This is a genomic window from Gottfriedia acidiceleris, from assembly GCF_036421055.1.
Lineage (GTDB): Bacteria > Bacillota > Bacilli > Bacillales > Bacillaceae_G > Gottfriedia > Gottfriedia acidiceleris_C.
This window is the reverse complement of sequence record NZ_JAZGQS010000007.1, coordinates 230,685-288,355: the sequence shown is the minus strand read 5'-3', so window position 1 is coordinate 288,355 and position 57,671 is coordinate 230,685. Positions and strand designations below refer to the sequence as shown.

General features: G+C 33.7%; 54 protein-coding genes (2 of these 54 cut by a window edge). 48 read left to right on the top strand and 6 right to left on the bottom strand.

Annotated features, from left to right (window positions below):
- On the top strand, window positions 1-663 hold the 3' portion of the coding sequence (locus RAH41_RS13270; RefSeq protein WP_331223008.1) for a site-2 protease family protein. It extends 6 nt beyond the left edge of the window; 663 of the gene's 669 nt are visible here — the last part of the coding sequence; the start codon falls outside the window, past its left edge; its stop codon occupies window positions 661-663.
- 10 nt (window positions 664-673) lie between these two features.
- The gene (locus RAH41_RS13265) at window positions 674-1,186 is read left to right on the top strand and encodes a YwhD family protein (RefSeq protein ID WP_331223006.1); all 513 of its coding nucleotides are present in this window, start codon (window positions 674-676) and stop codon (window positions 1,184-1,186) included.
- A 284-nt stretch (window positions 1,187-1,470) separates the two neighbouring features.
- Here the strand turns inward: RAH41_RS13265 and RAH41_RS13260 are convergent, their stop codons facing one another.
- On the bottom strand, window positions 1,471-3,489 hold the full coding sequence (locus tag RAH41_RS13260) for a PBP1A family penicillin-binding protein (protein WP_331223005.1): 2,019 nt from the start codon (window positions 3,487-3,489) through the stop codon (window positions 1,471-1,473).
- Window positions 3,490-3,796: 307 nt separating this feature from the next.
- On the opposite strand from RAH41_RS13260, the gene speE reads away from it, so the two are divergent.
- From speE to RAH41_RS13235, 5 genes are all read left to right on the top strand, one after another.
- The gene (gene speE, locus RAH41_RS13255) at window positions 3,797-4,624 is read left to right on the top strand and encodes a spermidine synthase (protein WP_025671010.1); all 828 of its coding nucleotides are present in this window, start codon (window positions 3,797-3,799) and stop codon (window positions 4,622-4,624) included.
- 12 nt (window positions 4,625-4,636) lie between these two features.
- Complete coding sequence (gene speB, locus RAH41_RS13250) at window positions 4,637-5,509, top strand: agmatinase (RefSeq protein WP_331223003.1); 873 nt, start codon at window positions 4,637-4,639, stop codon at window positions 5,507-5,509.
- Between the two features lie 184 nt (window positions 5,510-5,693).
- Window positions 5,694-6,809, top strand: a complete 1,116-nt coding sequence (locus RAH41_RS13245; RefSeq protein ID WP_331223002.1) for a PepSY-associated TM helix domain-containing protein — start codon at window positions 5,694-5,696, stop codon at window positions 6,807-6,809.
- 412 nt (window positions 6,810-7,221) lie between these two features.
- Window positions 7,222-7,644, top strand: a complete 423-nt coding sequence (locus tag RAH41_RS13240; protein ID WP_331223000.1) for a MerR family transcriptional regulator — start codon at window positions 7,222-7,224, stop codon at window positions 7,642-7,644.
- Between the two features lie 23 nt (window positions 7,645-7,667).
- Window positions 7,668-8,894 carry an MFS transporter gene (locus RAH41_RS13235; RefSeq protein ID WP_331222999.1) on the top strand — a complete coding sequence of 409 codons (1,227 nt, stop codon included), beginning with the start codon at window positions 7,668-7,670 and terminating at the stop codon, window positions 8,892-8,894.
- A 141-nt stretch (window positions 8,895-9,035) separates the two neighbouring features.
- On the opposite strand, the gene RAH41_RS13230 is transcribed toward RAH41_RS13235, so the two are convergent.
- Entirely contained in the window at window positions 9,036-9,290 is a 255-nt protein-coding gene (locus RAH41_RS13230; protein WP_331222998.1) for a hypothetical protein, read from the bottom strand.
- 270 nt (window positions 9,291-9,560) lie between these two features.
- On the opposite strand from RAH41_RS13230, the gene RAH41_RS13225 reads away from it, so the two are divergent.
- The 5 genes from RAH41_RS13225 (at window position 9,561) to RAH41_RS13205 (ending at window position 15,263) form a co-directional block, all read left to right on the top strand.
- Entirely contained in the window at window positions 9,561-9,998 is a 438-nt protein-coding gene (locus tag RAH41_RS13225; protein ID WP_331222997.1) for a DUF1934 domain-containing protein, read from the top strand.
- Window positions 9,995-11,665 (top strand): arginine--tRNA ligase, encoded by a 1,671-nt coding sequence (gene argS, locus RAH41_RS13220; RefSeq protein ID WP_331222996.1) that lies wholly within the window; start codon window positions 9,995-9,997, stop codon window positions 11,663-11,665. The genes RAH41_RS13225 and argS overlap by 4 nt, the downstream gene beginning before the upstream one ends.
- Window positions 11,666-11,928: 263 nt before the next feature.
- The gene (locus RAH41_RS13215; RefSeq protein ID WP_331222994.1) at window positions 11,929-13,278 is read left to right on the top strand and encodes a DUF5667 domain-containing protein; all 1,350 of its coding nucleotides are present in this window, start codon (window positions 11,929-11,931) and stop codon (window positions 13,276-13,278) included.
- A gap of 183 nt (window positions 13,279-13,461) precedes the next feature.
- The gene (gene sigI / locus RAH41_RS13210) at window positions 13,462-14,190 is read left to right on the top strand and encodes an RNA polymerase sigma-I factor (RefSeq protein WP_331222993.1); all 729 of its coding nucleotides are present in this window, start codon (window positions 13,462-13,464) and stop codon (window positions 14,188-14,190) included.
- Between the two features lie 2 nt (window positions 14,191-14,192).
- Window positions 14,193-15,263, top strand: coding sequence for an anti-sigma factor domain-containing protein (locus RAH41_RS13205; protein ID WP_331222992.1), 1,071 nt, complete (start codon window positions 14,193-14,195; stop codon window positions 15,261-15,263).
- Between the two features lie 57 nt (window positions 15,264-15,320).
- Here the strand turns inward: RAH41_RS13205 and RAH41_RS13200 are convergent, their stop codons facing one another.
- The 3 genes from RAH41_RS13200 to cls form a co-directional block, all read right to left on the bottom strand.
- Window positions 15,321-15,653: a nuclear transport factor 2 family protein gene (locus tag RAH41_RS13200; RefSeq protein ID WP_331222990.1), complete on the bottom strand. Its 333-nt coding sequence runs from the start codon at window positions 15,651-15,653 to the stop codon at window positions 15,321-15,323.
- A 222-nt stretch (window positions 15,654-15,875) separates the two neighbouring features.
- A complete protein-coding gene (gene uvsE / locus RAH41_RS13195; RefSeq protein ID WP_331222988.1) occupies window positions 15,876-16,832 on the bottom strand; it encodes a UV DNA damage repair endonuclease UvsE in 957 nt (318 codons plus the stop codon).
- 43 nt (window positions 16,833-16,875) lie between these two features.
- A complete protein-coding gene (cls, locus tag RAH41_RS13190; protein WP_331222986.1) occupies window positions 16,876-18,069 on the bottom strand; it encodes a cardiolipin synthase in 1,194 nt (397 codons plus the stop codon).
- 213 nt (window positions 18,070-18,282) lie between these two features.
- Between cls and RAH41_RS13185 the strand changes: the two genes are divergently transcribed.
- The 6 genes from RAH41_RS13185 to RAH41_RS13160 all read left to right on the top strand — a co-directional run bounded on the left by RAH41_RS13185 (window position 18,283) and on the right by RAH41_RS13160 (window position 29,372).
- Complete coding sequence (locus RAH41_RS13185) at window positions 18,283-20,391, top strand: heterodisulfide reductase-related iron-sulfur binding cluster (RefSeq protein WP_331222984.1); 2,109 nt, start codon at window positions 18,283-18,285, stop codon at window positions 20,389-20,391.
- A 169-nt stretch (window positions 20,392-20,560) separates the two neighbouring features.
- On the top strand, window positions 20,561-21,742 hold the full coding sequence (locus RAH41_RS13180; protein WP_331222983.1) for an acetyl-CoA C-acetyltransferase: 1,182 nt from the start codon (window positions 20,561-20,563) through the stop codon (window positions 21,740-21,742).
- Window positions 21,743-22,145: 403 nt separating this feature from the next.
- Complete coding sequence (locus tag RAH41_RS13175) at window positions 22,146-23,276, top strand: acyl-CoA dehydrogenase (protein WP_331222982.1); 1,131 nt, start codon at window positions 22,146-22,148, stop codon at window positions 23,274-23,276.
- Between the two features lie 127 nt (window positions 23,277-23,403).
- Window positions 23,404-26,643 carry a fused isobutyryl-CoA mutase/GTPase IcmF gene (gene icmF / locus RAH41_RS13170; RefSeq protein WP_331222981.1) on the top strand — a complete coding sequence of 1,080 codons (3,240 nt, stop codon included), beginning with the start codon at window positions 23,404-23,406 and terminating at the stop codon, window positions 26,641-26,643.
- Window positions 26,644-26,910: 267 nt separating this feature from the next.
- Window positions 26,911-27,456, top strand: coding sequence for a DNA-directed RNA polymerase subunit delta (gene rpoE, locus RAH41_RS13165; RefSeq protein ID WP_331222980.1), 546 nt, complete (start codon window positions 26,911-26,913; stop codon window positions 27,454-27,456).
- 314 nt (window positions 27,457-27,770) lie between these two features.
- Window positions 27,771-29,372, top strand: coding sequence for a CTP synthase (locus RAH41_RS13160; RefSeq protein ID WP_331222979.1), 1,602 nt, complete (start codon window positions 27,771-27,773; stop codon window positions 29,370-29,372).
- Window positions 29,373-29,440: 68 nt separating this feature from the next.
- Here the strand turns inward: RAH41_RS13160 and RAH41_RS13155 are convergent, their stop codons facing one another.
- A complete protein-coding gene (locus tag RAH41_RS13155) occupies window positions 29,441-29,965 on the bottom strand; it encodes a DUF2529 family protein (RefSeq protein ID WP_331222977.1) in 525 nt (174 codons plus the stop codon).
- Window positions 29,966-30,166: 201 nt separating this feature from the next.
- On the opposite strand from RAH41_RS13155, the gene RAH41_RS13150 reads away from it, so the two are divergent.
- The 30 genes from RAH41_RS13150 to atpB form a co-directional block, all read left to right on the top strand.
- Window positions 30,167-30,544 (top strand): response regulator, encoded by a 378-nt coding sequence (locus tag RAH41_RS13150; protein WP_025671030.1) that lies wholly within the window; start codon window positions 30,167-30,169, stop codon window positions 30,542-30,544.
- A 294-nt stretch (window positions 30,545-30,838) separates the two neighbouring features.
- Complete coding sequence (locus tag RAH41_RS13145; RefSeq protein WP_331222975.1) at window positions 30,839-31,693, top strand: class II fructose-bisphosphate aldolase; 855 nt, start codon at window positions 30,839-30,841, stop codon at window positions 31,691-31,693.
- Window positions 31,694-32,130: 437 nt separating this feature from the next.
- Complete coding sequence (locus tag RAH41_RS13140; RefSeq protein WP_331222972.1) at window positions 32,131-33,429, top strand: UDP-N-acetylglucosamine 1-carboxyvinyltransferase; 1,299 nt, start codon at window positions 32,131-32,133, stop codon at window positions 33,427-33,429.
- Window positions 33,430-33,493: 64 nt separating this feature from the next.
- Window positions 33,494-34,459, top strand: coding sequence for a class II fructose-bisphosphatase (glpX, locus tag RAH41_RS13135; RefSeq protein ID WP_331222970.1), 966 nt, complete (start codon window positions 33,494-33,496; stop codon window positions 34,457-34,459).
- A 355-nt stretch (window positions 34,460-34,814) separates the two neighbouring features.
- Window positions 34,815-36,089, top strand: a complete 1,275-nt coding sequence (rho, locus tag RAH41_RS13130; RefSeq protein ID WP_025671034.1) for a transcription termination factor Rho — start codon at window positions 34,815-34,817, stop codon at window positions 36,087-36,089.
- Between the two features lie 159 nt (window positions 36,090-36,248).
- The gene (locus RAH41_RS13125; protein WP_025671035.1) at window positions 36,249-36,494 is read left to right on the top strand and encodes a type B 50S ribosomal protein L31; all 246 of its coding nucleotides are present in this window, start codon (window positions 36,249-36,251) and stop codon (window positions 36,492-36,494) included.
- Between the two features lie 207 nt (window positions 36,495-36,701).
- Entirely contained in the window at window positions 36,702-37,316 is a 615-nt protein-coding gene (locus RAH41_RS13120) for a thymidine kinase (protein WP_331222967.1), read from the top strand.
- Between the two features lie 215 nt (window positions 37,317-37,531).
- Entirely contained in the window at window positions 37,532-38,599 is a 1,068-nt protein-coding gene (gene prfA, locus RAH41_RS13115; RefSeq protein ID WP_025671037.1) for a peptide chain release factor 1, read from the top strand.
- Window positions 38,599-39,459, top strand: a complete 861-nt coding sequence (gene prmC, locus RAH41_RS13110; protein WP_331222966.1) for a peptide chain release factor N(5)-glutamine methyltransferase — start codon at window positions 38,599-38,601, stop codon at window positions 39,457-39,459. Before prfA ends, prmC begins: the two co-directional genes overlap by 1 nt.
- Before the next feature lie 135 nt (window positions 39,460-39,594).
- Entirely contained in the window at window positions 39,595-40,500 is a 906-nt protein-coding gene (locus tag RAH41_RS13105) for a RimK family alpha-L-glutamate ligase (protein ID WP_331222964.1), read from the top strand.
- A complete protein-coding gene (locus RAH41_RS13100; protein ID WP_331222963.1) occupies window positions 40,497-41,354 on the top strand; it encodes an ATP-grasp domain-containing protein in 858 nt (285 codons plus the stop codon). The genes RAH41_RS13105 and RAH41_RS13100 overlap by 4 nt, the downstream gene beginning before the upstream one ends.
- A 182-nt stretch (window positions 41,355-41,536) precedes the next feature.
- Window positions 41,537-42,343, top strand: a complete 807-nt coding sequence (gene spoIIR, locus RAH41_RS13095) for a stage II sporulation protein R (protein ID WP_419471600.1) — start codon at window positions 41,537-41,539, stop codon at window positions 42,341-42,343.
- A 62-nt stretch (window positions 42,344-42,405) separates the two neighbouring features.
- On the top strand, window positions 42,406-42,864 hold the full coding sequence (locus RAH41_RS13090) for a hypothetical protein (protein WP_331222961.1): 459 nt from the start codon (window positions 42,406-42,408) through the stop codon (window positions 42,862-42,864).
- 106 nt (window positions 42,865-42,970) lie between these two features.
- Complete coding sequence (locus RAH41_RS13085; protein WP_331222959.1) at window positions 42,971-44,017, top strand: L-threonylcarbamoyladenylate synthase; 1,047 nt, start codon at window positions 42,971-42,973, stop codon at window positions 44,015-44,017.
- A gap of 116 nt (window positions 44,018-44,133) precedes the next feature.
- A complete protein-coding gene (locus tag RAH41_RS13080) occupies window positions 44,134-44,691 on the top strand; it encodes a manganese efflux pump MntP family protein (protein WP_331222957.1) in 558 nt (185 codons plus the stop codon).
- A gap of 122 nt (window positions 44,692-44,813) precedes the next feature.
- On the top strand, window positions 44,814-45,251 hold the full coding sequence (locus RAH41_RS13075) for a low molecular weight protein arginine phosphatase (protein ID WP_331222955.1): 438 nt from the start codon (window positions 44,814-44,816) through the stop codon (window positions 45,249-45,251).
- Between the two features lie 127 nt (window positions 45,252-45,378).
- Entirely contained in the window at window positions 45,379-45,828 is a 450-nt protein-coding gene (rpiB, locus tag RAH41_RS13070) for a ribose 5-phosphate isomerase B (RefSeq protein ID WP_331222953.1), read from the top strand.
- A 105-nt stretch (window positions 45,829-45,933) separates the two neighbouring features.
- Complete coding sequence (locus tag RAH41_RS13065) at window positions 45,934-46,500, top strand: TIGR01440 family protein (RefSeq protein WP_331222952.1); 567 nt, start codon at window positions 45,934-45,936, stop codon at window positions 46,498-46,500.
- A gap of 168 nt (window positions 46,501-46,668) precedes the next feature.
- Window positions 46,669-47,910 (top strand): serine hydroxymethyltransferase, encoded by a 1,242-nt coding sequence (gene glyA, locus RAH41_RS13060; protein WP_331222951.1) that lies wholly within the window; start codon window positions 46,669-46,671, stop codon window positions 47,908-47,910.
- Between the two features lie 215 nt (window positions 47,911-48,125).
- Entirely contained in the window at window positions 48,126-48,644 is a 519-nt protein-coding gene (locus tag RAH41_RS13055) for a DoxX family protein (RefSeq protein WP_331222950.1), read from the top strand.
- A gap of 277 nt (window positions 48,645-48,921) precedes the next feature.
- On the top strand, window positions 48,922-49,551 hold the full coding sequence (upp, locus tag RAH41_RS13050; protein ID WP_098233756.1) for a uracil phosphoribosyltransferase: 630 nt from the start codon (window positions 48,922-48,924) through the stop codon (window positions 49,549-49,551).
- A gap of 232 nt (window positions 49,552-49,783) precedes the next feature.
- Window positions 49,784-50,725 (top strand): sugar-binding transcriptional regulator, encoded by a 942-nt coding sequence (locus tag RAH41_RS13045; protein WP_331222949.1) that lies wholly within the window; start codon window positions 49,784-49,786, stop codon window positions 50,723-50,725.
- Window positions 50,726-51,032: 307 nt separating this feature from the next.
- Window positions 51,033-51,698 (top strand): deoxyribose-phosphate aldolase, encoded by a 666-nt coding sequence (deoC, locus tag RAH41_RS13040; protein ID WP_331222947.1) that lies wholly within the window; start codon window positions 51,033-51,035, stop codon window positions 51,696-51,698.
- 139 nt (window positions 51,699-51,837) lie between these two features.
- Window positions 51,838-52,242 carry a cytidine deaminase gene (locus RAH41_RS13035; protein ID WP_331222945.1) on the top strand — a complete coding sequence of 135 codons (405 nt, stop codon included), beginning with the start codon at window positions 51,838-51,840 and terminating at the stop codon, window positions 52,240-52,242.
- A gap of 119 nt (window positions 52,243-52,361) precedes the next feature.
- A complete protein-coding gene (locus tag RAH41_RS13030) occupies window positions 52,362-53,546 on the top strand; it encodes a NupC/NupG family nucleoside CNT transporter (RefSeq protein WP_331222944.1) in 1,185 nt (394 codons plus the stop codon).
- Between the two features lie 113 nt (window positions 53,547-53,659).
- Window positions 53,660-54,292, top strand: coding sequence for an AmiS/UreI family transporter (locus tag RAH41_RS13025; protein ID WP_331222943.1), 633 nt, complete (start codon window positions 53,660-53,662; stop codon window positions 54,290-54,292).
- 174 nt (window positions 54,293-54,466) lie between these two features.
- Window positions 54,467-56,671 carry a S8 family serine peptidase gene (locus RAH41_RS13020; RefSeq protein WP_331222941.1) on the top strand — a complete coding sequence of 735 codons (2,205 nt, stop codon included), beginning with the start codon at window positions 54,467-54,469 and terminating at the stop codon, window positions 56,669-56,671.
- 262 nt (window positions 56,672-56,933) lie between these two features.
- Entirely contained in the window at window positions 56,934-57,158 is a 225-nt protein-coding gene (locus RAH41_RS13015; protein ID WP_025568596.1) for an AtpZ/AtpI family protein, read from the top strand.
- Window positions 57,159-57,162: 4 nt separating this feature from the next.
- On the top strand, window positions 57,163-57,543 hold the full coding sequence (locus RAH41_RS13010; RefSeq protein WP_025568597.1) for an ATP synthase subunit I: 381 nt from the start codon (window positions 57,163-57,165) through the stop codon (window positions 57,541-57,543).
- Window positions 57,544-57,607: 64 nt separating this feature from the next.
- A protein-coding gene (gene atpB / locus RAH41_RS13005) for a F0F1 ATP synthase subunit A (RefSeq protein ID WP_419471603.1) crosses the window boundary here: on the top strand, window positions 57,608-57,671 show its 5' portion. It continues 608 nt past the right edge of the window; only the first 64 of its 672 coding nucleotides appear in the window; it begins with the start codon at window positions 57,608-57,610; its stop codon lies beyond the right edge, outside the window.

Below are 57,671 nucleotides of genomic sequence, written 5' to 3'. Positions count from 1 at the left end.
TCATTTTTTCAATATCCATTAAAAGATATACCATTAATATTATTAGTAGTTGCAATTTCGTTATCAGTTCATGAATTTGCACATGCTTATGTAGCTTATAAATTTGGAGATGACACGGCAAAAAGACAAGGCAGATTAACGCTTTCTCCATTTAGACATTTAGATATTTTCGGTACAATTGCGATTATTATTTTAGGCTTTGGTTGGGCAAGACCAGTTCCTGTAAATCGCCATAACTTTAAACATCCGAGAATAGCAGGAATCTTAACAACTGCAGCGGGTCCGATTAGTAATCTTATTCTAGCGACGCTTGGTTTAATCGTTTATTCACTATTATATAAATACGGATTTTTTCATTCTTTCCCACAAGCACTATCAATTACTTTAGATTCTTTTTTTAATATTTTCATTCAAATGAATATCGTATTATTTGTATTTAACTTAATTCCTCTTCCACCACTAGATGGATATCGAATTTTAGAGGATTTAGCTCCTAATGACTTTCGGGCTAAAATGTCACAATATGAACAGTATGGAGCATTTGTATTTTTAGTTTTAGTATTAACGCCATTAGATAACTATACAATACAACCAATTTTCCAGGTTGCTATACCATCAGTTTTCCACTGGATTAATTCAATTGTTACACCATTAATTTTTTAGGAGGGGCACAATGTCTGATCAACCAAAAAAGAAATCACTAGGTTTTAATATATTAAAAAATGATTCAACGAGTGGGCATGGCGGATTTGGTGTTGGAGCAATTAGTTTAGAAAATATTTCACCAGTCTTTATTGATATTCAAGAGAATGATGTATTTGTAGATATCGGTGCAATGCACGCAAGAAGTTCAGTTGAAAAGGGGATTAAGTTTTTAACTAGTGAGGATGAAGTTCCTAATGGAAAACCTTATTGGTTAGTGTGGGTCGCAACTGAGCGAACTGAAAGTGGTCCTTATTATGCTGGCGTAACAGGTTGCTACATGACTGTTGATCGTGAAGCTAGAAGGGGATATAAGCTTCTTCCTGATCACGTAAATAAAATGGATAAAGCGATGAAACGTAAAATAATCGTCGAACAAATGGATGAAAAGTCTCGTAAATTATTAGCTAATTTCTTAAAATCGCATAATGAAGAGATGTGGAATAACTCATCTGAACAATTAAAAACTGAACTTTTAGGTTAGTATACTTTTTTACACATTAAGTATGTATAAATTGGCAGCAAAGTAGGAAAATCGACGTAGTTTCCAATTTAAGGTCTTAAGTATAAGTGCAACTACCTCTCTGTATTCGCCCTAGGGCTCGCCAATCAACGAGTTTTCTTTTGGTAAATTATATAAAAAATTTGAAGAAATCGTCGAATAATCTTTTTACATTTAAGACTAAATAAAGTAAACTAATAATAGCTTGGACAAAGCTAGGACTAGGACAAACAAAAGACCTTACCATTTGGTGAGGTCTTTTGTTTTTAAAGTAAATATTTTGAATACCAAGGCTTACTGTCTTTATTTTCCTTTTTATGTTTTTGGTTCATTTTTTTATTTATACAAGGTTTTGTAGGTTGTGTCCCTTTACGAAAATAAAGTGAAACCTTATCGCCACAGCCCTCTTTATACAAAAGGCCAGTCTTTTCATCTACATCAACTTTAACAAGATCATTAGGTAGTTTAGAGTCAATATTTTTATCCAATAATTTTGTCATAACTGATACCCATACTTTCTTGGAAAGTGAACTTTCTTCTACGTTTAGATTTTTTGAATGATCATACCCAACCCATACTCCAACAATAAGATTTGAATGGAATCCAATCATCCAGCTGTCTGTTTTTGTAGTGCCAGTTTTACCATAATAATCTTTTGATAGTTCAGGAATGATACTAGTACCTGTTACAGGCAAGTAGCTTGAAAAATTTGTATTGAACATTCCGTTCATTAGTTGCTTAAGAATTATGGTTTGATCTCTATCTAATCTTTGTTTTTTTTCAAACTTTTCTTTATAGATCGTCTTTCCGGTTTGTGTTTTAATTTCTTTTACGAAATGAGGAATAACTTCTTTACCATTATTCGCAATTAAAGCATATGCTCTTGTCATATCGAGCAATGAAGCATCTTGAGTGCCGAGTGCCATTGAAGGTAGTTTATTATTCGGTGTGGTTAAATGGAATAACTTCTGTGCTTTAATAAATTCATTCGTACCAACTGCCTGTTGGGTTTTTACAGCATATATATTATCTGAAACAGCAATAGCTTTAGCTAGAGTAATTGAATCATGAGCGTATAAATTGCCACTATTTTTAGGACTATATGACTCTCCATTTTCAAAGTGAAATACAGTAGGCTTACTTTGAAGTCTTGTTGATGGAGTATATCCATTTTCAAGTGCACTGTAATATAGAATTGGTTTTATTGTACTTCCTACCTGTCTTTTCGAAGCTATTGCGCGATTAAATAAAAACTGTCCTTTTTCACGGCCTCCAGTCATACCTAATACTTCGCCGGTTTGACTATTTAATACGACTACACTAGCCTGTAAATCAGATTTTGGTCTAATATACTTATCAAATGCTTGATCAATGTGCTTTTGAATAGTGGGATTAAATGTTGTATAAATTTTGCTACCATTGTTGTTGATTGATTGTCCAATTGTAGCAGTAATTTCTTTTTGAACGCTTTGTTGAAAATAGGATGTAAATGAAGAATTTGAAGTATGTTTAATCGGTTTTAACTTAATCGCTTCTTCCATTGCATTTTTAACATTTTTTGAGTTGATTAATTTATTGTGTTCAAGTGCTGATAAAATTCGTTGTTGCCGTTTCTTTACTGACGAATAATGAATGTAAGGATCATATTTTGAAGGGTTAGCTGGAATACTTAATAAAAATGTAGATTCACCAATTGTAAGCTCATTTGTCTCTTTTCCTAAGAAGGTATTTGCTGCAGTTTCTAGACCATAAATTCCATGTCCAAAATAAATAGTGTTTAAATATGCTTCTAATATTTTATTTTTACTATATGCCGACTCAAGTCGCATCGTTAAAAAAGCCTCTTTTAACTTACGATTAAGTGTTTTTTGTTGTGAAAGGTATAAGTTTTTTGCAAGTTGCTGAGTAATTGTACTTGCGCCTTCAGCGTATTGTCCCTTCGATATATTAATTAAAATAGCAGAACCCATCCTTTTTAAGTCGAAGCCATGATGATGAAAAAAATTACGATCCTCAGAAACTAAAATACTATTGATCGCAATCGGAGGCACATCTGCAATTTTAAGTGTTTTACGATTTTGGAGTAGCTTAGTTTTACTAATTAGCTTTTGATTGTGATCATAATAACTTGAATTTGACTCAATAAATAAAGAAGGTTTTGTAGATGTAATTGCAAACAGATAAATACAGGATAAAAATAGTGTCCCTGAAATGGAAATAATCGTAAGAAAAATACCGACTTTTTGAAGTGTACGCCAATGAAAAGAGTAATTAATAATATACAAAAATTTAGCCTCCTCTCGACTCGTTTCTCTAATTAATAATAGTATGGTAGATTAAGAGAAATTTTATTCAAATTACCTTAGTAAAAAATATCAAATAATTTAGCTTTAAAAATCTTGCATTTCACAAAAATTACTCTATACTTTTCTTTTGTACGGCAAAAAATTGTCGTAACAACACAAATCCGATAGGAATTAGGAAGAGTGGGGATAATACGAAACATAATCGAAAAAGTAGAGGCGCATTGGTAAGCCACGACAAATCGAATGTTTCAAACTAAATCTTGATAAAGAAGGGTAGATGCATTAAATGGAATTATGGTTTACTGAAAAACAAACAAAAAACTTTGGAATTACTGCTAAAATTAATAAAACTTTACATACAGAGCAAACTGAGTTTCAAAAGCTTGACATGGTAGAGACAGAAGAGTTCGGAAACATGCTTATTTTAGATGGTATGGTTATGACAACTCAAAAAGATGAGTTCGTTTACCACGAAATGGTTGCGCATGTACCTTTATTCACACACCCAAATCCTGAAAACGTATTAGTTGTAGGTGGCGGTGATGGTGGTGTTATTCGCGAAGTACTAAAACACCCAAGCGTAAAGAAAGCAACTTTAGTTGAAATCGATGGAAAAGTTATTGAATACTCTAAAATATACTTACCTGAAATTGCAGGAAAATTAGAAGATCCACGTGTAGAAGTAAAAGTAGACGATGGATTTATGCATATTGCAAATAGTGAAAATGTATACGATGTAATTATGGTAGACTCAACTGAACCTGTTGGTCCTGCAGTTAACTTATTTACAAAAGGTTTCTATGCTGGTATCTCTAAAGCATTAAAAGAAGATGGTATTTTTGTAGCTCAAACGGACAACCCATGGTTTACTCCTGAGTTAATCACACAAGTTCAACGTGATGTAAGAGAAATCTTCCCAATCACTCGTTTATACATTGCAAACATTCCAACATATCCAAGCGGAATGTGGACATTTACAATCGGATCGAAAAAACATGATCCACTTGAAGTAGAAGAGAATCGTTTCTTCGATATTGAGACAAAATATTACACTAAAGAGCTACACAAAGCGGCTTTCGTATTACCAAAATTTGTAGCTGATCTTACTAAATAAGGGGGCTTTATTATGCGTTTTGATGAAGCTTATTCTGGAAATGTATTCATAAAGAGTCATCCAAGCTTTGAAGAAAGTAAAGCAGTTATTTATGGTATGCCTATGGATTGGACTGTAAGTTTCCGACCAGGCTCTCGTTTTGGTCCTGCGCGTATTCGTGAAGTTTCAATTGGATTAGAGGAATATAGTCCATATCAAGATAAGGAACTAGAAGAAGTTAAATATTTTGACGCTGGGGATATTCCATTACCATTTGGTAATGCTCAAAGAAGCCTTGATATGATTGAAGACTATATTGACGGCTTATTAGCTGAAGGCAAATTTCCTTTAGGAATGGGTGGCGAGCATCTTGTATCATGGCCAGTAATGAAAGCTATGTACAAGAAATACCCAGATTTAGCCATCATTCACTTTGATGCTCATACTGATTTACGTGATTCATATGAAGGTGAGCCATTATCTCACTCAACACCAATTAAAAAAGTTTGTGATTTAATTGGACCAAAAAATGTTTATTCTTTTGGTATCCGTTCTGGAATGAAGGAAGAATTTGAATGGGCTAAAGAAGTTGGAATGAATTTATTTAAATTCGAAGTGCTTGAGCCATTAAAGAAAGTACTTCCAACGCTTGCTGGACGTCCAGTATATGTAACAATTGATATCGATGTATTAGATCCTGCACATGCTCCTGGAACAGGAACTCTTGAAGCAGGTGGTATTACATCAAAAGAAATGATTGATAGCATCTTAGCAATTGCAAACAGTGATATTAACGTTGTTGGGGCAGACTTAGTAGAAGTAGCTCCAGTTTACGATCATGCAGAGCAAACTCAAGTTGCGGCAAGTAAATTTATCCGTGAAATCTTATTAGGTTGGGTAAAATAATTAGATTTGTAAAAGGCGATTTTTCGTTCGTTAGGACGAGAAACGCCTTTTTATTTTGAATTTGAAACAGTTAAAGGCACTTAAGTAATAATTCATCAAAAATGTAAAAATGTTATTGATAATGATAATCATTACCCTTATAATTGAGAACGATTATTATTATCAAAATATAGGAGAAGAGAAGATGAAAAAAGGGGTAAGAAAATTTATTTTAACTCTGCATTTGGTGTGCAGCTTAGTTTTTGGACTGTTTATTATTGCTGTTTGTGCAACGGGTAGTGTATTAGTGTTTGGGAATCAGATTGAACATGTATTAAATCCACAGTATTTTAAACCTGCAAGTAGCGAAAAAAATATTGGAATAAAAGAAGCAGAAAAGGTTTTCCTTGAACATTACAAAGGTTTTCAAATTTCGAGGATGGATGTGCCTTCAAAGTTAACAAATGTATATCATGCAAGTATGTCGAAAGGACATAATGAAATTGATGCATATATTGATCCAAGCAATGGAAAATTATTAGGCAATTTTAATAGAGAAAAATCAATCGTTTCATTTGTTAAAGAGTTACACACACATTTATTATTAGATGATATTGGTGAAACAATTATAGGTATCGTTGCAATCGCATTTATTATCATTCTTATTACAGGTATTTATTTATGGTATCCAGGTATAAAACGAGTGTTTAAAAGCTTAAAAATTAAATGGAATAAAAGTCAAATGGCAAAAAATCTGTCATTACATAATTTCATAGGGGTTATTACTTTACCATTTTTACTTGTTGTAGCAATAACAGGAATGCTATATCCATTCCAAGAAAAGATTGAAGAATCATTGAAATTAACATTTACATCGAATTATCCTCAAGAACTTAAATCAGTTGATAATGGTAAACAACAAATAGGTCTGGATAAGATAGTTGCCCAAATCAATAAATTACACCCGGAAGGTGAATTATACAAGTTGAGACTTCCATCAGATAAAGAAGGTGTAATAGAAGCCCAACTAAGTGATGGCAGTTACGACCCTGAAGGTAAAGGAAATACTACCGAATTTTTCGATCAATTTTCTGGAAAACATGTAGGAACTTTTTCGAAAAATACTCAAACAGTATATGATCAATTTTTTGTTTGGAGAGAAAGTTTACATAGAGGAACTTTTGGCGGAATGTTTGTAAAAATAATTTATGCCTTAGTTGGAATAGCTCCACTTGGTTTAGGAATAACTGGGATTACAATGTGGGCGTTAAAACGAAAAAATAAAGTTAAAAAAATTAATAAATTACAGCAAACAGCATAAGACGAACAAAATTTTTAGGAAAGTATGATTTAAGGAATCAGTTGAATCATTTATTAGAACCCGAAAGAAAATGCGCTAAAAGCCGTATTTATCTTTCGGTTTTTTTTGAATCGGGAACAAATATTATTGTTTCCGTTTTTTAATATAAAACATTTTCACAAGCTCATATGTAAGTAAAACAACAAAAAACTGAGAAGTACATACTCATAACAGGCTTTTGTAAAAATCAAACACAACTAATTAACAAACGCATCAACTGTATCAAATATGATTATGTGTAGTAAAACCACAATTTTGTAGAAAGATAAAAATAGAAATAAGTACAAAGTTAACGTTGACGTTAACGATATATTAGGAGTAAGATAGATAAGTGATATAAAAAAGTTAAATTCAGTTCGAAGGAGGCAATTATTTGCTTTACAAGATAGATGAAGTAGCAAAAGAATGTGGATTAACAAAACGATCGATTCGTTATTATGAAGAAATTGGATTAATCTCCCCACCTGAAAGAAGTGAAGGAGGATTTCGACTTTATTCAGATTTGCATATCGAACGTCTAAAGAAAATAATGGACGTTCGTGATGTTCTCGGTTTTTCTTTGCAGGAGGTTCAGGAATATATGGCAATTAGTGAGGCATTTGAAGAATTCCGATTGCAATATAGAGAAAACAAGGAAAAGATGAATGAAGATGAAAGAAAAGAAAAGCTTTTAGGAGCGGAAGCAATACTTGCTCAACAATTAAAAATGATTGATGAGAAGCTTAAAAAAATGAACAATATTCGAGATGAAATGAATGATATGTATCAGAGGGTGCGTAAAGCATTAGAACAATAAATAATATGGGAGATGGATGACATATGTCAAATTTGGCAGATAGTAAAAAACAAAAGACAAATGCAAATCAAAAATCGGGTCTTTTGAGTCAGCCAAAAGCTATATGGGCTGTTGGTTTTGCTTGTATTATCGCATTCATGGGAATTGGATTAGTTGACCCAATTTTACCAGCAATTGCTGAAAAGATGCATGCTTCTAAAAGTGATGTAACGCTTCTTTTTACAAGTTACAACTTAGTAATGGCATTCGCGATGCTAATAACAGGTTTTATCTCTTCACGTATTGGAATTAAGTGGACACTTCTGTTAGGCATACTAATTATTGCAGTGTTCTCTGGTCTTGGTGGAAACTCAAGTAGCATATGGGAATTAGTATGGTTACGCGGAGGATGGGGTCTAGGTAACGCGTTATTTGTTGCCACTGCACTGTCTGCAATTGTTTCACTATCTAGATCAGGTGTTTCACAATCGATAATTTTATACGAAACTGCAATTGGTCTTGGAATATCAGTTGGTCCACTTTTAGGTGGAGAATTAGGTTCGATTTCTTGGAGAGGTCCATTTTTTGGTGTGGCTTGTTTAATGGTAATTGCATTTTTATCTCTTTCCTTTATGATGCCAAAAACACCTATTACTCAAAATACGAAAAAAGCATCGTTCCTTGATCCATTCCGTGCGCTTAAACATAAATCATTATTAACATTAGGGGTTACAGCATTTCTATATAACTTTGGATTCTTTACTTTATTAGCATTCTCACCATTCTATATGGGGTTAAAGGAACATGGTTTAGGATTTGTATTCTTAGGATGGGGACTTTTATTAGCAATTACATCTGTATTTATGGCACCAAAATTACAAAAGAAATTCGGTACACTTAAATCGATGTATGCTATGTTAGCACTTTTCGCTATTACACTTATCATTATGGGAATTGGAACTAATACGAATAGTGTAATTATTGTTTGTGTAATAATTGCCGGTGCATTTTTAGGAAATAACAACACATTAATTACAACAGCTGTAATGCAAGCAGCTCCAGTTGAACGCTCAACAGCATCAGCTGCATATAGCTTTTTACGTTTCCTTGGTGGAGCAATTGCACCTTATTTAGCAGGTAAACTTGCTGAATGGTATAATCCACATGTCCCTTTCTATGTAGGTGGATGTTTTGTATTCCTATCGGTACTTTTCTTGTTTATTAATAAAAAGCATTTAATTCATATTGATAAAGCAGAATCTGCACATTAATGTTTTTGAGGTTGTCTCAAAAGACGGCCAAAGCCCGCTAAGAATATGTATTCTTGGCGGTTTTTTTTGCTTTTTTAAATTGTGGTCGTGTTATTGATTAAAAATGGTGTATACAAAAAAACAGCCGTTAAAAGCTGTTTGTCATGGTCCGAAATGACCGAACATTGCTAAATAAACGATGAAACCGATGAGTGCTAGTAACCCAATTAGTACGGCTGTAAAACTACCGAACATGATTGCTTTTCGTTTTAAAATGAACCATAATATGAGTCCTACAACGATTGGCACAAAAAAGGCGTACAAATAAACAAGAAAAATGCTCGATAACGAAATGATCCCAATACCTAGTCCGATGAAAAATAATTTGCTTGATGATTGTTGAGCGATTGTTTTCATAAAGTCTCCTTCTATTGATTGTATGTTCTTAATTGTCTCACAAATGGTTTTCAATTGAAAACAAAAATCCTCTTCATTTTCATGGATAGGATGTTTTGTTAGAGTATATCGACTTTTGAGATAGACTTATAATTTCGTTCACTTTAATGAATTTATTTCACAATTTTTTTGTTACCTATTTTATTTTTTTTATTAGATTATGCTAAAATGGGAAAAGATGATTTTTGGATGTGATTCGTTACGTTCATGGGGAGAAAAGGACGTGTAAAAGTGAAAGGACAACAAGGAATACCTGTCTCAATTGACTTTGAGACTTTGATAAAAGATCCACACGGGCGTGATAAAATCAGTTTTCAAGCAAATGGCCTGTACTATAAAAAGGATGATGTTTCATATTTATTATTTGATGAAAATCATGAGGACCGAACAGTAAAGGCTACAATGAAAATAGGTAAAGGGGAAGTAACAATTATTCGTAATGGCGGAGTTATGATGCGTCATCAATACAGAGTAAATGAAACAACTGAAGGTACTTTCTCAAATGAATTAGGAGTATTTCAAACAAAGGCATATACAAAAAAACTACAATTTCTAGTATCTGAAGGACCTTTAAAAGGGGTACTTCAATTAGGATATAAGTTATTTGTAGGAGATGAAAATGCTGGGTCATATAACATTACAGTATCAATTAAGGAGGCAACGATATGAATACATTAGAACAAGTGAAAAGTCGTTTAAAAAATGAAATCGAAGCTGCGGTATTAAAAGCAGGATTAGCAACGGAGGAACAATTACCACAAGTCATATTAGAAACACCAAAAGATAAAGCGCACGGAGATTTTTCAACAAATATGGCAATGCAATTAGCACGTGTTGCTAAAAAAGCCCCTAGAATGATTGCTGAGGAGTTAATTAATTCTTTTGACCAAAGTAAAGCAAGCATTAAAAAAGTAGAAATTGCTGGACCTGGTTTCATTAATTTTTATATGGATAATAGTTACTTAACTGATTTAATCCCAACGATTATTAAATCAGGAAATGAATATGGCCAGACAAACTTTGGTAACGGTGAAAAGATTTTAGTTGAGTTTGTTTCAGCAAATCCGACTGGAGATTTACATTTAGGTCATGCTCGTGGAGCTGCATTTGGAGATTCATTATGTAATATTTTAGATAAAGCAGGTTATGAAGTAACTCGTGAATATTATATTAATGATGCTGGAAACCAAATTAATAATTTAACATTATCGGTAGAAGCACGTTATATGCAAGCACTTGGAATGGATAAAGAAATGCCAGCAGATGGCTATCATGGCTCAGATATTATAGAAATCGGTAAAACTTTAGCTGCTGAATTCGGTGACCGTTATGTGAATGAACCAGAAGAGGTTCGTTACAAATTCTTCCGTGAGTACGGTTTAAAATTAGAAATGGAAAAACTACAACGAGATCTACGTAATTTCAGAGTAGAATTTGATGTATGGTATTCAGAAACTTCATTATATCAAAATGGCAAAGTTTTAGAGGCTCTTGATGATTTAAAACAACGTGGTGAAACATATGAAGAAGAAGGAGCGACTTGGTTCCGTTCTACAACATATGGTGATGATAAAAACCGCGTATTAATTAAAAGTGATGGCTCTTATACTTATTTAACTCCGGATATCGCTTACCACCGAGACAAGCTTAGTCGTGGTGCAGATAAATTAATTGATATTCTTGGGGCTGACCATCACGGATACATTCCTCGAATGAAAGCAGCAATTCAAGCATTAGGATATAATGCTGATACGCTTGAAGTAGAAATTATCCAAATGGTTCAGTTATATCAAGATGGTGAAAAAGTTAAAATGAGTAAACGTACAGGTAAAGCTGTAACATTACGTGATCTAATGGAAGAAGTAGGTACTGATGCAACTCGTTACTTCTTTGCAATGCGCGGTTGTGACTCACATTTAGACTTTGATATGGATTTAGCTGTTTCTAAATCAAATGAAAATCCTGTGTATTATTCACAATACGCTCACGCTCGTGTATGTAGCATTCTTCGTCAAGGAGAAGAAATGGGTATTGTTTACAGTGGTGAAGCAGATTACAGCCTTGTTTCTTCTGAAAAAGAATACGAGTTATTAAAGAAATTAGGAGAATTCCCAGCAGCGGTTTCATTAGCTGCTTCAAAACGTACTCCTCATCATATTACAAACTATGTGTTTGAATTAGCGGGTACATTCCACAGCTTCTATAATGCAGAAAAAGTGTTAGATGCTGAAAATGTTGAAAAGTCAAAAGCTAGATTAGCTTTAATGAAGGCAGTTCAAGTTACATTACAAAATGCATTAGCTTTAGTTGGAGTTTCTGCACCAGAAAAAATGTAAATAGTAAATGAAAAGTACCATTCCCTAATTTAGGGTATGGTACTTTTTATGTTAGATTAAATAAATTTCTAAGTATTATTTTGTATTTTTTTAGTAAGTTATTTTATAAAATTTTGTCGATAAATAGGGAAAGAAAACAAGTTTCACCATTTTTTTATTATTTTTTTAAAAATTTTCTTAAATGACCCCCTAAAAAATGAAATTCTTTGCGAATAGTTATAGTGAGAATAAATAAAGAAATTTTTACAAAGGGGAAAAAATTAATGAAAAAATTATTAGTACATACGACTGCTACAGCACTATTATTATCTCAGTTAGGATTCTCTAGTTCAGTACTTGCTGCTGAAAATGATACAGTTTCACCAACTGACCAAAAGGAAGAAGCACCTGCATTAGTTAAAGGCGATTTCTTCTATTTTGTAAAAACAACAGTAGAAAAAATTCAACTGTTATTAACAACGGACAAAGTTAAAGAAGCAGAACTTTTAGCACAATTTGCTCAAGAGCGCATTCATGAGGCAAGAGAATTAATTAAAGAAGGTAAAGAAGATTTAGCAAAAGAAACATTAAAAGAAGCTTTAACTCAAATGGATACTGCTCAAGGCCAAATTGATGGTAAACTTCCAACTGTCACTGGACCAACGACTTCAGAAACAACAGAAGGTACTGTTACTACGAAACCAGCAGAAGATTCAACTGAAGTAGAAAAAGAAGACACAGAAAAAGTTGAAACAGATAAACAAGATACAGATAAAGAAGAAGTAGAAAAAGAAGACCAAGAAAAAGTTGAGACAGATAAACAAGATACAGATAAAGAAGAAGTAGAAAAAGAAGACCAAGAAAAAGCTGAGACAGACAAACAAGAAACTGATAAAGAAGATCAAGAAGCTAAAACAGAAAAAGAACATGTTGAAAAACAAAAATTAACAAAAGAGCAAAAAGAAATTGCAAAAATTCAACATCATTTAAATAATAATTTACTGGTTTTAGCAAATGTTTTAGATCAAGTTAAAAATCCAAAAGCAAAAGCTGCGATTGCTAAAAATATTGAAAAAAGCTTTAACAAAATTTCTGATAGATTAGAGAAAGTTTTAAAGAATACAGAACAGGATTCAACTGCTCTAAAACCAGTTATTACAGTTCAATACCCTGATGCAACTACAGATCAGTCAGCTACACCAGAAGTTATTACAACAGTAACTAAAATTGAGGACGTAAATGACACAGACGTGAAAACGGTTAATGAAGATGATCAAGGTGAAAATGAAGACAAAGATGATGCTGCTGAAGTTGCGACAAAACCTGTAACAGTAGAGCATAAGGAAGAACATCAACATAAGTCAAAAGAAGTAAAACCAGTTAAAGTAAAAAAAGTAAAAGTTGAAAAAGAAGAAAAACACGTAGTAAAGCGTGAAGTAAAGCATGAAGTAAAGCATGAAGTAAAACACGAAGTAAAACACGTAGTAAAGCATGAAAATAGTTCAAACCATAGAAATCAAGGTGAACATGAAAACCGTGGAAACCATAAGGGAAATGAAAAGCAAGAGTGGAAAAAAAATGAGAATTCTAATAACCAAGGTGAAAACCATGGAAATGGACATGGTAAAAATTAATAAGTAACTATTTCCATTTACCTTTCAATAAAATCATATGAAACATTTCATAAGATGCGATATGCTGAAGTTTAACTATTTAAATTAAAATGGTGCCTCATACATTCATTTGATTATATAATGAGTGGAGGCGCCTTTAAGTTTTTATGGCTAAGCAATCCTCTTTTGAAAGGAGATCGGGTCTTGTTACTTACAATTTTTCAGACGCTTTATAAAAGAAAAGAAAAAATTGAAGATATTGTATTAACAATACAACAGTCTTCATCAAAAGAACTAGATGATTTTATAGTTCAATATACTCCTTTTATAAACAAAACTGTTTCGACTATTTGTGGAAGATATATTACCAATCAAGAAGATGAATTTAGTATCGGTTTAAATGGATTTCATGAAGCAATTAAATTATATTCATATAAAAAAGGTGCATCATTTCTTTCTTTTGCTAAATTGATCATAAAACGAGAACTAATCGATTTCTTTCGGAAGGAATCTAAATATCAATCGTTAACCTTAGAACTAACCGGTTCAGATGATATACATAAACAATATGATGACCATGTGTATAGCTCTTATATAAAAAACTTTGATGAAATAAACCGTAAAGAAGAAATTATTCATTTCAGTGAGATGCTGAAACAATTTGGAATTTCATTAGAAAATTTAGTAGAGGTATCGCCTAAACATGAAGATACAAGGGAGCATATTTTTTCAGTTGTAGACCTTGTTACATCTGATGAAGAAATGTTAACTTTTCTATATAAAAAGAAAAAATTACCGATGAAAATACTAGAAACGAAAGTTAATATAAGTCGGAAATCGCTAGAAAAACATAGAAAATATATAATTGCCATGTGTATCATTAGCGTCAATGAGTATATTTATTTAAAAAACTATTTAAAAAGGGGGAACTGAAGATGAACAATGGAATTGTATTAAAAGTTAATCATTCTTCTGTAGTTGTACTAACAGCTAACGGAGAATACGTAAAATGTAAAAAGATATTGTCATCCTACTCGATCGGTGAAGAAATTCAGTTCCCCAATAATGCAATCATTTTAAATAAAAAAATGAAATTGAGCATCCCTAAATTGATACCTGTTGTTATTGCAAGTGGATTAATTCTTTTTTCTTTTATATTTGTAAATGTGAACAACAATGAAGCATTGGCGGCAGGAAAGGTTACAATTAACTCAGAAGCAAAGTTATCTTTAATATTGGACAAACAGTTAAAGGTCATTGCATTAAAAGGTCACAATGAACAAGGTAAACAAGTGATCGACAAAATGGATCACTGGAGAAATGAACCCCTCCATTTAGTCATGGATGATTTAGTTGATGAAATGGAAAATTCTAAAGTAATTGAACCAAATGAAATAATTAAATTAACTGGTGAGATGAGAAAAGAATTTAAAAATAAACAAAGTAAACTAAATCATGAATTGCAGGATATTCAAGACAGTAATAGTCATTTTAATGTCCCAAATTCTAAGGAACTTGATCAGCAAAAGGTTAAAACTCAAAATCAAAGCCAGAATCGAAATAAAGAACAAAGTGTTAATTCTAATTCAACAAAAGTAACAAAAGTAACAAAAGGTGAAACCAATTACAAGAATAATGCTAGTTTAAAGTCACCTACAATCGAAAAAGTACAAAATAATAGTAGTCATTCAAAAGAAGAAGTTAAGAGCGTTAGACATCAAGATGAGCACTGGGGAAATAAGCAGCGTCAATGGAATCATAAAACTCAAGATGAACACCATGAATCATCGAATCAAAATCATAAGAAACAATACAACAACAATGAAAAGCATCCAGTCAAAAAAAAAAATGACGATAAAGATGACCGCGAGTTAAGAAGAAGTAATAATGATCAAGGAAGAAATGAAAATAAAGAAGACTGCCATGGCTGCAATAATCGTTCTAAAAACAATCAAAATGAGAACAATAATGGTTGGAAAAATGGAAATGAAAAACACTCAGATTAATAATCTGAGTGTTTTTTAACTAATCCCATGAAAAAGAATAAAGCTTAGGAAATACTGCTAATCACCATGGTCATTCTTTATAAATACATTGGTAGCTCTACCATGACCGACTACAAAGTTTCCTTTCAAATAACCTTCATATTGAAATTGATAAGTACATGTTGCAGAATTATGATCCGTAGTTAACCATTTTACATTGGTAACTCTGTAAACTTCATCTTGAATAACATTCCAGGCATTTTCAAAATACTGCTGAATTTCTAGTAACGAAATACAGGTTTTGTCTGAAAACCAGTAAATGGCGTCCTTGTGAATATATTTTTTTATTTGATTAAAATCATGAGTATTTGTTGCTTTTATGTATTGTAGTAGCGCATTTTGATAGCTCACTTACAAACAACCTTTATTGTAGTGTTGAAGTAAGATTTGTAGGTGAATATCGATAAACCATCATATCATTATTTTGCAAAATTGATCAGTTCATTTAAAGCCAAATAAACCTTCAAGGTAAGTTAAACTTCCTAAGGGACTATTAGTATAAATGAACTTTATAATTACGTTCTTAACACTTTTACTTTCTGCTATCATGTCTTTGGTACTTAGCTTCTCAACTTAAGTTACTTCGATCATACCACCACTTATTCGTTTATAACCTCTCCATTTTGCTATATCTTCCATTAATTGCAATAGAGCTAAATCCTTTTTTTTCGATTCAATCATTATATCGATATCACTTCCAATTGATCTGACAATGTCAAAGAAGGGCTTAATAAAATCAAGGTCGATTAAATCTGAATGTGCTCTAAACTCTTTATCGGATTTAGGAGATGAAATATGAATTTTAGGCTTCAAATATGTATGCTCCCAAGTAGAAAATATTAGGGGTAATAATTTCTCTAATGGTTCTTCACATAAGTTTGCCATATGATGATGATAGTCAAATACGAGCGGAATACCTTCGTTTTTACAAACCATTAGTGTTTCAGCGGTATTGTACGTCTTATCGTCATTTTCTAGTGTCATTTGTTTTTTTATGTGAGCAGGGAGCTTTTTTATGTTTTCATAAAAACGTTGAATTGCAAGCTCTTTATTTCCATAAGCTCCTCCAATATGTATATTAATGACACTTTGGTCTGAAATACCCATTGCTTCAAGAACTTTATAATGATATTCCATATCAATCACAGCATTATCAGTTATATGGGGTTTATCACTTGTAAAAAGCGTGAATTGGTTAGGATGAAAACTAACTCTTAATTCATGCTTCTTGATAAAATCACCTATTTCTTTAAATTGTTTGTGAAAAATATTTAGATAATCAAACTCTACATCTGGATGAGTCGCCAAAGGGACCATTGAAGAGGACATTCTATATAAGGGAATTTGTTGTCCCACATTATAATGAAGTGCTCTATACGTATTTTCAATGTTTTGCGATGTAATATAAATTAATTTATCTAAACGTTCGTCCTGGTCAAGGGCTTTATAACGTGTAAATGTAAGAGTTTTTGCAGGTGAACAATTATATAATGATAATGCATGTGATACATATCCAAATCGAATGATCATATTTTGTTCACCTCTACTTTGTTTTTATGTATGTGTCATAACATTACATTAATGGGGAAAGAAGCTTAGATAAAAGCTTGCGACATTTCCATAAAAATGTTGTTTTTTTATAATATCCAATAGGATACGATTTTGAACGTTCTAAGTCGTTAATAAATATTTCTTTGATCTTCAATATGAAAGACTCACTCGAAAAAATACAGCTCCATTCATCATTTATGCAAAGACTTCTACGATCAAAGTTAACGGAACCTACATCACAGCAACAATCATCGATGAGTAGTACTTTGGCATGAAAGAACCCTTTCTGATAATGAAAAACTTCTCCACCACCTTCTAAAATTAAAAGGAGATGTGGAAAACTCGCCTCTTTAACTAGTCTGTGGTCTTCTTTTTCAGGGACCATTACGCATATGTGGACGCCTCGATTAAGAGCGGCAAGAAGTGCGTTCATTAGTTTTTTTGTTGGAATAAAATATGGTGTACCAATATAAATATATTTTTTTGCCTGATCGATTAAATCTTTGTATAGGTTCTCAATGCGTACAAAGTCCGAAGAATAGAAGTGATGCTCGATTTTCCCTTTTGCTAATTCATCATCATTCATTAACGTAAAGGATTCTCCGCCACTTCTAACCCAATCTATTAAAAATTGAGTGTGTAAATCTTTCACACCTTCACCTGTCATTCGAATATGATAATCTCTCCAATAACCTAAATCTTCATCAAAACCAATATATTCTTTGCCAATATTAAAACCACCAAAATAGCCAATTCTTTGATCTATTACTGTAATCTTTCGATGGTTACGGTGTTGAAAACGATAAAGGGTAAATGGAAATCCTGTTCGTCGATTAAAAAGTACTTCTACGCCATTCTCTTTTAGTTTTTTTATTCTTTTACGCTTTAGTCCAAAACTGCCGATCCAATCAACAAGCAAGCGTACTTGTAATCCTTCACAAGCTTTTCTTTCAAGCAATGATAAAAATTTTTCGGATGTATCATCATTTCGAACTATATAAAAAAGCATAGAAATGCTACTACTTGCTTCTGATATATCGTCTAGAAGATGCTTGTACAAATCATTACCATCAGTTATTAACATTGTTTCACTATATCTTTTTTTAAATGGACAAGTCTTATCATATTTATGAAATGCTTTATAGCCAAAATAAAGATCTAAGCTAGCAAGGAGTATAAGAAAGAGTAGAGCAATTAAGCAAATACAAAGAATCATATAATTAAACTCCTTTACCTTTTACGTGTTGATAGTATGACCATATACATTGAAGAATATGAAAAAGAGACAATTAAATATGAAAAAGTATTTGACTGAATAGTCATTCATAATATAATTAAAGTATATATTTTCTGAATATTATTATGGTTATAAATTTTTAAACAGTAAGCGTTTTCTTTATAACCGGGAAAATTGGGGGAGGAATACATCATGAATCATGCACTTTTGTATTTGAACGCACTAGGGTTTGTGGCAATTACAGTTTATGCAGTTTATTTATTCATTTACCTGATTCAAACAAGACTTGCCTATATCAAATTAGGTAAAAAAGAAGAATTTGAAAGAAATTTAAAAGAACGTTTTCAAAAAATTTGGGTCAATGTTTTTGGCCAAAAAAAGCTTTTGAAGGATAAGAAAAGTGGATTTATTCATTTATTATTCTTTTACGGATTCATTTTAGTTCAAGCTGGGGCTTTAGACTTTATTATAAGAGGTCTTGTTCCAAGCGCACATTTACCTCTTGGACCTTTGTATGGTGCATTTACATTTTTTGAAGAAATCATTGCATTACTAATATTGGTGGCAGTTGTTTGGGCCTTCCATAGAAGATATATTGAAAAGTTAGTTCGACTAAAAAGAGGTTGGAAAAGCGGTTTAGTTCTTATTTTTATTGGTTTATTAATGTTATCAACACTATTTGGTAATGGCATGGGAATCATTTGGCATGGTGAAGCAACAAGCTTTCACGAACCAATCGCATCATTAATTGCAACAATATTTAACGGTATTAGTAAGCCTTTATCAATATCATTATTCTATGTTGCTTGGTGGACTCACTTAATTTCACTTTTAACGTTCTTAGTATATGTCCCTCAATCAAAACACGCACATTTACTTGCTGGTCCAGCGAACGTGTATTTTAATCGTTTAACGAAAGCAGGGAAGTTAGAAAAAATAGATTTTGAAGATGAAACACAAGAGACATTTGGTGTTGGAAAAATCAGCGACTTCCGTCAATCACAGTTAATTGACTTATATGCTTGTGTTGAATGTGGTCGTTGTACTAATGTATGTCCAGCTACTGCAACTGGAAAAATGCTATCACCAATGGATTTAATTTTAAAACTTCGTGATCATTTAACTGAAACAGGGGCTGTTGTAACGTCTCGCGCACCTTGGGTTCCAACAGTTGCATTTTCTAAAACAAAAGGAAATCAATTAGCATTTGCTTCTCAAGGAAAACAAGAATCAGCAGCAACATTGGAATATAGTCCAAGTTTAATTGGTGACGTAATTACTGAGGAAGAGATCTGGGCATGTACAACTTGTCGTAACTGTGAAGATCAATGTCCTGTAATGAATGAGCACGTAGAAAAGGTAATTGATTTACGTCGTTATTTAGTTTTAACAGAAGGTAAGATGCAACCAGATGCTCAACGTGCAATGACAAATATCGAACGTCAAGGAAACCCATGGGGATTAAATCGTAAGGACCGTGAAAACTGGAGAGAATTAGATGAAAGTATCCATATCCCAACAGTTAAAGAAGCTCAGAAAGCCGGAGAAGAAATTGAGTACTTATTCTGGGTTGGTTCAATGGGTTCTTATGATAATCGAAGCCAAAAAATCGCATTAGCATTTGCGAAACTTATGAATGAAGCTGGAATTAAGTTTGCTATTTTAGGTAATAAGGAGAAAAATTCTGGTGATACACCTAGACGATTAGGTCAAGAATTCTTATTCCAAGAGTTAGCAAGTAATAATATTGCAGAAATTGAAAAAGCAGGAGTAAGTAAATTAGTAACAATTGACCCGCATGCTTATAACACATTTAAAAATGAATATCCTGATTTTGGTTTATCAATAGAAGTTTATCATCATACAGAATTATTATCTCAATTGGTTAAAGAAGGTAAATTAAAGCCGGTTCATCAAGTAAATGAAGTGATTACTTACCATGATTCATGCTATTTAGGTCGATACAATGAAGTTTATGAAGCTCCTAGGGATATTCTTCGTGCAATCCCTGGCGTCAAACTAATTGAAATGGAGCGTAAACGTGAAACAGGTATGTGCTGTGGAGCGGGTGGAGGATTAATGTGGATGGAAGAGCATGTTGGTAATCGTATTAATGTAACACGTACTGAACAAGCACTTGCTGTTAGTCCAAATGTAATTGGAACAGGTTGTCCTTATTGCTTAACAATGCTATCAGATGGAACAAAAGCAAAAGAAGTCGAAGAAAGTGTTAAAACACTAGATATAGCAGAGCTTTTAGAGTTATCGATTTTTGGTGACAAACAAAACCAAGCTTCATAAAAGTTCTATAACATTTCAATCTTCATAAAATAGCAATGAAAGGTGTGCAACTTGTACACCTTTCACACTGCCTGGCATCGTTTTAAACCGCCTTTTATTTAGTGAATTGATTGGTTATAGGACTTTATTATAGAGGAGAAATAGATAAAATTTATAGGGGGAAAATGGGATGAGTAAAACAGTTATAGTAAGTGCAGTTCGTACACCATTAGGACGTTTTGGAGGCGCTTTAAAGGGCTTTAGTGCTGCCCAATTAGGTGGTTTTGCTATTAAAGAAACTTTGAGTCGTGTTAACAATCCGTTAGAAACAATCGATGATGTAATAATGGGAACTGTTTTACAAGGTGGCCAAGGTCAATTACCTTCAAGACAGGCACTTCGTAATGCCGGATTACCTTGGGAAACTAGATCAGAAACAATAAATAAAGTATGTGCATCTGGTATGCGTAGTGTTATGCTTTCTGATCTATTGATACGATCAGGCGAAAGTAAACGTATAGTTGCAGGTGGAATGGAATCAATGAGTAATACACCTTTTTATCAAACCTCTTTAAGATGGGGAAATAAAATGGGGAATACAGAGTTAAAAGATGGTCTTCTAGTAGATGGTTTAACTTGTTCATTTACTGGTGTTCATATGGGTACGTATGGAAGTGAGGTTGCTAAAATCGAGGACATATCTCGTGAGCAACAAGACGAGTGGGCACTTCGTAGTCATCAACTTGCTGTTGAATCAATTAAAACAGGGAAATTTAAAGAAGAGATTGTAACGATTGAATCCGTTGACAAAAAAGGAGTCGTAACAAAAATTGAAGTAGATGAGTGTCCAAGAGAGGACACTACTATTGAAAAACTAGCTAAGCTGTCACCAGCATTTGATCGTGACGGAACAATCACAGCTGGTAATGCACCTGGACTAAATGACGGAGCTGCAGCTCTTTTATTAATGAGTGAGGAAGATGCAAAATTAAATGGCTACCTACCTTTAGCTACAATTGTTGCAACAGAATCAATGGCTGTAGAAGCAAAGGACTTCCCAAGAACTCCGGGATATGTCATTCAAAAATTATTACAAAAAACAAATAAAAAGATTTCAGATATCGATTTATTTGAAATTAACGAAGCATTCGCAGCAGTAGTTTTAGCAAGTTCAAAAATTGCGGATATACCTTTAGAAAAAATTAATGTAAATGGTGGAGCAATTGCTCTGGGACATCCAATTGGAGCAAGTGGTGCAAGAATCATCGTTTCATTAATTAATGCACTTAAAGCAAGAGGTGGCGGCTTAGGTATTGCTGCAATCTGCAGTGGCGGTGGTCAAGGAGACGCAGTCTTAGTAGAAGTACGATAAGAGAGAAAAGCAAGAATAGCAGGGGATGGGAAGAGTAGGAAGGGTAAGGAGAGGAATATTTCTTTCTGCCTAAGTACTACCTCCCTTTAGCTGTTATTTTTTTTTGCTTTTCTATTTTTGCATATTAACTTGATCCTGTTTTTCCTTCCTTCCAGACTTGAAAATTTTTCTACAAAAAATAACAGGAATTTTCAGATTTTCGTCTAATATTATACGAAGTAGACTATCTTTTTAGTTAAAATAGAAAATTTTTGTTAACGCTTACAAGATTCGACAAAAACAATATGGCAGAGATAAGGGAGCAATTAAGTTAAGGGGAATAGGATATAAAATAATTATCTTCAATATAAACCTTTCGCATGATTGTGATCCTTGTCCTTGCAAAAATCGGGGGAAATGATCTATGCAATTTCGTTTAAGTGAAGAACATGAAATGATTCGTAAAATGGTAAGAGATTTTGCTAGAAATGAGGTTGCTCCGTCAGCTGCTGAGCGTGATGAGCATGAAAAATTTGATCGTTCAATTTTTGATCAAATGGCAGAGTTGGGATTAACAGGTATTCCATTTCCAGAGGAATATGGTGGAATCGGTAGTGATTATTTAGCTTACGTTATTGCGGTTGAAGAGCTTTCTAGAGTTTGTGCTTCAACAGGTGTGACTTTATCAGCTCACACTTCATTAGCTAGTTGGCCAATATATAAATTTGGCACTGAAGAACAAAAACAAAAATTCTTAAAACCGTTAGCACAAGGAACAAAAATCGGTGCTTATGGATTAACTGAACCAGGATCTGGGTCAGATGCTGGTGGTATGAGAACGACTGCTAGAAAAGAAGGAAACGAATATATATTAAATGGTTCTAAAATATTTATTACGAACGGTGGAGAAGCGGAAATTTACGTCGTATTTGCAGTGACTGATCCGACAAATAAACATGGAGTTTCTGCATTTATCGTTGAAAGTGATACACCAGGTTTTTCAGTTGGCAAGAAAGAAAGTAAATTAGGTATTCGTTCATCACCTACAACTGAAATTATCTTTGAAGAATGCCGTATCCCAGCTGAAAACCTATTAGGTGAAGAGGGTAAAGGATTTAAAGTTGCGATGCAAACTCTTGATGGGGGTAGAAATGGAATCGCTGCTCAAGCAGTAGGTATTGCACAAGGAGCACTAGATGCGTCAGTTGATTATGCTAAAGAGCGTGTTCAATTTGGTAAACCAATTATTGCTCAACAAGGTGTCTCATTTAAACTTGCTGATATGGCTACAAGTATCGAAGCTTCTCGTCTATTAACTTATCAAGCTGCATGGTTAGAATCAAATGGGCTTCCATATGGTAAGGAATCTGCTATGTCTAAATTACTTGCAGGAGATACTGCAATGAAGGTTACAACAGAGGCAGTACAAGTTTTCGGTGGCTATGGATATACGAAGGATTATCCGGTAGAACGCTTTATGAGAGACGCTAAAATCACTCAAATCTATGAAGGAACACAAGAAATTCAAAAACTAGTAATCTCAAGAATGCTATAGAAATTAATATTTATTCTTTTGTTCGCATTACGAATAATTAGGATAGCTTGGTAAAGGGAATATGGATGGCTCTTTACCAAGTTTTCTTTTACAAAAAAAGCAATTATAATTCTGGGGGATGATTAGTATGGTAGAAAAGTATCAAGCTAAGCACAAGATTCGTTTCGTTACTGCATCAAGTTTATTTGATGGCCATGACGTGTCAATCAATATGATTAGAAGATTATTGCAAGAAAATGGTGTTGAAGTTATTCATTTAGGCCATAACCGCTCTGTAGAAGAAATTATTAACGCAGCAATTCAAGAGGATGTACAAGGTATTTCAATTTCTTCCTACCAAGGTGGACATATGGAGTACTTTAAATATATGTACGACTTGCTTCAAGAAAGAGGCGCATCTCACATCAAGTTATTTGGTGGTGGTGGTGGCGTAATTCTGCCTAAAGAGCAAGAAGAGCTAGAAGCATACGGAATCACTAAAATCTATTCACCTGAAGATGGTCGTATAATGGGACTTCAAGGAATGATTAATCATATGCTACAAAGCACAGATTTTCTTCCACCTTTGAAGGACTTAGAAAACGTTCAAAAACTATCTGCTACAAATCATAAAGAAATTGCTAGATTTATTACTTTAGCTGAAAATAAAGGCTCTCTAGATTCAAGCTTAGAGATGGCCGCAACATTAGAAAAATCAGAAACTTGTAAAAGTGTAGTAATTGGTATGACTGGTACTGGTGGAGCGGGTAAGAGTTCTTTAACAGATGAGCTAGTACGCCGTTTTATTCAAGAGTTTCCAGAAAAAACAATCGGTATTGTTTCAATTGATCCAACCAAACGTAAAACAGGTGGGGCACTATTAGGTGATCGTATTCGTATGAATTCAATTCACCATCCAAATGTGTATATGAGAAGTTTGGCTACTCGAGACAGTCAATCTGAAATTTCAAATGCATTAGAAGATGCTATTTCAATCTTAAAATCAGCTAATTTTGACGTTATTTTTGTTGAGACAAGTGGTATAGGTCAAGGTGATGCTGCAATAACTAAGTACAGTGATATTCATCTGTATGTTATGACAAGTGAATTTGGAGCACCTTCTCAATTAGAAAAAATTGATATGATTGACTTTGCAGATTTGATTGCAATTAATAAATTTGAACGTCAAGGCTCAGAAGATGCATTACGTCTTGTTCAAAAACAATATCAACGTAGTCGCCATCTTTTCCATGATGATATCGCTACAATGCCTGTATACGGAACAATAGCTAGCCAGTTCAATGATGCAGGAACTAATAATTTATTTTTAGCTCTAACAAAATCAATTGAACAACACACTGCAAATGAGTGGAATACGACATATATTAAGCCAGGTAATGTGGAGAAACAACATGTCATTATTCCAAGTAATCGTCGTTTCTATTTAAGAGAAATTGCAGAAACTGTAAGAAACTATCACGAAAATACTGAAGTTGAAGCAGCAAAAGCTTCAAAACTTTATCAAATTGAAGGTACACTGTCTGAAATAGAGTCACAAAATATTGAAGATGCAAAACATACATTAGTAGATTTGAAAAATAAATTTGAAGAATCTCTTGCTCCATCTACAAAACAAGCTCTAAATCATTTTAAAGAGATTAAAGAAGCATATTCAAAAGATCAACTAATTCAAAAAATTAGAGATAAAGAAATTAAAGTAGAGTTAACAACTACAACTTTATCGGGCACAAAAATACCGAAAGTATCTGTACCTACTTATCGAGATTATGGAGATTTATTAAGATGGGTAGCGAAAGAAAACGTACCTGGATACTTCCCGTTTACAGCTGGAGTATTCCCATTCAAACGTCAAGATGAAGATCCTAAGAGACAATTTGCTGGTGAGGGACCTCCAAGTAGAACAAATAAACGATTCCACTATCTATGCGAGAATGACCCAGCTAAACGTTTAAGTACAGCATTCGATTCAGTAACCTTATATGGAGAAGACCCAGCAATCCGTCCTGATATTTTTGGGAAAATTGGTGAGAGCGGAGTTAATGTATGTACTTTAGATAATATGATTGAGCTTTACAAAGGTTTTGATTTATGTAGTCCTTCAACATCTGTTTCTATGACAATTAATGGTCCAGCACCAATTATTTTAGCGATGTTCTTAAATACTGCTATCCATCAACAAGTTGAAATCAAAGAAAAAGAATTAGGCCGTATTTTAACAGTTGAAGAATTTACTGAATTAAAGCGAGTAACTTTACAAAAAGTTCGTGGTACTGTTCAAGCTGATATTTTAAAAGAGGATCAAGGGCAAAATACATGTATTTTCTCAACAGAATTCGCTTTAAAAATGATGGGTGATATACAACAGTATTTTATTGATAATAATGTTCGTAATTATTATTCAGTTTCAATTTCTGGATACCATATTGCTGAAGCTGGAGCAAATCCGATATCACAACTTGCATTCACTTTATCAAATGGATTCACTTACGTTGAATATTATTTAAGTCGAGGCATGAAAATTGATGATTTTGCACATAATTTATCGTTCTTCTTTAGTAATGGGCTTGATGCTGAGTACTCGGTAATTGGCCGTGTAGCGAGAAGAATTTGGGCTGTTACGATGAAAGAAAAATATGGTGCATCTGAACGTAGCCAAAAACTTAAATATCACGTTCAAACTTCCGGTCGCTCATTACATGCCCAAGAGATGGCATTTAATGATATTCGTACAACATTACAAGCGTTACTGGCTTTATATGATAACTGTAACTCACTTCATACAAATGCATATGATGAAGCTGTTACAACTCCTACTGAGGAATCTGTACGTCGAGCAATGGCGATTCAGCTTATTATTCAAAAAGAAAATGGTCTATCGAAAAATGAAAATCCTATCCAAGGATCATTTATTATTGAGCAGCTAACAGACTTAGTAGAAGAAGCAGTCTTAAAAGAGTTTGAGAGAATCAGCGACCGTGGTGGCGTGCTAGGTGCGATGGAGCTTCAATATCAACGTGGCAAAATTCAAGAAGAATCACTTTATTATGAAACACTTAAACATAATGGTGAACTTCCGATAATAGGAGTAAACTCTTACATCAATCCTAACGAACAAATGGAATCAATTAATACAATGGAAATCGCTAGATCAAGTTACGAAGAAAAACAATCGCAAATCGATCATGTAGAGCATTTCCAAGTGAAACATAAATCAGAAGCACAAGTAGCGCTAGAACAATTAAAACAAGTTGCTCGTCAAAATGGCAATTTATTCGAAGAGCTAATGAATACTGTTCGTGTTGCTAGTTTAGGACAAATCACTCAAGCATTATATGAAGTAGGCGGACAATACCGTAGAAATATGTAAAAAGAATTGTGAAAAGCTGTTTTTCCTGCTTTAAGAAAGCAAAAGCAGCATGTGACTGGTGTTAGGTAGAATGGGCGTCTTTTAGACGCTCATTTTACTATTTTCGCGAAAAATTAATCTAATATTGAAAAATATAGACAAGGTGCTAGCATATTTAACATAGTTTTGTTTATAATGAAAGATATGTATTTTATAGCTAACTAGTAAAATTTATACATAATGTTATTAAATTATGGTGAAAATATTATTTTTAAAGGAGTGCTTACCTTGAGTTTAAAGCAATACTCGGAAGAGCAATTAAAAGAATTATCGCTTATTGAATTAGCATATGAACTTTTTTCTGAAACAAAGGAACCAATTTCTTTTTATGATTTAGTTGACCAAATGGCAACAGTTTTAGGTGTAACTAGAGAAGCATTACTAGAAAAACTTCCTCAATTTTATACAGAATTAAATATTGATGGTCGCTTCGTATGTTTAGGTGAAAATCGTTGGGGATTACGTGCTTGGTACCCATACGATCAAGCAGAAGAAGAAGTATTACCTGTTGCCAAACCTAAGAAGAAACGTAAACAATTGGAAGAAGATGATGAGTTCGAAGATTATGACGCATCTGATGATGAAGATTTCGAAGAGGAAGAACTTGATTTAGACGAGTTAGATGAAGATCTAGTTGATGATGATGAAACTGATGAGTTTGATGACGAAGAAATCGATGAAGATGATGAAGACCTTGAAATAGATGATGAAGATTTAGAATTAGAAGATGAAGATGAAGAATTAGATGAATTTGAAGAGGAAGAAGAACTATAAGTTCTTGACTTTTAAGTACTGAATGAGTAGAATTCTTATTGGGCTCTTTAAAAAGAACGAAATATATTTTGACGCTCCCTATTTTAAATAGGGGGCGTCTTTGTTTTTTTACAAATACTTAATGTAATAAAACAATAAAAGCAATGTTTGCTTTCGATTCAATTGTTAAAAATTTGCATGAAAAAACCCAATTTTGGATGACAATAAAGCATGCATACAAAATGTTATTAAATAATTTTTTATAAAGGTTTAGCTTTGTAATTTCTTGTAAGGAAAAATAAAATACGAATGCTAAAAATGAAAGGGGCTCAATTATGACAAAGTATATTTTTGTAACAGGTGGCGTAGTTTCTTCTCTTGGTAAAGGGATTGTTGCAGCATCTTTAGGACGACTTCTAAAAAACAGAGGATTAAATGTAACAATTCAAAAGTTCGATCCGTACATTAACTTAGATCCAGGAACAATGAGTCCATACCAACATGGTGAAGTTTTCGTAACAGATGATGGTGCAGAAACAGACTTAGACTTAGGTCATTATGAAAGATTTGTTGATATTAACGTTACTAAATTCAACAATGTAACATGTGGTAAAGTTTATTCTACGGTATTACAAAAAGAACGTCGTGGAGATTACTTAGGAGGAACTGTACAAGTTATCCCACACATTACAAATGAGATTAAGGACAAAGTTTTCCGTGCGGGTCGCGAAACGAATGCTGATGTTGTTATCACTGAGATCGGTGGAACAGTTGGTGATATCGAGTCATTACCTTTTATCGAAGCTATTCGTCAAATTAAAGGCGATGTAGGTCGTGACAACGTAATGTATGTTCACTGTACACTTCTACCTTATATTAAAGCTGCTGGTGAGTTAAAAACAAAACCAACACAACACAGTGTAAAAGAACTTCGTAGCATTGGTATTCAACCAAATGTCATCGTATTACGTTCAGAAACATCTGTACCACAAGAAATGAAGGATAAAATAGCTCAATTCTGTGACGTAGATGCTAAAGACGTAATCGAATGTGTAGATGCAGATACTCTTTACGAAATCCCATTAGCATTACAAGCACAAGGATTAGACAGTATCGCATGTAATCATTTAAAACTACAAACAAATGAAGCGGATATGACAGAGTGGATTTCTTTAGTAGACAAAGTTAAAAATCTAACTAAATCAACAAAAATCGCTCTTGTTGGTAAATATGTTGAATTACAAGATGCTTATATTTCAGTAGCAGAGGCATTAAAGCATGCAGGATATGCTTTTGATAGCGAAATTGAAATTAAATGGATTAATGCAGAAGAAGTTACAACAGCTAATGTAAATGAACTTTTAAGCGATGTAGATGGAATTCTTGTACCAGGTGGATTTGGAGACCGTGGAGTAGAAGGCAAAATCTTGACGGCACAATTTGCTCGTGAAAATAACGTACCATTCTTAGGAATTTGTCTAGGTATGCAAATTGCGTCAATTGAATTTGCTAGAAATGTTTTAGGCTTGAAAGGTGCTCACTCAGCTGAAATCGATCCTACTACTAACTATCCAATCATCGATTTATTACCAGAACAAAAAGATGTAGAAGACTTAGGTGGTACATTACGTTTAGGTTTATATCCATGTAAATTGGTTGAAGGTTCAAAAGCATACGAAGCTTACGGAGAAGAAGTTGTTTATGAACGTCACCGTCATCGTTATGAGTTCAATAATGAATACCGTCAACAAATGGAACAAGAAGGATTTATCTTCTCAGGTACTAGCCCAGATGGTCGTTTAGTAGAAATTATTGAGTTACCAAATCATCCTTGGTTTGTAGCTTCACAATTCCACCCAGAGTTTATTTCTCGTCCAAATAGACCACAACCATTATTCAGAGATTTTGTAGGAGCATCACTACAAAACCGAGGTTAAGGAAATAAAAAAACCCAACAGATTTTATTAAAATCATGTTGGGTTTTTTCTTATTTAGAACATATTTTTCAGTCGAAATCTGATAGGATTTCACTCATTGTAAGTAGTAGGCAGTGATAAATAAATAATCCAATAAGTAGTGTAGGTAAACAGATTCGGTCTCCCTCGTCAGTTGGAACAAGTTTTCTTGTTAATTCATAGTTAATAAATACATCTGCTAGATCTGATAAATGGTCTTCTCCATTAATCGTAGTAGAGACGATCACTAATCCAATGTTTAAGTCTGATAGTTTATTAGCAAGAAGAATAGCTTCTTGATCATCCGTCTGTCTTGTAAATAACAGAACTCGATCTACTGGAGATAAAGACTGGATTTCGTTGTTAATCAACAAAGGTTTAATTGAGTCGTTATGCTCTGCACCATCAGTTATTTCTGAAACAATACCAGCAAATTCTTTTGTGCCATGAACATAAACGCATCCCTCGCCTATAACTGCCTGTGCTAGGAAGCGTGAAGCATCTTCAAATACTTCCTCTTGTTTAACTATTTTTTGAAAAACGCCATTCAGTTGTGTCGAAAAAATTTTTAACATTAAATAATACTCCCTCTTATAAAAGTATGGTCTAACCATTATACTGTAATTTAGATAGATACAAAAAAATTTGAAAAAGTAATTTTTTGTAAATTTTTCAAACGTATGCAGGAAAAAAGGATTTTTAGTAGAATGTAAAAATTTAGGGGAATTTGTATTTTTTTAAGCAAGGTTATCTGGTTTAGAAAGGTGGTACTATTTTTGGGAAGTAAATTACTTATAGTAGACGATCAGTACGGAATTCGTTTGCTTTTACACGAAATTTTCAAAAAAGAAGGCTATGAGGTATTTCAAGCTGCTAATGGTTTTCAAGCAATTGATATTGTAGTGAAGGATTGTCCCGACTTAGTTATTCTTGATATGAAAATACCAGGTATGGACGGAGTGGAGATTCTAAAGCGAATCAAAGAAATTAATAAGGACATTAAAGTCATTTTGATGACGGCTTATGGTGAACTAGATATTATTGAAGAAGCTAAAAAATTAGGAGCACTACAATATTTTCCAAAACCATTTGATATTGATGAAATTAAAAAGGTTGTTAGAGAACATACTTCACAACCACAATCTCAGCAGTAAAATAGCAGATGGGTAGCGGACCATCTGCTTTTATTTTTATCTATTAATTGTAAGCGTTTTTGGAAATGGCTGATAAAAACGTTAGAAATAATGTTTAATTGTCTAATATGTTACGATAATACGAACATTAGATGATATTTGTTGTGTTTTCATATCATTTTTTGTATTCTTATGTTGTGATATAAATACCTTATAATTTACATAATAAAGAACGATTTGTAGCATTATAATCTTGTTAGTAAAATTATGGGTGCAGATTAATTTTCAAAAAAGAGTATATAAGGAGGGCTTAAAATGCCTTTAGTATCTATGACTGAAATGCTTAATAAAGCAAAAGAAGGTAAATACGCTGTTGGTCAATACAATATTAATAACTTAGAGTGGACTTATGCAATTCTTACTGCAGCTGAAAAAGAACAATCACCTGTAATTCTAGGTGTTTCTGAAGGTGCAGCTAAATACATGGGTGGATTTAATACTGTTGTAAAAATGGTAGAAGGTTTATTAATTGATTTAAAAATTACTGTACCTGTAGCGATTCATCTTGACCACGGTTCAAGCTTTGAAGCATGTAAAGCTGCAATTGACGCTGGATTTACTTCAGTTATGATTGATGCTTCTCACGATCCATTTGAACAAAACGTTGAAACAACTAAAAAAGTTGTAGACTACGCTCACTCTCATGGTGTATCTGTAGAGGCTGAATTAGGAACTGTTGGTGGACAAGAAGATCATGTTGTTGGAGACATTATTTATGCTGATCCAGCAGAGTGTAAAGAACTAGTTGAGCGTACTGGCATTGATTGCTTAGCTCCAGCTTTAGGTTCTGTTCATGGACCATACAAAGGTGAACCAAAATTAGGTTTCGACGAAATGGAACAAATCGGTAACGAGACGAATGTACCATTAGTATTACACGGTGGAACTGGAATCCCAACTGAACAAATTCAAAAAGCAATCGCTCGTGGAACTGCAAAAATTAACGTAAACACTGAGAACCAAATTGCTTTCAATAAAGCTGTTCGTGAGTTTGTTGCAAATGATCAAAAACAATACGATCCACGTAAAGTTCTTGGACCAGGTCGCGAAGCAATTATCGCAACAGTAGCTGGCAAAATCCGTGAGTTCGGTACTAGCAACAAAGCGTAATATTTTAAGTTTTTTAGCCTAAAATATGTTATATTATAATAAATTAAGCCGTCTAAATTATGTTTAGACGGTTTTCTTGTTTAACAAAGCCGTTTTTAGTAATAATTTTATATGTTTTTTCATTTAGACTTGAAGATATAAGATAATAATGATTAGAATTAGTTTAGGTCTAGTTAAGAGTTTACCAAATATCTATATCTACTTTATTAACTAATCAAAATTTATTTAAAGGTTTTACTCAATTTTTATTGAAATTCAAGATATTGTAATTAACCGATTCGAAGCAAAAGTCTTTACAATAGACTGTAGCTCTCGTATAAACTAAGATTAGAGAAGTAGAATTTTGGAGAAAATAGGTAGAAACTATTCGACAGTTGAGAAGTTTAAAAAATTACTTCTCTACTATTTTCTTCTGCTCATTTAGAAGGGAGTATACTATGGAAAAGCTTGTATTAGAAGGCGGTATACCTTTAAAAGGGACAATTCGTGTTAGCGGTGCCAAAAATAGTGCAGTGGCTTTAATCCCAGCAACTATCTTAGCAAGCTCACCTGTGACACTTGAAGGAGTTCCTTCTATTTCAGATGTTCAAACACTATGTGACCTTTTAGAGGAAATAGGTGGTCAAGTAGAAGTATCTGATGAAAAAATAATGATTGATCCATCAAATATGGTTGCAATGCCACTTCCAAGTGGGAAAGTAAAAAAATTGCGAGCGTCTTATTATTTAATGGGTGCAATGTTAGGTAGATTTAAGCAAGCGGTTATAGGCTTACCAGGGGGATGTTATCTTGGCCCAAGACCTATTGATCAACATATAAAAGGTTTTGAAGCATTAGGCGCAAAAGTAACGAATGAGCAAGGTGCAATCTATTTAAGGGCAGAAGAACTAAAAGGTGCACGTATCTACTTAGATGTAGTGAGTGTTGGTGCAACGATTAATATTATGTTAGCAGCAGTTTTAGCAAATGGTAGAACTGTTATTGAAAACGCTGCAAAAGAGCCTGAGATTGTTGATGTAGCTACTTTATTAACAAGTATGGGTGCTAAAATTAAAGGTGCTGGTACTGATGTAATTCGAATTGATGGAGTAGAATCACTATCTGGCTGTACACATACAATTATCCCAGATCGTATTGAAGCAGGAACTTATGCAATATTAGCTGCTGCAACTGTGCAAGAAGGGGACAAGGTTGTTGTTGATAATGTTATTCCTCACCATTTGGAATCGCTTATCGCGAAAATGAGAGAAATGAATATAGATATTGACACGAATGACGATCAAATTATCGTCTCAGGTTCAAATAAAGAACTAAAATCAGTAGATATCAAAACTTTAGTTTATCCAGGGTTTCCAACTGACCTACAGCAGCCGTTTTCTGTGCTGTTAACGAAGGCAAATGGGACAGCCGTTATAACCGATACAATTTATGGTGCAAGATTTAAGCATATTGATGAGCTTAGAAGAATGAGTGCAACGATTAAAGTTGAAGGTAGTACGGCTATTATTTCCGGTCCTTCACAGTTACAAGGTGGTCGTGTAAAAGCAAGTGATTTACGTGCTGGAGCAGCTTTAGTTATAGCAGGCTTAATTGCAGAAGGTAAAACAGAGCTAACTGGATTAGAGCATGTTGATAGAGGATATGAGGATTTAGTTGAAAAGCTTTTAGGTTTAGGAGCTAATGTATGGCGTGTTCAACTAACTGAGCAAGAAGTTGAACAATTAAAAAACGCGTAAGATTGGGTGTTAACATACTCATAACATAATTTAGTTTTCATTTACATCAAAGGGGGAGTTTTGAATGGAAAGAAGTTTATCAATGGAGTTAGTTCGTGTTACTGAGGCAGCGGCACTAGCATCTGCAAAATGGATGGGTTTAGGTAAAAAGGATGAAGCAGATGATGCTGCGACAACAGCAATGCGTGACGTATTTGATACGATTCCTATGAAGGGAACAGTTGTAATTGGAGAAGGCGAAATGGACGAGGCTCCAATGCTTTATATCGGTGAGAAACTAGGTAATGGATATGGTCCACGAGTAGATGTAGCAGTTGATCCACTTGAAGGTACCAATATCGTGGCATCTGGTGGATGGAATGCTTTAGCAGTTATTGCAATTGCTGACCATGGCAATTTATTACATGCTCCTGATATGTATATGGAGAAACTTGCAGTAGGACCTGAGGCGGTTGGTAAAGTTGATATCAATGCATCTGTTCTTGAGAACTTAACGGCTGTAGCAAAAGCAAAAGGAAAAAATATTAATGAAGTCGTTGCAACAGTATTAAATAGAGAACGCCATGCGAAGTTAATTGAAGAAATTCGCTCAGCAGGTGCTCGAATTAAACTAATTAACGATGGTGATGTTGCGGGTGCAATTAACACAGCTTTTGATCACACAGGTGTTGATATTCTATTTGGAAGCGGTGGAGCACCAGAAGGAGTTATCGCTGCAGTTGCATTAAAATGTTTAGGTGGAGAACTTCAAGGGAAGTTATTACCTCAAAATGAAGAAGAGATCGAACGTTGCAAACGCATGGGTATAGAAGATCCAAACCGTGTATTATATATGGACGATTTAGTTAAGGGTGACGACGCAATTTTTGCTGCTACTGGTGTAACAGATGGAGAATTGCTAAAAGGTGTACAATACAAAGGAAATGTAGGTTCTACGCAATCATTAGTTATGCGTGCTAAATCAGGAACTGTACGTTTTGTAGATGGACGTCACAGCCTGAACAAAAAACCAAACCTAGTTATTAAATAATCAAAACGCTTAAAGGCTTGGTTTTGATGGAGGTTAATAATGAATTAAAATTCTTTGTTAACGAAATCAAAATCTAGCTATTAATTTAGTAGAATAATGACTCTTCCCTTTATTTACCAAGGGGAAGAGTCATTAAATAGTTTAGTCGAAAAATAGTTGGCATAAAAAACTCTTTCGAATTATAATCTCAATAGATAGTAAACCTATTAATTCTAATTACTTAGAATATTTTTAGGGGAAAAGGTTACACTAAAGAGTAATACTTTATGTAAGTTTCCTTCAAAAAACCTTCTAAATAACCTTCCGAATTAAGAAAACCCTAATTTGAACGAATAAAAGTAAAGAGTGGTGTTATATGAGTTTAACAATCTCTGCATTAGAAAACATGAAATTAAAAGATTTGTATGAACACGCGAAGGTAATGAAAATTTCGTATTACAGCAAATTAACGAAAAAAGAACTTATTTTTGCAATCCTTAAAGCGCAAGCGGAAAAAGATGGATTAATGTTCATGGAAGGTGTACTAGAAATTATCCCTTCAGAAGGATATGGATTTTTACGTCCAATTAATTATTCACCAAGTTCAGAAGATATTTATATTTCTGCATCTCAGATTCGTCGTTTTGATATGCGAAATGGTGATAAGGTTTCTGGAAAAGTACGTCCACCGAAGGAAAATGAAAGATACTTTGGTCTACTTCAAGTAGAAGCAGTCAATGGAGATGATCCAGAGAATGCCAAAGAACGAGTTCACTTCCCGGGATTAACTGCATTATATCCAAATAGACAAATGAAGCTTGAAACTTCTCCTGCTAAGTTTTCTACAAGAATTATTGATATGATCGCCCCAGTAGGATTTGGTCAACGTGGTTTAATTGTTGCCCCTCCAAAAGCCGGTAAGACAGAGTTATTAAAAGAAATTGCAAATAGCATCACAACAAATCACCCAGAAGCTGAATTAATTGTATTGCTAATTGATGAGCGACCAGAAGAGGTAACGGACATTGAACGTTCTGTAAAAGGAGATGTTGTAAGTTCAACTTTCGATGAAACTCCTGATAGTCATATCAAGGTTGCTGAATTAGTATTAGAGCGCGCTATGAGACTAGTAGAGCACAAGAAAGATGTCATTATTTTAATGGATAGTATCACTAGGCTTGCTCGTGCATATAATTTAGTTATTCCACCAAGTGGTCGTACATTATCAGGTGGTATTGATCCTGCTGCATTCCATAGACCAAAACGATTCTTCGGTGCTGCACGAAATATCGAAGAAGGTGGAAGTTTAACGATTTTAGCAACAGCTTTAATCGACACTGGCTCACGTATGGATGATGTCATTTATGAGGAATTTAAAGGTACCGGTAATATGGAACTTCACTTAGATCGTTCATTAGCTGAACGTCGTATCTTCCCAGCAATTGACATTCGTCGTTCTGGAACACGTAAAGAGGATCTATTAATACCAAAAGATCATCTGGACAAGCTATGGTTAATGCGAAAAACAATGTCAGATATTCCAGACTTTGTTGAACGTTATTTCAGAATGCTTCGTCAAACGAAAACAAATGAAGATTTCTTCAATACGATGACTGAAGAAAGTAGAAAAACACCAGTCTCTAATAAATAGTTGGAAGATATAAGCAATCTGAAAGAGAAATAGTGGGTTGCATTCTCCCGGGTTAGTTGCTATAATTTCATTTGTATGTGAAATGTAAATTATGTGGTATACACATGGTTTCTTATAACTCTGATTTCAAGGATTTCAGGGCGGAAGGAGATGAAAAACATGAAAGCGAATATTCATCCTAATTACAAGAAAGTAGTGTTTATGGATATTAACACTGGTTTCAAATTTTTAAGCGGATCAACAAAATATTCTAACGAAACAATCGAATGGGAAGATGGCGAAACTTACCCTCTAATCAAAGTTGAGGTTTCTTCTGATTCTCACCCATTCTACACTGGACGTCAGAAATTTGCTAACGCTGCAGGACGTGTTGAACGTTTCAACAAAAAATACGGCCTTAAGTAATATTGATGAAAAGCAGGCGAGTTATTGCTACTTTGCCTGCTTTTTTTACGCATTTATAGTCAAATAACATATAAGTATAATTCAATTTATTGAATTTTTATATAAATAATCAAGATACTTACACGAATTATAAATTATGATGAATTAACCGTCGTTTAAAATAAATAAAAATAGTCTTTGTACTGATATAGAAAGGTGAGACACATAATGTTCTTTATGATGAAAAAAAATGGGTGGATTGAAATGATTTGCGGAAGTATGTTTTCTGGTAAATCAGAGGAACTAATTCGCCGTGTTCGTCGTACGCAGTTTGCTAAGCAAAGCTGTGTTACATTCAAGCCATCAATTGATAATCGATACAGTGAAGTAGAAGTGGTGTCTCACACTGGTATGAAAGTACCTGCTTATGCAGTAACACACTCATCACATATTCTTAAATATGTTACAGAAGAAGTTGAAGTAGTTGCAATTGACGAGATTCAATTTTTTGACGATGAAATAGTTATTGTAGTTCAACAACTTGCTAACGCTGGTAAACGTGTGATTTGTGCAGGTTTAGACCAGGATTTTAGAGGATTACCATTTGGGAAAGTACCTGAAATATTATCAATTGCAGAACATGTAACGAAATTAAACGCAGTTTGTGCTTCATGCGGATCACCTGCAAGTAGAACGCAAAGATTAATAAATGGTAAACCAGCTTTATTTGAAGACCCTATTATTTTAGTAGGTGCATCTGAATCGTACGAACCAAGATGTCGCCACTGTCACGAGGTACCAACGAAAACAATTCAACCAGCTCTTCAAAGCCAGAACGATTAATTTGACAGTAGGTTGAAAATTAGCTATTAAGACCATATACTAAGAATTGTGGAGTAAGCTTGCCCAGCTCTGAATGGAATATTATTTCGGAACTGGACAAGTAATTGTGGAAAAAGTGTTATAGGCACTTTTACCTTAGAATTTAGAATTAAAGAAGCGATTTAGAATCGCTTCTTTTGATATATATTTAAGACGAAAATGTCGAGGTGAAAATTATGTTTGATCGATTACAAGCTGTAGAGGATCGCTATGATAGATTAAACGATTTACTTAGTGACCCGGAAATTATAAATGATTCAAAAAAGTTACGTGAATATTCAAAAGAGCAATCAGACATACAAGAAACAGTTGATGTATACCGTCAATACAAATCAGTAAAAGAACAAATTAAAGATGCAAAAGCTATGCTAGAAGAGAAACTCGATGCTGATATGCGCGAAATGGTTAAAGAAGAATTAAATGATTTGGAAAACGAATCAAAAGATCTAGAAGAACGTTTAAAAATCCTTTTAATTCCAAAAGATCCTAACGATGATAAAAACGTTATCGTTGAGATTCGTGGTGCTGCGGGCGGAGACGAAGCTGCATTATTTGCTGCTACGTTATATCGTATGTACAGCCGTTTTGCTGAGGTTAACGGATGGAAAACAGAAATTATTGAAGGTAATTATACAGAGCTAGGTGGCTTTAAAGAAGTTATCTTTATGATAAATGGTAAAGGTGCATATTCAAAACTAAAATTTGAAAATGGCGCACACCGTGTTCAACGTGTTCCCGAAACAGAATCAGGTGGACGAATTCATACTTCAACTGCAACTGTAGCAGTTTTACCAGAAGCTGAAGAAGTTGAAATAGAAATTCATGAAAAAGATATTCGTGTAGATACATTTGCTTCAAGTGGTCCTGGTGGTCAATCAGTAAACACAACGATGTCTGCAGTACGTTTAACTCATATTCCAACAAATACTGTTGTATCATGTCAGGATGAAAAATCACAAATTAAGAATAAAGAAAAAGCGATGAAGGTTCTTCGCGCAAGGGTTTATGATAAATTCCAAAGAGAAGTACAAGCAGAATACGATCAAAATCGTAAGCAAGCTGTAGGTACTGGAGACCGTTCTGAACGTATCCGTACTTATAACTACCCACAAAACCGTGTAACTGACCACAGAATTGGATTAACAATTCAAAAACTTGATCAAATCGTTGAGGGTAAAATTGACGAAATTATTAATGCATTAATTATGGATGATCAAGCAAAACGAATGGAACAAAGTCAATAATGACAACAAAGATATATGAAGCCCTAAAATGGGCTTCTTCTTTTTTACAAGAACGCGGTCGGGATGAAAATGTGGGTGAAATAGTATTAAAACATATTTTGGACTACAATCGAACAGAATTATTGCTAAATATGAGAGAAGATTTAGAAGAGAATCATTGGATACAGTTTAAAGAATTGGTTCATAAGCACATAGATGGCCAACCAATCCAATATTTAATAGGATATGAATACTTTTATGGCCGAAAGTTCTTCGTTAATGAAGAAGTACTAATTCCTAGACCAGAAACAGAGGAGTTAGTGGAAGGTGTACTGAATCGTATCCAAAAGCATTGGAAAAATACAGAACAACTTGAACTAGTAGATGTTGGAACAGGCAGTGGTGCGATTGCAATCTCACTTGCGCTTGAAAATAAACAATTAATAGTTCATACAGTTGATATTGCAGAAGAATCAATCCAAGTTGCTAAACGGAATGCACAAGAGTTACAGGCAAATGTCCATTTTATACACAATGATTTACTGAATTACTTTATTGAAGAAAACAAGAAAGTTGATATTGTTGTATCAAATCCGCCTTATATACCTCATGAGGATTGGCTGGGGTTAGATGAAGTAGTTAAGAATCACGAACCATACCGTGCATTAGTTGGTGGCGAAGATGGACTAGATTTTTACCGTCGTTTTGCAAAGGACTTACCTAAAGTATTAAAAGAAAAATCACTGGTTGCATTTGAAGTAGGTGTCAATCAAGGCAAACAGGTTGCAGATATTTTAAGGAAAGCTTATCCGAATTCAAATGTTGAAGTTGTTTTCGATATTAATGGCAAGGACCGTATGGTTTATATGGTAAATGGCTAATTTAAATAGTGAATCGTAATGATATTGACTAGAAAAAGTCCGTGTATTGCGATTCTTTTTTTTATGTTAAAGTTGTAAAAGATGAGGAAAATTACAATCAAGAAAAACAAAAACATAACGAAAGAAGATATTAGCATGAAAAAGTTTAAAGGTTGGATCGTATTTAATGGTCATATTACAGCTACAAAATTTACTGAACTTTTCGAATGGTTACAAGATACAGCCATCGCAAAAGGAATAGATGTTTCATTAGTTAAACATTATGAATTAATCCCAGTAATCGAGAAAGGTGAAGCGATTTTAAAAGGAAAATACGCGGATGAGAAACCTGATTTTGTAATTTTTTGGGACAAGGATGTTCATTTAGCAAGGCATTTGGAAAATATGGGGTTTAAATTATATAATTCTGCGAAAACGATTGAAGTCTGTGATGATAAGGCTTTAACTTTTCAGGAATTATCTAACTTTAATATACCGATGCCAAAAACAATTACAGCTCCACTATTGTTCCCTAATTGTGATCTAAGAAACTATGATTTTTACGATGAAGTTATACAGGAATTAGGCTTTCCATTAATCATAAAAGAATCATTCGGTTCATTCGGTAGACAAGTTTATTTGGTTGAGAATAGAGAAGATTTTTTTAAGAAGGTAGACGAACTAAAGCATAAACCTCATATCTATCAAGAGTTTATAGAATCAAGCAGAGGGACGGATATTCGCATCCAAGTAGTAGGTAAACAAGTAGTAACAGCAGTGTTAAGAAAATCAGAATCAGATTTTCGTGCAAATGTTACAAACGGTGGAAAGATGTATAAGTATGAGCCGACAGAAGAGCAAATTAATTTAGCACTTAAATGCTCCGAAATATTGGGAGCCGATTTTGCAGGGATTGACTTATTGTTTGGTGAAGATGGAAAAACATATATATGCGAAGTGAACTCAAACGCACATTTCAAAAATATTTATCTATGTACAGACGTGGATACAACGAAGTATATAATTGATTATATTATCTGGGACTTGGAGAAAAACGTATGATTGGTTGGCTAATCTATTCCGAATTAGATGCAGAAAGAAATAGAACGTATATTGACTGGTTAGTAAACGGAGCATTGGAAAATGGTTTTGAATTAAAGTTACTATATGCAGAAGATATTGTAATAGGTATTCGAAACCGTGTTAATATACTTTACTATCAAGGGAAAGAACTATGCAAACCCTCTTTTGTAATTATGAGGACTATATCACAAATATTATCTTCCCACTTTGAAGAAATGGGAATCAGAACATTTAATAACCAGGCGACTTCACTCATAGCCAATCACAAGTTTTTAACACATCAAAAGCTTTCTAGTCTTGGTATTCCAATGCTAGACACATTTTATTATAAAAAAAGTACAATTACAAAATCCTTAGATACAATTCATTTCCCTTGTGTGCTTAAGAATTGCACAGGAAGGGGCGGAAGTGAAGTATATTTTATAAATAACCAAGAAGAGTTACTGGAGATTGTGCAGAACTCAAGTTTCGATCAACTATTAATTCAAAACGTTGCAGAGCAATTAGGTAAGGACTTAAGAGTTTTTATTATTGGTAAAGAAATTGTTGCAGCTGTTTTAAGATATTCAGAAAAAGACTTTCGAGCAAACTTTTCTTTAGGTGGAGGAGCAATGCTTTACGAACTTTCCAAAAGTGAAAGAGGACTTATTCAAAAAATAGTAGATCACTTTGATTTCGACTTCGTAGGCATAGACTTCATGTTCGATGCAAACAACCAACTGATCCTAAATGAAATTGAAGACGTAGTAGGAAGTAGAACGTTATATACGGTATCAGACATAGATATTGTTTCGTTATATATGGATTATATTAAAAAGCAGATAGACTGCTAGAGAAAAAAGTTAGGACAGACATTTATACTACTAGGTGCTCAACGTCTGCAAAACGGGTAACTTGAATAGGAAGTCATCGTTTATTATCTAATCTTTTAAAGAAACGATTAAAAAAAATAGAATACTAGTGTTTAAGAAATAATCTAATTGTCTACACTGTTCCTAGAGGGATGGTGGAGAGAATGAAAACTAAAAATAAAACAAAAATAACATATAAAATTATTTCTTTATTTATCATATTATTGATTAGTTCATCAGTGTTAATGCCACTTCGAGATACGAATGCAAAAGGTAATGAAATGGTCGTAATACCTAAGAAAGCTGTACGATTAAGAATTCTAGCAAATAGTGATTCTAGTGAAGATCAAGCACTTAAACGTAAAGTTAGGGATGAAGTTAATGCTCAAATTAATACTTGGGTAAAAGATTTAACAACTTTTGAAGAGGGGCAAAAAGTTATAAAAAGTCATATTCCGGACTTACAAAAAACAGTTGCACGTGTTATTAAAGAAGAAGGCTCAAATCAATCATTTACAATTACTTACTCTAAAAAAGTTAAGTTTCCTACAAAATTATATGGTAGTTTCTTATATCCTGCTGGTGATTACGAAGCGGTTTTAATTAAACTTGGTGCAGGTCAAGGGGCAAACTGGTGGTGTGTATTGTTCCCACCATTATGTTTCCTAGATTTTTCAAACGGTGATGCAACTTTAAGTAAAGAGTCATTACAATCCCAACAAAAGGTTGATCATGAAACAAAAATCGAAAATGAACCAAAAAGAGAGTTTAAAAAACAGGAAGCATTACGTTTAAGCAATGATGATTCTACTATTGCAACAAAAGAAAACAATGAATCAGCTTTACAGAATGATGCGAAGGTCAAAAGCAGTGAAGATGCAGTTGTAGCTTCTACTCTTCCTGGTGATGAACCAAAAGAAGATATTAAGGTAGAGAGCTTCTTTGTACAAATGTTAAAGCAATTATTTTAGTTCTAGCAAACTCCCTATGTGCATAAAGTATTACAAGCATACATACTAGGGAGGTTTTTTTTATGAAAATACGTTCAGCGATTCAGGAAGATTTTGAAACAATTTTTTCATTCTTGGGACAAGCAGGATTATCTACAAACGGACTTGAGGAGCAACAAGAATCTTTTTTCATAATGGAAGATGAGTTTGGGAAAGCGCAAGCTGTAATAGGATATGAACAAGATGGAGAAGAAGCGTTATTAAGATCACTAGTAGTTGCACCTACCATTTACTCACAGCATATGGTACTCTTTTTACAAAGTGTTCTTGAAAAACTAAAAGAAGAAATGATTAGTAAAGTATATTTATTAACAAGACAGCATGTAGTACAAGACTTATTCCTTTTACTAGGTTTTGGGCAAGTCGAACAGGAAAATGTTTCGAACAGTATTAAAGAGATGAAGCATTACCAAACTACTATTACGAATGAAGAAGTATTAGTTTATCAAAAAGAACTATACACAAAGTTATCCACAAATTAGCAAGTTTTGTCCACAATTTGTGGATAAAACTTGCTTTTCATTCTTTGGATAATGTCTAAATTTGTAAAATATACACTATTATTCACTCTAGAGAGAGGTGCTACGTATGGAAACGAAAATATGGTATGTGGATAATCCTGTGAATAAAGAAGAAGTTTACCCACAGATTGTGGATGCAGCAAAAAATTTACAGTTAGGACAAGTTGTTGCTTTCCCAACAGAAACTGTTTATGGGTTAGGGGCAAATGCGCTTTCAGATGAAGCGGTTCAACGAATCTTTCAAGCAAAAGGTAGACCAAGTGATAATCCCCTAATTGTACATATTGCCAACAAAGAACAGTTAGATCAATTAGTTGAAGAAATCCCCTTAGATGCAAAAAAACTGATGGATGCTTTTTGGCCAGGACCATTAACGTTAATTTTAAAAAGTAAAAAAAATGTTTCAAAATATGTGACTGCAGGTTTATCCACTGTGGGAATAAGAATGCCTGATCATCCAGTTGCTTTAGCGTTAATTGAAGCTTGTAATTTACCAATAGCAGCACCAAGTGCAAATACTTCAGGTAAGCCTAGTCCAACTTCTGCTAAGCATGTTTTTGAAGATTTAAATGGACGAATTGTAGGAATTGTAGATGGTGGTAGTACAGGAGTCGGAGTTGAATCAACAGTTATTGACTGTTCCCAAGATATTTTTACAATATTAAGGCCAGGTAGTATTACGCCAGAAATGATTAAAGAAATAATTCCAACTGTTGAAGTAGATCCAGCAACAATGAAGGAAAATGAAGCACCAAAATCACCGGGGATGAAGTATAAACATTATGCACCAGATGCTCAAATGCATCTTGTAAATGGAAGTATTGAGTTTATGCACAAACTTATACACAATTCCAAAACAGAGGGTAAAAGAGTAGGGATATTGACAACGGAAGAAAATGCTACGAAATATGATGAAGCAGATGTTGTTCTTACAAGTGGAAAACGTAGTGATTTATCAACCGTAGCTGCAGCACTATATGATTGTATTCGCAAATTTAATGAAGTACATGTTGATATCATTTATTGCGAAACCTTCCCTTATGAAGGTATTGGAATTGCCATTATGAATCGTCTGTGGAAAGCTTGTGGACATTCTGTGATTTCAGAGTGTTGAACGAAAATTTAGTAATAAGTCCTTGCCTAAAAATTTAAAATTAAATTTTATTAATTTCCCTCATATCATTTGTAGGACGTGCATATCTTTTAATAGCAAGTCCTAGGGGGGAAAGCATGAGTAGCTCATTAATCAATGAACTGATTACATTAACAATTATGGGATCTGCGCTAGGTTTAGATGCATTCTCAGTTGGGTTAGGAATGGGAGTTATACAACTAAAATTTAAACAGATCATTAATATTGGCATTGTAATCGGACTATTTCATGTAATAATGCCTTTATTGGGAATGGTCATTGGATATGAGTTATCAGAGAATCTAGGACGATTTGCTGTATTACTAGGCGGATTTTTATTAATGGGAATCGGCTTTCACATGATTTATTCAACTTTATTTGGTAAAGAGGAAAATAAATATTCACCGACAGGAGTAGGTTTACTTCTTTTTGCATTTAGTGTAAGTGTGGATAGCTTTTCAGTTGGAATTAGCTTAGGAACATTCGGTGCTAAAACATGGCTAACAATTTTACTATTTGGTATTATTAGTACAATTTTAACTTGGGCTGGTTTACTTTTAGGAAGAAGAGTAGAACAAGAACTCGGTAAATTTGGAGAATTATTAGGTGGTTCATTCCTATTGATTTTCGGAATCAAACTATTATTTTTTTCTTAAATAATACATATGGTGATTAAAAGCTAAGGATGGAGAAAATTGGAGACAATTGCCCCATCCTTTTATTTTTTAGTAAAATAGATTAAATAAAACGTTCAGATAAATGAGGGTGAGGTATTAAGATGGAGAATATATTATTTGTTTGTACCGGGAATACATGTAGAAGTCCAATGGCAGAAGCACTATTAAGACATCATGGTAATGAGCTCTATCAGGTCAAGTCTGCTGGGGTATTTGCAATGTCGGGCGATCCTGCTTCTCAAAATGCAATATTGGCTTTAAAAAATAAAGGAATCGAAACAAATCATTCCTCGCAGCAAATAAGTGAAGATCTTTTGGAATGGTCCTCGAAAGTCTTATCAATGACATTGAGCCATAAACAAATGTTAGTTTCTAAGTTTCCTCAATATAAGGATAAAATCTTTACATTTTATGAATATATAAACGGTCAAGCTAAAGATATTTCTGACCCTTATGGAGGGTCATTAACAACTTATGAAAATACGTTGAGTGAATTAGAAGAGTTGGTAAAACAGATTGTACAGGATCAAAAGGAATAAAAATTTAATTAGTGATTGGATGTTAATTAGATACCCTAAATCTGAACATAATAGTGTAAGATAGAAATTGAAGTTCATTCAATAAAAAAGAAAATTGAGTCAAAGAGATCAATACGGGGGTTATCTAATGAAAGTAGCAATAGCATCTGATCATGGTGGATTAAATATTCGTCAAGAAATCATGAACTTAATGGATGAAATGGGTATTGAATACGAAGATTATGGTTGTGAGTGTGGTACATCTGTAGACTACCCAGATTATGCATTCCCAGTAGCACAAAAAGTTGCTAATGGAGAAGTAGACCGTGGAATATTAATTTGTGGTACAGGAATTGGTATGTCAATTGCCGCAAATAAAGTTGAAGGAATTCGATGTGCATTAGTACATGATACTTTCAGTGCAAAAGCAACTCGTGAACATAATGATACGAATATTCTAGCTATGGGGGAACGAGTAATCGGACCTGGTTTGGCAAGAGACATTGCAAAAATATGGTTAACGACTGAGTTTGAAGGCGGTCGACATGAAAATCGAGTAAACAAAATTAAAAACTACGAAAAAAATCATCAATTATAAAACCTAAACGAGAAGCCGTTAATCCAAAACATAATGTGAAGATTATCGGCTTTTTTAATAATGAGTAAAATTTTAAAAATTTTTCTACGGCAGGAGTAAAAAAAAATGAATGAAGAGTTAAGGCTAGTAGCTAGTCAAATAAAAACATTATTAAACGAGCTAAATGATCATGTAAGTTTTACTAGTGACCATGTTTTAGTGATTGGATGTAGCACTAGTGAGGTTAGTGGACAAAGAATCGGAACTTCAGGAACAATAGAAGTAGCGGAAGTTTTATTTAATGAGATTAAGGCTTTTCAAGATGAAACTGGAGTACAATTAGCATTTCAATGCTGTGAACATTTGAACAGAGCATTAGTTGTTCAAAGAAAGACGGCAAAAAGTTTACAACTTGATGAGGTAACAGTGATACCAGTTCGTACCGCAGGAGGAGCACTTGCTTCATTCGCATTCAGACAATTAGATGATGCTGTAATTGTTGAACATATTAAAGCGGATGCAGGGATTGATATTGGCGATACTTTAATCGGTATGCATTTAAAGCACGTGGCGGTTCCTTTAAGAACAAGTGTTAAACAAGTTGGACAAGCTCATATAACGGCGGCAAAAACTCGTCCAAAGCTGATTGGTGGAGCTCGTGCGGTTTACTCTATGGATGAAGACGTGAAATAAAACGCTTTATATTATAATAGAATCGTTAAATGTTAGTTTTTTGAAAGATATATCTTTCATTTTCTATGTAAAACATGGTAAAATAGAAACGAATTCGGTCGATTTATCGAATGATAAAATAAATTTATACTAGTAATGTTCGTGTTTTATAAAAAGGGGGATATAACTGTGGAAAATTTAAAAAAGCAAGATCCATCATTGTATGAGGCAATACAGTTAGAGTTAGGTAGACAACGTACTAAAATCGAGTTAATTGCTTCTGAAAACTTTGTAAGCGAAGCAGTAATGGAAGCCCAAGGTTCAGTATTAACTAATAAATATGCTGAAGGATATCCAAGCAAACGATACTATGGCGGTTGTGAATATGTTGATATTACAGAAAACATTGCAAGAGACCGTGCAAAAGAAATATTCGGAGCAGAACACGTAAATGTTCAACCTCATTCAGGTGCTCAAGCAAATATGGCAGTTTACTTCACTATTTTAAAACATGGTGATACAGTATTAGGTATGAATTTATCACATGGTGGTCATTTAACTCACGGAAGCCCAGTAAACTTCAGTGGGGTACAATATAACTTCGTTGAGTATGGAGTAGATCCTGAAACTCAAGTAATTAACTATGAAGATGTATTAGAAAAAGCTAAAGCACATAAGCCTAAATTAATCGTAGCTGGTGCAAGTGCTTATCCAAGAGCAATTGACTTTAAAAAATTCAGAGAAATTGCAGATGAAGTTGGAGCTTACTTAATGGTTGATATGGCACATATTGCTGGTTTAGTAGCAACAGGTCTTCATCAAAATCCAGTTCCATATGCTGATTTTGTTACAACAACTACTCATAAAACATTACGTGGACCACGCGGTGGTATGATTTTATGTAAAGAAGAATTCGCAAAAGCAATTGATAAATCAATCTTCCCTGGAATCCAAGGTGGACCATTAATGCATGTAATTGCAGCAAAAGCTGTAGCATTTGGTGAAGCACTACAAGAAGATTTTAAAAAGTATGCACAATCGATCATCGATAACGCTGCTCGTTTAGCAGAGGGCTTAAAATCTCACGGCTTAAACTTAGTATCTGGTGGTACGGATAATCACTTAATTTTAATTGATGTTCGTTCATTAGAATTAACTGGTAAAGTTGCTGAGCATGTATTAGATGAGATTGGTATTACATGTAATAAAAACACAATTCCATTTGATCCAGCAAGTCCATTTGTAACAAGTGGTATCCGTATCGGTACTGCTGCAGTAACTTCAAGAGGGTTTACTCTAGAAGATATGGATGAAATTGCATCAATCATTGCGGAAACATTAAAAAACCACGAAAATCAAGAAGTACTAGAAGCATCTCGTAATCGAGTTAATGCTTTATCTAGCAAATACGAATTATATCCTACATTTTAATAAATAAAGTATAACTTAAGCTATCTTTAGAACTGTATTTTCAAAATTGAAGGTGCAGTAATACTAAAGATAGCTTTAGTTTTTAAAAGGTTTGTGATAAAGTTCACAAAAAGTTCATTTAAACATGTGAAAAACTTCACATTAATCATTTGAAATGAGGTACAATAACTCATGTAAACAGCAATTAAAAATTATCCAAACGGAGGCAAAAAATTATGTTTATTAATTTTTTAAGAACTAATAAAATTGCATCTGGTTTCTTAACTATTATTCGTCTTTACTTAGGTTATGAGTGGATCCATGCAGGTTGGGGTAAGTTATCAGCTGGCGGATTCGATGCTTCAGGATTTTTAGGATTTGCAGTTAAAAGTGCCTCAGGAGAACATCCAGCAGTTCAAGGTTGGTGGGCAGATTTCCTTACACACTTTGCAATACCAAACATCGATTTATTTAATTTTTTAGTACCTATTGGAGAATTTGCAATCGGGCTTGGACTTATTCTTGGTTGTTTTACAAAAACAGCAATGTTCTTTGGTTTAATGATGAATTTCGCATTTATGTTTAGTGGTACAACTAGCACTAATCCACAAATGGTTTTATTAGGAATCTTTATTATCATTGCGGGTTCAAATGCAGGACGTATCGGATTAGATCATTATATTAGCAAGTTTATTAATCGAAAAACATCTTTCACTAAAAAAATATCAGATCATAATTTAAGTAAAGCATCTTAACTTTATACACCAAAGAGGGAACCAACACCAACTGGTTCTTTCTTTGCGTGTTCATAAAAACTTCTCTGACTTTAAAGAATAAGGAAGAGGAGTTTTTTTATTCAAAGTGGGTCAAAATAACAATAAGATTAGTAAAAAAAGGAAATATTGAAGTTTATTGTAAAAAAGATCTAAATTTATACTAAGCGATTGTATGATGTGGCTTGAATTATTTAACCGCTTTCGGTATTCTTTTTAAGAATAATAAATTACTAAGTATTTGCAAGGAGCGATAAAAGTGAGTAAAGTATACGTTTTTGATCATCCGTTAATTCAGCATAAAGTTTCTTTAATTCGTAGAAAAGACACTGGAACAAAAGAATTTCGAGCACTAGTAGATGAGGTTGCGGGCTTAATGGCATTTGAAATCACACGCGATCTTCCATTACAAGAAGTGGAAATCCAAACACCAGTAGCTACTGCAAAGGCGAAAGTTATTGCTGGTAAAAAATTAGGCATTGTACCAATTTTACGTGCAGGATTAGGAATGGTTGATGGCTTCCTTCAATTAGTTCCTGCAGCTAAAGTTGGCCATGTTGGATTATACCGTGATCCTGAGACTTTAAAACCGGTTGAATATTATGTTAAACTTCCTACGGATGTAGAAGAGCGTGACTTTATTGTGATTGATCCAATGCTTGCGACAGGTGGATCAGCAGTTGAAGCGATCAACTCTTTAAAAACACGAGGTGCTAAAAATATTAAGTTTATGTGCTTAATTGCAGCTCCAGAAGGTGTTGAAGTTTTACAAAAAGCACACCCAGATGTGGATATTTACATAGCTGCCCTTGATGAAAAATTAAACGATCATGGTTATATTGTCCCTGGTCTTGGCGACGCTGGAGATCGTTTATTTGGTACAAAGTAATGACATTTTAAAAGCTTTCCTAGCATAGGAGAGCTTTTTTTCACATTAAAATGATTAAGTTGGCAGCTAGGCAGCTTACTCGACGTAGTCGAAATTAAGTATAAGTACACTATGTCTCTGTTTTCGCCTAAAAGGCTCGTCAGTCGACGAGTTTTCTTTAAATCAAAAGGGGTATAATACATTAAAAATTTGAACGTGAAATAAGGATTGGGAAGTTAAAGGGGATTAGGAAATGTCACTCGAAAAACAAAGGTTAATAATAGATGCAGCAAGACTATACTATGATTCTGACTTTAGTCAACAAGAGATCGCAACACAATTAGGAATCTCTCGTCCAACTGTATCTAGATTACTTCAACAAGCTAAGGAATTGGGATATGTACGCATTGAAATTATTGACCCCCTAGAAGGCAATCAAGATTTAGCCCGTGAGTTAAAGAAGAAATATAATTTACAATCTGTTGAGGTTTGCTATTCACCAATTGATGACTACAACGAAGTTTTGCAAACAATAACTAAAAAAGCTGCGGATGTGTTAGTAGATTTAGTCCATGATGGTGACGTTGTAGGAGTAACTTGGGGAACAACGATGTATCATATTGCAACGAAGTTAAGCAATAAACAAGTAAAGGGTGTAGAAGTAATTCAACTAAACGGTGGAGTAAGTTACTCTAAAACGAATACTTATGCATCAGAAACAGTAAATTTGTTTGCAAAAGCATTTAACACCGTTCCAAGATATTTACCACTACCAGTTATATTTGATAATCCACAAGTAAAACAAATGGTCGAGGAAGATCGTCATATAGGACGACTAATCGATTTGGGAAAACAATCAAATGTAGCAATTTTTACTGTAGGAACGGTTAAAAAAGATGCTTTGTTATTTAGAGTTGGCTATTTAAACGAGAAGGAAGAAATGGATTTACAAACATATGCTGTAGGAGATATTTGCTCCCGCTTTTTTGATAAAGAAGGAAATATTTATTCTGAACTACTTAATCGACGCACGATTGGAATTGAGTTAGATGAACTTAGAAGCAAAGAAAAGTCAATTTTAGTTGCAGGTGGAGAAAGAAAAATAAACGCTATTCACGGTGCCTTAATGGGTAAATATGCAAACATACTAATAACCGATCAATTTACAGCAAAAAGATTATTAGAGCAGGGGTAAAGTAATTTTAAGACTCTGATCCTTTCCTATGTCAAGCTCCCTACTAGTCAGATTTTAAAACGAGGGTGTCTCAAATAGTAGGTACCATTAAAAACAGATAATTTTACAATTAAAAAGAGCCGTCTTTTGTGTCACTTAACCTGACTTATAAGATAGCCTTTTTTTTGTGTAATAGGAAAAAATATCCTTGAACATAAGTTCAAATTGTGTTTTACAAAATTTCATAGCGATGTTATAGTAAAGACATATTCAAAGTAACTTAGTAAATAAAATTTTTATCATAAAACCATTAAGGGAGCGACTATATATGAATTACGCAAAATTAGTAGATCACACATTATTACGAGCTGACGCAAAAAGAGAAGAAATTGCAAAATTAGCTGAAGAAGCAAAAGAGTTTAGCTTTGCATCAGTTTGTATTAATCCTACTTGGGTTTCTTATGCAAGTGAATTATTAAAAGATTCTTCTGTCAAGGTTTGTACTGTAATTGGTTTCCCTCTAGGAGCAAACACTCCTGAAGTAAAAGCGTTCGAAACTTCAAACGCAATTGAAAATGGTGCTCAGGAAGTTGATATGGTTATCAATATTTCTGCGTTAAAAGAAAAAAATGACGAATTAGTTGAAAGAGATATACGAGCAGTTGTTGAAGCTGCTAAAGGTAAAGCTTTAGTTAAAGTAATTATTGAGACTTGTCTTTTAACTGATGAAGAAAAAGTTAGAGCATGTGAATTATCAGTTAAAGCTGGTGCAGACTTTGTAAAAACATCAACAGGATTCTCAACTGGTGGAGCAACTGTAGAAGACGTTACATTAATGCGTAAAACTGTTGGAGAAAACGTAGGTGTTAAGGCTTCGGGTGGTGTTCGTAACTTAAAAGACGTAGAAAATGTAGTAGCTGCTGGTGCAAACCGTATTGGTACAAGTTCAGGTGTTAAAATTGTTCAAGGTGAAGAAGCAAACACAGCTTATTAATTTCAAAATAATTTTAAAATAAAAAAAAGTGAGTGAGTTATTGCTCTTTGGCTCTTACGTTGGTAATATGGTAAAGCGAAGACAAAACTCACACACTTTAATAAAGAATTACCTAACAATTCGTTAAAGGGTGATAAATATGAATACACAATCATTAATCAACGAAGCCCTAAAGGCTCGTGAAAACGCATACGCTCCTTACTCGAAATTTAAAGTAGGTGCAGCAATTTTATTAAATAACCAAACAGTCTACACAGGTTGTAACGTTGAAAATGCTTCTTATGGACTAACAAATTGTGCAGAAAGAACTGCTATATTTAGTGCGGTCGCTGCGGGTAATGGTTCAGCAAAGATTGAATCAATCGCAATAGTAGGAGACACTGAAGGACCGGTTTCACCATGCGGTGCATGTAGACAAGTTATCGCAGAATTTAGTGATGAAAATACAAAAGTATACTTAACTAACTTAAAAGGTGACATCGCTGAAACAACTGTTAAAGAATTACTTCCTGGATCATTTAGTTCAAAAGATTTACAAGGTTAATCCTTGTCTGACATCTAACTTCTATATGATGTCTGACATCCAACAAATGAAAAGTTGTGTCTGTTTTGAAAGCGCTTATATATTAAATAAAAAATTTATTGGATTTTCGGGGGAGAAACATGAAATATATTATTGCTCTTATTGGACTACTAGTTGTTTTCGGTCTTGCTTATATTGCTAGTAGTGATCGCAAAAACATTAAATACCGTCCAGTAATAATTATGGTTGTTATTCAAATCCTATTAGCATTCTTATTATTAAATACAGAAGTTGGTTTAGTATTAATTAAAGGAATTTCTAACGGATTTGGAAAGTTATTAGAATATGCTGCTGAAGGAGTTAATTTCGTATTTGGCGGAATGGCAAATGAAGGTGCATTTCCTTTCTTCACAGGTGTATTATTACCAATCGTATTTATTTCTGCTTTAATTGGTATTCTACAATATACAAAAATTTTACCGTTTGTTATTAAATACATCGGGTTAATCTTAAGTAAAATCAATGGTATGGGTAAATTAGAGTCATACAATGCGGTAGCATCTGCAATTTTAGGACAATCTGAAGTATTTATTTCAGTAAAAAAACAATTAGGTCATTTACCAAAAAATCGTTTATATACACTTTGTGCATCAGCAATGTCAACAGTATCTATGTCTATCGTAGGTGCATATATGACAATGGTTGAACCAAAATATGTAGTAACAGCAATTGTCTTAAACTTATTTGGTGGTTTTATTATTTCATCAATCATTAATCCGTACACTGTTTCAGCTGAAGAAGATATCTTAACAGTACAAGAAGAAGAAAAACAAACATTCTTCGAGATGCTTGGTGAGTATATCTTAGATGGTTTTAAAGTAGCAATCATCGTAGCAGCAATGTTAATTGGATTTGTTGCATTAATTGGTGGAATCAATAATATTTTTGATATGATTTTTGGAATCTCATTCCAAGGGATTTTAGGTTATGTATTCGCTCCATTCGCATTCATTATGGGTGTACCATTTAAAGAAGCGGTTGACGCAGGTAGTATTATGGCAACAAAACTTGTTTCAAATGAGTTTGTTGCAATGATGGATTTAGCAAAACAAGGTAAAGATTTCTCAGCTCGTACGTTAGGAATTGTATCAGTATTCCTTGTATCATTTGCTAACTTCTCTTCAATTGGTATTATTGCGGGTGCGGTTAAAGGATTACATGAGAAACAAGGAAATGTTGTCGCTCGTTTCGGTTTAAAATTATTATTTGGTGCAACATTAGTAAGTGTTTTAACGGCAATTATCGTAGGGATCGTTTTAAAATAATTTAATCCAAGCGTTTGACTTAGATCAGGCGCTTGTATTTTTTTTCTAATCTTAAAGTAGGAGGGTTGGGTTAAAAAGTGAATTTTTAACAATTTTCTTTTTAACAAGTCACTATGGGAGCTGTAGGTTTACTATTATCTGGTGCAACTCTGTTTTTAAATAGTCTGGTTTTATTAAATAAAGCGAATGCTAAAAGTGCAGCATTATTAAACTTATTTGTTGGTACATTACAAATCGTTTTTCCTATCTACTTATTAATGCATTTAGGTGCTGGTAAGTGGGAATTATTTAATACAGCAAGTATTTTCTTCTTTGGTATTACTTATTTATATAATGGATTTACAAATCTTAAAGGTTTTAATGGAACAGGCTTAGGCTGGTTCTCACTTTGGGTATCTATCATGTCTGTACTTTGGGCTTTCGTGAACTTCGCTATTGTTCATGATGTTGTAGATGGACTATTATGGGTTATGTGGGCATATTTATGGTATCTTTTCTTTGCAGGCCTAGTTTTAGGTAAGAAAATAGAACGATATACGGGAATCGTTGCAATGATTCAGTCATGGACTACAATTACTCTTCCTGCATTTTTTATGCTTTTAGGGATATGGCAGGAGACAGTAATTTCAAATGCATGGATCGTCGTTTTAGGAGCAGCAATAGTATATTTTGTCATCCATGAGGTTAAGGCGTTTGTAACAAATAAAAAATTCCAGTTGTTTAATCGACCTGAATTAAAAAATTAATGATTAGAAAAAAAGACTAACTTTTTAGGAAGCTTATTGCTTACCTAGAGTTAGTCTTTTTTTTATTTTGAAAACTTTGTAGGTTCTAGAGAAAATTACCTTTTTATACATGAATGAACGATTAGTGAGAAAGCTAAAAAGAAAATATCTTATATAAAGGAGAACCTGCACTGAATGAAAAATTACTTTCTTAAAATAATTATTTGTCTAGTTTTTTTACTATTTCCATTTAAAGATGTATACGTAAATGCACATGAGCAACAAAAACAAGTGGCTTTAATTTCGGTTAAAGATGGAATGATTACACAGGCCATAAAATACATTGGTGAACGCTTCCCAAATGTAACCGTAAGACAACAATACACTGAGACGTATTATGGTTTTTCAGTATCGGGTTCTCTTGAAGAGTTATCACAGTTAGCTAAAATGCCGTTAGTAAACGATATGCATTTTGTTACAACTTATAGAGCTCATTTAGAAGACAGTATCCCTTTTATTGGAGCGGACGAAGCTCAACTATATAAAGATCAAAGGGGAAGAAAAATTACTGGCGAAGGAGTTAAGGTAGGAGTAATCGATACTGGTGTTGATTACAGACATCCTGATTTGAAATCAAATTATGGTGGCGGTTACGATACGATTGATTTAGATAAAGACCCAATGGAAACTAAACTTGAAGAAAAAAGTACATTTCATGGTACCCATGTAGCTGGAGTAATAGCGGCTAATGGAAAAAGAAAAGGAGTTGCCCCTAAGGCAACAATCTATGCATACCGTGCTCTTGGTCCTGGTGGCGTTGGGACATCTGAAACTGTTATGGCTGCAATTGAGAGAGCAGTGAAGGATAAAGTAGATATTATTAATTTATCACTAGGTAATGATGTCAATGGACCAGACTGGCCGACAAGTATTGCGTTAGATAAGGCAGTAGAGAAGGGGGTACTTGCAATTACGGCTGCAGGAAACTCTGGACCAGGACTTTGGACTGTCGGTTCTCCCGCAACAGCATCAAAGGCTTTAACAGTGGGTGCGAGCTATCCTCCTGTACTTTTCCCATCTATACATGTGAAAAATAAAGAGACTATTATTAGTCCTATGATCGGATCTGCTAAATGGGGTAAAGGTTTAAATGGACGATTTGTATTTAAGAAATATGGTGAAAAGCGTGATTTAAAAAGAGTAAAAGACAAAATTGTCTTGCTTGAAAGGGGAAAAATCACATTCACTGATAAAGTAAAAAATGCTCAAGATGCTGGAGCTAAAGCTGTTATTGTCTTTAATAATATTGATGGAAATTTCACCGGACAAATTAAAGGGAAATTTACTGTTCCAGCTGCAACTATATCAAGAAAAGAAGGCTTAATGATTAAGAAAATCATTGAAAAAAATAAAGTAGAAGCTAAAACTGGACATGAAAAGAAGGTTGATATTCTAGCGGATTTCAGCTCTAGAGGGCCAGTAACAGGTACTTGGCAAATGAAGCCGGATTTATTAGCTCCAGGTGTAAAAATAAAAAGTACAATTCCGGGTGGATATTTAGCACTTCAAGGGACGAGTATGGCAAGTCCACACGTTGCCGGAGCGGCTGCTTTGGTAAAACAATTGCATCCAGATTGGAGTATGGATGATTTAAAAAGTGTGCTAGTCAATACAGCAACACCATTATATAAGAATAATAAAAAGATGTATCATGCGTACGAACAAGGTGCTGGAAGATTAGATATTGAAAAAGCACTAGAGACTGAGATAACATTATTCCCGACGTCTTTATCTTTAGGAGTAACAAGAAAAACAGATTTACAAATAAAGAAAGATTTTATTGTAAGAGTATCTAATAAATCAAATATGCCAAAACAAGTTACGGCTATAAATAATCAGCCAGCCACTGGAATACAATGGGTATTACCAAAGCCTTTTACAATTCCAGCGCACACTAGCAAAAAGATTAATCTTACTGCAACAGTTGATACAAAAATATTAAGAGATGGATTTTATGATGGGGCAATAACGTTCAGTACAAATGAAGATGAACATCTAAGAATGCCGTTTTTATTACTACAAGGAGAACCGAATTTTCCGTCAGTAATGGGATTTCACTTTGGAAGAGTAAAAGGTAAAAATCGCTATAAATATGAACTCTATTTACCAAGTAAGGTTGAGGAATACAAAATTGCTGTTTTTGAATCAGAAACATTTCGTTTGTTAGGTGTAATTGATGAACAGGAGAATAGCAAAAGAGGAATTATCAAAAAAGAACTAGTTTTAAAAGACTTTCCTAAAAGTGGAATTTATAAGTTTGTGATCTTTTATAAACGTAAACAATATGAAAGTGCATCGGAATCTTACGTCAATGTCGCTAAAATTTATGTTGAAGACTAAAAATTGGTAAGTGATTTTTAATAGTTTTTTAATTTAGGTAATTGACACATTTTTGTAACATATTGTATGCTTAACATGAATGTTTAAAAGGGTTTTCAATGTATGTAAATACTATGTTATTAAAATTTTTTGAACGTTTTGTGAACAATTTGTGAACGTTTACAATGTTTAGAGATTTTAACAAATATTTGTTGTAGAATTAACCATGATAAGACTTTTGGCAATTTTTTTGAGAATGAAAATTGACATGGAGGGATTTTGTATGAAAAACAACAATCAACATCCTCTTAAAGCAATGGCACTCATGTCTTCCATTCTAGCTCAGCTTGTCGGTTCTATTCTCATAGGCATCTTTTTAGGAAGATGGATTGATTCATTTTTTAATTGGCCAGTACCGGTATTTATGATCATCTTTTTACTGTTAGGATTATTTACTGGAATCTACGGCACGCTTAAATTAGTTAAGCAATTCACACCAGGGGACTAGTTACATGCAAAAAGATAATTTTAGACGATTCACACGAGATATGTTGTATATCATTGCTTTAGCAGTTTTAGGTTGGGCATTTACTGACTATAAAACAATATTCACAGGCTATATTCTCGGAACAGTAACTAGCTTTTATTGTATATGGATTCTTCACAGAAAGATAAATACCTTCTTTGACCGAGTTTTAAAGCAACAAAAAGTTCGATCTTTAGGTACTGTAATTTGTCTTTCAGCGGTGGCTCTAGCTATGGTCATCGCGCTTCGGTATGAAAATTTTGTGAGCATACCGGCACTAACCGCGGGACTAATGACAGGACATCTTGTCATTATGATACATTTTGCATTACAACAAACGTCTTTTGCAAGGAAGAGAGGTGAATAAATTGGAACACGGCACTTATGGTTTTAAATTTATTGGTTTAGATTTTACGTTAACAAATGTTCTAATGACTACCATTGCTGCAGTAATCGTCTTTATCATCGCAGTTACATGCGCAAGAAGTCTACAAT

Coding starts and splice junctions, on each gene's coding strand:
- RAH41_RS13030 (WP_331222944.1), top strand. CDS start 52,362: ATGAAATATATTATTGCTCTTATTGGACTACTAGTTGTTTTCGGTCTT.
- argS (WP_331222996.1), top strand. CDS start 9,995: ATGAATACATTAGAACAAGTGAAAAGTCGTTTAAAAAATGAAATCGAA.
- RAH41_RS13120 (WP_331222967.1), top strand. CDS start 36,702: ATGTTCTTTATGATGAAAAAAAATGGGTGGATTGAAATGATTTGCGGA.
- RAH41_RS13015 (WP_025568596.1), top strand. CDS start 56,934: ATGAAAAACAACAATCAACATCCTCTTAAAGCAATGGCACTCATGTCT.
- RAH41_RS13010 (WP_025568597.1), top strand. CDS start 57,163: ATGCAAAAAGATAATTTTAGACGATTCACACGAGATATGTTGTATATC.
- RAH41_RS13100 (WP_331222963.1), top strand. CDS start 40,497: ATGATTGGTTGGCTAATCTATTCCGAATTAGATGCAGAAAGAAATAGA.
- RAH41_RS13055 (WP_331222950.1), top strand. CDS start 48,126: ATGTTTATTAATTTTTTAAGAACTAATAAAATTGCATCTGGTTTCTTA.
- speE (WP_025671010.1), top strand. CDS start 3,797: ATGGAATTATGGTTTACTGAAAAACAAACAAAAAACTTTGGAATTACT.
- RAH41_RS13105 (WP_331222964.1), top strand. CDS start 39,595: ATGAAAAAGTTTAAAGGTTGGATCGTATTTAATGGTCATATTACAGCT.
- cls (WP_331222986.1), bottom strand. CDS start 18,069: ATGATTCTTTGTATTTGCTTAATTGCTCTACTCTTTCTTATACTCCTT.
- RAH41_RS13075 (WP_331222955.1), top strand. CDS start 44,814: ATGGAGAATATATTATTTGTTTGTACCGGGAATACATGTAGAAGTCCA.
- RAH41_RS13080 (WP_331222957.1), top strand. CDS start 44,134: ATGAGTAGCTCATTAATCAATGAACTGATTACATTAACAATTATGGGA.
- RAH41_RS13235 (WP_331222999.1), top strand. CDS start 7,668: ATGTCAAATTTGGCAGATAGTAAAAAACAAAAGACAAATGCAAATCAA.
- RAH41_RS13205 (WP_331222992.1), top strand. CDS start 14,193: ATGAACAATGGAATTGTATTAAAAGTTAATCATTCTTCTGTAGTTGTA.
- RAH41_RS13090 (WP_331222961.1), top strand. CDS start 42,406: ATGAAAATACGTTCAGCGATTCAGGAAGATTTTGAAACAATTTTTTCA.
- rho (WP_025671034.1), top strand. CDS start 34,815: ATGAGTTTAACAATCTCTGCATTAGAAAACATGAAATTAAAAGATTTG.
- RAH41_RS13160 (WP_331222979.1), top strand. CDS start 27,771: ATGACAAAGTATATTTTTGTAACAGGTGGCGTAGTTTCTTCTCTTGGT.
- RAH41_RS13065 (WP_331222952.1), top strand. CDS start 45,934: ATGAATGAAGAGTTAAGGCTAGTAGCTAGTCAAATAAAAACATTATTA.
- RAH41_RS13155 (WP_331222977.1), bottom strand. CDS start 29,965: ATGTTAAAAATTTTTTCGACACAACTGAATGGCGTTTTTCAAAAAATA.
- RAH41_RS13025 (WP_331222943.1), top strand. CDS start 53,660: ATGGGAGCTGTAGGTTTACTATTATCTGGTGCAACTCTGTTTTTAAAT.
- deoC (WP_331222947.1), top strand. CDS start 51,033: ATGAATTACGCAAAATTAGTAGATCACACATTATTACGAGCTGACGCA.
- uvsE (WP_331222988.1), bottom strand. CDS start 16,832: ATGATCATTCGATTTGGATATGTATCACATGCATTATCATTATATAAT.
- RAH41_RS13265 (WP_331223006.1), top strand. CDS start 674: ATGTCTGATCAACCAAAAAAGAAATCACTAGGTTTTAATATATTAAAA.
- RAH41_RS13175 (WP_331222982.1), top strand. CDS start 22,146: ATGCAATTTCGTTTAAGTGAAGAACATGAAATGATTCGTAAAATGGTA.
- speB (WP_331223003.1), top strand. CDS start 4,637: ATGCGTTTTGATGAAGCTTATTCTGGAAATGTATTCATAAAGAGTCAT.
- RAH41_RS13145 (WP_331222975.1), top strand. CDS start 30,839: ATGCCTTTAGTATCTATGACTGAAATGCTTAATAAAGCAAAAGAAGGT.
- icmF (WP_331222981.1), top strand. CDS start 23,404: ATGGTAGAAAAGTATCAAGCTAAGCACAAGATTCGTTTCGTTACTGCA.
- spoIIR (WP_419471600.1), top strand. CDS start 41,537: ATGAAAACTAAAAATAAAACAAAAATAACATATAAAATTATTTCTTTA.
- RAH41_RS13185 (WP_331222984.1), top strand. CDS start 18,283: ATGAATCATGCACTTTTGTATTTGAACGCACTAGGGTTTGTGGCAATT.
- RAH41_RS13020 (WP_331222941.1), top strand. CDS start 54,467: ATGAAAAATTACTTTCTTAAAATAATTATTTGTCTAGTTTTTTTACTA.
- RAH41_RS13230 (WP_331222998.1), bottom strand. CDS start 9,290: ATGAAAACAATCGCTCAACAATCATCAAGCAAATTATTTTTCATCGGA.
- RAH41_RS13125 (WP_025671035.1), top strand. CDS start 36,249: ATGAAAGCGAATATTCATCCTAATTACAAGAAAGTAGTGTTTATGGAT.
- RAH41_RS13245 (WP_331223002.1), top strand. CDS start 5,694: ATGAAAAAAGGGGTAAGAAAATTTATTTTAACTCTGCATTTGGTGTGC.
- RAH41_RS13085 (WP_331222959.1), top strand. CDS start 42,971: ATGGAAACGAAAATATGGTATGTGGATAATCCTGTGAATAAAGAAGAA.
- prmC (WP_331222966.1), top strand. CDS start 38,599: ATGACAACAAAGATATATGAAGCCCTAAAATGGGCTTCTTCTTTTTTA.
- RAH41_RS13045 (WP_331222949.1), top strand. CDS start 49,784: ATGTCACTCGAAAAACAAAGGTTAATAATAGATGCAGCAAGACTATAC.
- glpX (WP_331222970.1), top strand. CDS start 33,494: ATGGAAAGAAGTTTATCAATGGAGTTAGTTCGTGTTACTGAGGCAGCG.
- prfA (WP_025671037.1), top strand. CDS start 37,532: ATGTTTGATCGATTACAAGCTGTAGAGGATCGCTATGATAGATTAAAC.
- RAH41_RS13215 (WP_331222994.1), top strand. CDS start 11,929: ATGAAAAAATTATTAGTACATACGACTGCTACAGCACTATTATTATCT.
- RAH41_RS13140 (WP_331222972.1), top strand. CDS start 32,131: ATGGAAAAGCTTGTATTAGAAGGCGGTATACCTTTAAAAGGGACAATT.
- RAH41_RS13180 (WP_331222983.1), top strand. CDS start 20,561: ATGAGTAAAACAGTTATAGTAAGTGCAGTTCGTACACCATTAGGACGT.
- rpiB (WP_331222953.1), top strand. CDS start 45,379: ATGAAAGTAGCAATAGCATCTGATCATGGTGGATTAAATATTCGTCAA.
- RAH41_RS13035 (WP_331222945.1), top strand. CDS start 51,838: ATGAATACACAATCATTAATCAACGAAGCCCTAAAGGCTCGTGAAAAC.